This is a genomic window from Saccharopolyspora indica (genome assembly GCF_027853965.1).
GTDB lineage: Bacteria > Actinomycetota > Actinomycetes > Mycobacteriales > Pseudonocardiaceae > Saccharopolyspora > Saccharopolyspora indica.
This window is the reverse complement of record NZ_JAQGLB010000016.1, coordinates 115343-170325: the sequence shown is the minus strand read 5'-3', so window position 1 is coordinate 170325 and position 54983 is coordinate 115343. Positions and strand designations below refer to the sequence as shown.

Genomic DNA, 54983 nt, shown 5'->3' with positions numbered 1-54983 from the left:
ACTCGCCGCAGGTCAGGGAGGCCTTCGAAGGCCTCATCGACCGCGTCTCGCAGTGGGACGGCGTGGACGCCGTGATGAGCCCGCTCGACGAGCTGGTGGACAACCAGGTCTCCGAGGACCGCAGCACCGGCTTGATCAACATGCAGTTCGACTTCCCGCCGCTGGACGTGCCGGAGCAGGTCAAGAACGACCTGCTCGGCGAGGCCGATGCGCTGGAGCGGCAGCTCGGCCCGGGCGCCGAGGTGCACGTAGGCGGCGACATCTTCGCCAACGCCATGCCCGCGCTGGGCGCCACCGAGGCCGTCGGCGTGGTCGTCGCGCTGCTGGTGCTGCTGCTGTTGCTGCGATCGCTGATCGCCGCGGTGATGCCGCTGATCACCGCGCTCGTCGGCGTCGGCGTGTCGATGACGATCGTGCTGCTGACCACCGCGGTCACCGAGGTCTCCTCGGCCGCGCCGATGCTCGGCGTGATGCTGGGTCTGGCCGTGGGCATCGACTACTCGCTGTTCATCGTGTCCCGGCACCGCGAGCAGCTCGCCGCAGGCGTCGGCGTCACCGAGTCCATCGCGCGCTCGGTGGCCACCGCGGGCTCGGCGGTGATCTTCGCCGGGGTCACGGTGATCATCGCGCTGCTGGCGCTGGCGGTCCCCGGGATCACCTTCCTGACCACGATGGGCGTGCTGGCCGGCGTCGCGATCGCGGTCGGCGTCGCGGTGTCGCTGACCATGATCCCGGCGCTGCTCAGCTTCGCGGGCGAGCGGCTGCGGCCGGTCAAGGTGCGGCGCAGGCGGGCGGCCAAGCCGCGGCGCGAGCGCCGCTCCTTCGCGCTGACCTGGGTGCGGGCGGTCACCAAGGCGCCGCTGGTGACGATCGCGCTGGTCGTCGCGGCCCTCGGCGTGTGCACGCTGCCGATGGTGGACCTGAAGCTGTCGGTGCCCGACGCGAGCGCCCAGGCCGCCGGGACCCCGGCGCGCGACACCTACGACCACGTCGCCGAGAAGTTCGGCCCCGGTTTCAACAGCCCGCTGATGGTCACCACCGACATCATCGGCAGCAAGGACCCGCTCGGCATGGTCAACGGCATCGCCGACGAGATCCGGGCGATGCCGGGCGTGGCCGCGGTGCCGATGGCCACGCCGAACCCGACCATCGACACCGGCATCATCCAGGTGGTGCCGACCACCGGCGGCGAATCCGACGAGACCGCCGACCTGGTGCACCGGCTGCGCGCGATGAGCCCGCACTTCGCCGAGAAGTACGGCTCGGGCATCGCGGTGACCGGCGTGACCGCGATCGGCATCGACCTGTCCGAGAAGCTCTTCGACGCGCTGCTGCCGTTCGCGCTCATCGTGGTCGGGCTGACGCTGGTGCTGCTGGCGATGGTGTTCCGGTCGGTGTGGGTGCCGGTCAAGGCCGCGCTCGGCTACCTGCTGTCGGTCGGTGCGACCTTCGGCGCGGTGGCGTTCGTGTTCAACCAGGGCCACCTGGCCGGGCCGCTGAACGTGGCGCACGTCGGCGGGGTCATCAGCTTCATGCCGATCCTGCTGATGGCGATCCTGTTCGGGCTGGCCATGGACTACGAGGTCTTCCTGGTCTCCCGGATGCGCGAGGAGTACACCCACCACGGCGATGCGAAGCGGGCCATCGAGTCCGGCTTCACCAACGTCGCGCCGGTGGTGGTGGCCGCCGCGGTCATCATGATCTCGGTGTTCGCCGCGTTCGTCCCGCACGGCGACGCCAACATCAAGCCCATCGCGTTCGGGCTCGCGGTCGGCGTGTTCGTCGACGCGTTCCTGGTCCGGATGACGCTGGTGCCCGCGGTGATGGCGCTGCTCGGGGACAAGGCCTGGTGGCTGCCGCGCTGGCTGGCCCGCCGGCTGCCCGCGCTGGACGTGGAGGGCGAGGCGCTGCAGCACGAGCTGCGGCTGGCCGAGTGGCCGGGCAACGACGAGGTGGTCAGCGCCCGCGGCCTGAGCATCCAGGACGACCGCGGTGACCAGGTCGTCGGCGGGGTGCGGATCAACCTGCGCCCCGGCGGGGTGCTCGCGGTGGAGGGCGACGGCTCGTCCGCGCTGCTGCACGCGCTCGGCGGTCGGGTCCGCACCGTGCAGGGCGACCTGCGGGTGGCCGGGTTCCTGCTGCCGCAGCGAGCGCGGGCGGTGCGGTCGCGCACCGCGCTGATCCAGTGCCGGAGCAGCGCCGGACCTGCCGCCGAAGTCCGGGAGGCCGTCGCCGAAGGCGTGCGGCTGGTGCTGCTCGACGAGGCCGACGCCATCGCCGACGCCGAACAGCGCCGCCAGCTGGCCGCCCTGCTCCACGGATCGTCCACTTCGGATGGATCTCCGGTGAGCTTCGTCGTGACCTACCAGAACCCGAGCCTGATCTCCGACATGCTGCCGGAGCACCGGGTCGACGTTCTGCGGCTCTCCGCGCGCCCGAGCGTGCTCGCGGGCCGCCTCCAGGAGGTTTGAGGGCAATGAAGAACCCGTTCACGCAGGCCACCCGGCGCGCCGGAGGTTCGGTCGGACGGCTGACCTGGATCGGGCTGGCCCTGGTCCCGGTGCTCGTCGTCGGCGTGCTGGCCTGGGCCTTCTGGGCGCCGATGAGCCAGCACGGCGCCGCCAAGGTCGCGGTGGTCAACGCCGACGAGCCGACCACCATCAACGGGCAGATGGCGCCGCTGGGCCGGGAGATGGCCGCGAAGCTGGTCAACAGCACCGATTCCGGCTACGTCTGGCAGATCACCGCCGCCGAGGACGCCGAGGAGGGTCTGGCCGAGGGCCGCTACGCCGCCGCGGTGACCATCCCCGAGGCGTTCTCCCGCAACACCGCGTCGGTGATGACCGGTGAGCCGCTGGACGCCACCCGCGCCGGGATCACCGTGCAGACCTCGCCGGTGGCCGCTCCGGCCGATGCGGCGGCGGTGGAATCCGCTGCGCGGCAGAGCGTTTCGGTGTTCAACCAGCAGATCCTGGAGATGCTGCTCGACGGGTTCTACGGCGGCTTCTCGGAGATGCACGGGCAGCTGGGCACCGCGGTCGACGGCGCGCGGCAGCTCGCCGACGGCAGCGGGCAGCTCGCCGACGGCACGCGGCAGCTGGCCGACGGCGTCGGTCAGCTCTCCGGCGGTGTCGGCGAGCTGGCGGGCGGTGTGCCGCAGCTGGCCGATGGTGGTTCGCAGCTCGCCGACGGCGCGAAGCAGCTGTCCGGCGGGCTGAACCAGCTGCACCAGCAGGTCTCGCAGATGCCCGCGCAGACCCGGCAGCTGGCCGACGGCGCGGAGCAGGTCGCCGCGGGCAACCGCGCGATGGCCGACCAGTTCGTCCCGCTCGCCGACCAGATCCTCGCCGCGACCGAGCTGATCCCCGACTCCCCCAAGCTCGACGGGCTCGACAAGATCGCCGAGCAGTGCCCCGCCGAGGGCCTGACCTCGGACTTCTGCACCCGGCTGCGCGCCCAGATCGACCAGGTCACGCAGCGCGAAGGCGTGCTCGACGGCATCAAGGAGAAGATCCAGGCGCCGGTGAAGCAGGCGCGGGACGGTTTCGAGGGCCTCGCCTACGGTTCCGAGCAGGTCGCCACGGGCACCCGGATGCTCGCCGACTCCTCCGGCCAGCTGGTCGGCGGGATCGGCCAGCTCGCCGACGGCGGCTCGCAGCTCGCCGACGGCGCGCAGCAGCTCTCCGGCGGCCTGAACCAGCTCAACGGCGGTGTTCAGGAGCTCAACGGCGGCGTCCAGGAGCTCGACGGCGGGGTGGGCCAGCTGGTCTCCGGTGCCGAGCAGGTCGCGAACGGCAACCGGCAGTTCGCCGACCAGATCGGCCCGGCGGCCGACCAACTGCCCAACTACACCGACGAGGAGCGCGCGCACCTCAAGACGGTGGCGGCCAGCCCGGCCGCGCTGCAGTCGGACCTGCCCGGCTTCGGCAAGTCGCTGATCGCGCTGCTGATCGCCGTCGCGTTCTGGACGGCGGCGCTGGGCATCTACGCGGTGACCAGGGCGGTGCCGGAGAACGCGGCGAGCTCGCGCCGGTCCACCTGGCGGCTGGTCCTCGGCTCGCTGCTGCCCGGAACGCTGATCGCGGCGATCGGAGCGGTCGTGGTCAGCGCGGCGCTGGCCCCGTTCCTGGGACTCGGCTTCGGCTCCTGGGCGGCCTTCGCCGGCGTGACCCTGTTGGCAGCGCTGGCCTTCGTGTCGCTCAACCAGGCCCTGATCGCCCTGCTCGGCAACACCGGCCGCGTCGTCGCGATCGCGGTCCTGGTGCTGGCGGCGGCCACCGGAGTGGTCTCCACGATCCCCGGCTTCCTCCAGACCACGAGCGCCTTCCTGCCCACCCACGGCGCGGTCCAGGCCCTCTCCGCGATCGTGACGGGATCGGGCGGAGCCACCAGCGGAGCCCTCCAACTCCTCGCCTGGCTGGCCGCAGGCCTCCTGTTCACCGTCCTCGCGGTAGACCGAGCCCGCGTCCTCCCCGCCAAACAACTCCGCCGCACCCGCCCCGCCTGGTGAGTCCATCCCGGCGAAGGGCACCTTTCCCCAAGTAACTCGGTGAAAGGTGCCCTTCACCCCTCCCCTGGACGGGTGATGGAACACGGTGAAGGGCACCTTTTAGCCGCTTACTTGCCTAAAGGTGCCCTTCACCGCTCCGCTGGGCGGGGTTCGCTGGGGTGGGCGTTCTGGTTTTCGTCTCCGTGATCGTGTGGTGGAGGGAGCTGATCTCCTGGCGCAGTGCGGCGATCTCCGCGCGCAGCTGGGCGGTTTCGGCGTCGGCCGACTGCGTCAGCGAGCGTTCGAGACCGCCGAACTTCTCGACGAACCAGGAGGCGATGCTCCCGGTGACCACGCCGAGCATGGCGATCCCGGCGATCATCAAGCCGGTCGCGATGAGCTTGCCCTGGCCGGTGGTGGGGTAGTAGTCGCCGTAGCCGACGGTGGTGATCGTGGTCATCGTCCACCACAGCGCATCCGACAGCGTGTTGATCGGCGAATCCGGGCTGTCGCGTTCGGCTTCCAGCACCGCGAGGGCGGCCGACACGCCGAGCAGCACGATGGCACCGGACACGTACAGCACGACCTGCCCGCGCACCCTGGCCTGCACCCGCCGGTTGAGCAGGACGAGCACGGTGACCAGGCGGAGCACGCGCAGCTGCCGCAGCGCCGGGAGGACGATGACGATCAGGTCGAGCAGGTTGCGCCGGAAGAACCTCCAGCGCCGTCGTGCCAGCGCGAGCCGGACGAGGTAGTCACCGGCGAAGACCGCCCAGATCGCCCACATCGACGCGGAGAGGGTCTGCTGGCGGTCGGGGGTGAGCCGGGTGTCCAGGACCGACCAGGCGTAGAGGCCGAGGAACAGCACCGACAGCCCGATCAGCGGCCACTCCGTGCGCCGCTCCCACCGGTCGAGCCGCGACTCCTCGCCGTCGCTCGCAGGCTGGACGACGGCTGGAGGCGGGGCATCGCGGCGCTCGCTTTCCATGGCGAGCCATCTTGCCCCATTCGGGTGAACTGTGCGACCTGTTCGGAGCAACAACCGCTCACGACACCGGGCGACCGTCAGCGCTGGGCAGAAGTGCCCGGGCCCGGTCCGCCGCGGCGGCGGCCAGCGCGGCGAGTCCCGCGGTGTCGACCGGCGCCTCGACCTCGACGTCCGACAGCAGCGGTGCCAGGTCCAGCGGAGCCACCAGCACCGGGCCGGGGCCTTCCGGCAGCGGCACCGCCGGAGCCGCCCACGCCTCGGCCGCCGAGGTGCCCGGCTGGACCTCGCCGGACTCCGCGTCCTGCCGCGCGTTTCGGCGGTGCAGCTCCTCGGTCAGCTCGTCCTCGGCCCGGCCGCGCACCAGCAGCAGGACGAACGGGTCCCGGTCCAGCAGCCAGGAGACCTGGTAGGCCAGCGCCGCCGCGTGCTCGCACGGGCTGTCCCAGCCCGGGCAGTCGCATTCCGGTTCGAGGTCGCCGTAGCCGGGCAGCAGCCGGGCGCCGACGTCGTCGGCGGTGTCGACCAGGTCCACCGGCATGTCACGCTCGAGCAGCGCGGCGATGTGCCCGGCGCGGCTCGCCACCCGGTCCAGGAAGCGTTCCCAGCGCGATCCGGTCAGCTCGGCTAGGTGCACTTCGGTGCGGTGCGGCTGGTCGGGATCACCGTCGTGCACCGGCGCGATGATCCGCCCGGGGCTGACCGTGATCGCGCCGACCTGCCCGGCGAAGGCGTAGCGGCGGCCCTTCTTCAGCTGCTCCGGGTCGAGGGCGGTGCGCTCCATCGCCTCGATCCACGCGTTGCCCCACCAGGTGTCGGCGAACTTCTTGCCGTACCGCTTGCCCGGCGGGAAGGCTGGGAAGGTCAGCGCGCGCACCGGCTCGTCGTCGAATTCCTCGCAGTCCCAGGTCATCTCAGGCGCTCCTCAGTTCCACCAGGCTTTGCAGTTCGGCGTCGGAGAGCTCGCTCAGCGCCGCCGCACCGCCGCCGGTGATCGCGTCGGCCAGTTCCTGCTTGTGCGCCAGCAGTTCCGCGATCCGCTCCTCGACCGTGCCCTGCGCGATCAACCGGTGCACCTGCACGGGTTTGCGCTGACCGATCCGGTGCGCCCGGTCGGTGGCCTGCTCCTCGACGGCGGGGTTCCACCAGCGGTCGTAGTGGATCACGTGGTCGGCCCGGGTCAGGTTCAGCCCGGTGCCCGCCGCCTTGAGGGAGAGCAGGAACACCGGCACCTCACCGGCCTGGAACCGGCGCACCATCTCGTCGCGCTGCGCCACCGGAGTGCCGCCGTGCAGCAGCTGGGCCGGTATCCCGCGGTCGGCCAGGTGCTTCTCCAGCAGCCGGGCCATCTGCACGTACTGCGTGAAGACGAGCGCCGCACCGTCTTCGGCGACGATGGTGCCGAGCAGTTCGTCCAGGGCCTGCAACTTCACCGAGCGCGAAGCCGCGGCCGTGTCCTCCTTGCGGTAGTGCGCCGGGTGGTTGCACACCTGCTTGAGCCCCACCAGCAGCTTGAGCACCAGGCCGCGCCGCGCGATCTCCGTGCTGCTGCGGCGGATCTCGCCCAGCACGCCCTCGACCACCTGCTGGTACAGCTCGGCCTGCTCGGCGGTGAGCGGCACCGGGTGGTCGGTCTCGGTCTTGGGCGGCAGTTCCGGCGCGATGCCCGGATCGCTCTTGCGGCGCCGCAGCAGGAACGGCCGCACCAGCCGGGACAACCGCTGCGCGGTCGGGGCGTCGCGGTCCTCCTCCACCGCCCGCCCCCAGTCGGCGCGGAACTCGCGCATCCGGCCGAGCAACCCGGGAGTCGTCCAGTCCAGGATCGCCCACAGCTCGCTCAGGTCGTTCTCCACCGGCGTGCCGGTCAGCGCCACCCGGACGTCGGCCGGGATCTCGCGGAGCGCTTTCGCCGTGCCGCTCAAGCGGTTCTTGACGTGCTGGGCCTCGTCGGCGACGACCATTCCCCAGCGGTGCGCGGCCAGCGTCGCCGCGTCGCCGCGCATCGTGCCGTAGGTGGTGAGCACGAAACCGCTGTCGGCCAACGAGCGCTGCGCGCCGTGGAAGCGGCGAACCGGCGTGCCCGGCGCGAACTTCGCGATCTCGCGCTCCCAGTTGCCCAGCAAGGACGCCGGGCACACCACCAGCGTCGGCCCCGCCGCCCGCCGCAGGTGCAGCGAGATCAGCATGATCGTCTTGCCCAACCCCATGTCGTCGGCCAGGCAGCCGCCGAAGCCCAGCGAGGTCATCCGCTCCAGCCAGCGAAGTCCGCGCTGCTGGTAGTCGCGCAGCGTCGCGGCCAGCTCCGGCGGTTGCCCCAGCGGTTCCGGCCCGGCGTCGGGATCGGCGATGCGGTCGGACAGCTCTGCGAGCCAGCCCGCCCCGACGGCCTCGACGCGGACGTCCTCGACCACCGCGCTGCCGACCAGCACAGCGCCCAGCCCCGGATACGCCGGGACCGGCGGCAACGCGCGTTCCCGGGCCTTGCGCGCGAACTCGGGCGCGACCAGCGCCCACTGATCGCGCAGCCGGACGACCGGCCGCGACTTGGCCACCCGATCCATCTCGTCATCGGTCAGCGGTTCGCCGCCGAGGGTCAGCTCCCACGACATCGGCAACGGCCCGGAATCCCGCAGGAAGGCCGCGACGTCGTCCGGCCGCTCACCGGGCGCGGCCACCGAGACGCGGGCGTTGAGCTCGCGGGAGACCTCCGGCGGCCACTCGACGTCGACGCCGAGCGCCGCCAGCCGGTCTTCGCCGCCGCCGAGCAGGTCCACCACGTCCTCGTCGACCAGCTCCAGCTCGACCGGTTCGGCTTCGGCCAGCAGGCCCTCCAACGGCGACCACGCACCAGCGGCCCGCCGCAGCGCGCGCATCGCCTCGAACGTCGCGCGATCACCGAAGCCGGGCGACTCCCCCGCCCACAACGCCTCGGCGTCGACCACCCGCGTCGGGTCGGCGAGATCGCGCAACCGGACCACCGCCGTGAACGGCACCGTCGCGGGATCCCCGCGCAGTTCCAGCCGCAGGCTGACGCGCAGCCCCGCATCGACACCCGCAGCGACCTGCTGCGCCCACTCCCGGAACTCCTCGGCCGGCACGATCTCCTGCGTCGCGTAGGGCTCCGAGGCGCCCGGCACGCGCGGCAGCGTGTCGGCCACGGCGTCGAAGAACTCGCGCAGCAACGCCTCGGCATCGGGCAGAACCAGCTGATCAGCCGCCGGATCCAGCGGAATCGACCGCGCTCCGGGCGGAGCGGCAGCGGCCAGCGCCCGCAACCGTTCGACGTCGGCGACGTCGAACGGCCCCATCCGCCACGCATCGGCACCGCTCGGATGAACCCCGGGCAGCACCCGCCCGCGCGCCACCATGTGCAGCGCGAGCCTCGCGGCCGCGCCCCAGAACGCCGCCGACGGATGCGCGTGCTGCGAAACCAGCAGCGGCAACGCCTCGGACAGCGGAATCCGGCGGCCCGGCACTCGTCGTGCGACGACCTCGCCGCCGTCGAGCATCGTCATGACGGCCGCATCGGCCCCGTCCGGATCGTGGCGGAAGAACGTCCCCGCACGCGGCACCTCGCCGGGCTCGAACACCATCGCGCACTGCCCCACCTGCACCTCCGCATCGCTCGCCGTACACTGTACCGTAAGTTGCACCGACCAGCCTCACGGCATCGCTGATCAGCCAGAACACCCCTGCCCGATTTCCGATCCGGTCTGCACGAAAGCTTCGGGCGCCGATCGCCCGGCACGTGATGGGATGCAATCCCCACCGCCGCGAGACCCGGAGCAAGTAGTGCGCATCCTGTTCAGCTCGGTGCCCGCGTACGGGCACCTGCTGCCGCTGGCCCCGCTCATGCACGCCGCGCTCGACGCGGGGCACGCGGTCGCCCTGACGACGAGCTCCGGCATGGCAGACGCGGTCGCGGCGGAGCTGCACCCGGATGTGGAGTTCCTGCCGGCCGGCCCGATGCCCGCCGAGTTCTCCGCGCAAGCGGCCCAGCGCACCGGCGCGGACGTCTTCCAGCCGACCCCGCAGGTCATCGGCGAGATCTTCGGCGGCGCCCGCCTGGACCTGGGCGTCCAGGAGGCGATGATCCAGGCCCACCGGTGGCGCCCCGACATCGTCCTCGCCGACGCCTTCGACGCCATCGCCCCCACCATCGCGGTAGCGCTCGACATCCGCTGGTACCAGGTCGGCGTCGGCCCGGCCCTGCCCGAGGCCATCACCGGCGAGATCGAGGACTGCGCCGCCGTGCGGCAGATCGCCGCCGGGCTCACCCCGCCGCCCCCGGCCGGCTACATCGACCCGTGCCCGCCGATGCTCCAGGACCCGGACTGGGTCCCAGCGGCCCCGGTGCACACCCTCCGGCCCCAACCGCACCGCCGCCCGCACGACACCGCCGCCCGCCCGGACCGGCAGCTCCAGGACCGGCCGACGGTCCTGATCACCCTGGGCACGATCTTCTCGGAAGCCGCACTGCTGCACTCGATCGTCGAGGCCGTGCGCAGCCACGACGTCACCATCGTGGCGACCATCGGCTCCGCGCTCCGCCTCCCCGGCGAGGACGACCCCGCGGACGACGCGGTCCGCCCGGAAGGCGTGGAATACCTGCCGTTCGTGCCGATGGACGACCTGCTCGACGGGGTCGACGTGGTGATCGGAGCAGGCGGCGCGGGCACGATCCTCGCCGCCTTGAGCCGCGGAATCCCCATGCTCCTCTGGCCGCAGGGCGCCGACCAGCCGCTCAACGCCGCCCGCGCCGCGGCCGCCGGAGTCGCGATCACCGTCGAATCGACGGCGGAGATCGAAGCCGCGCTCCCCCGACTCCTGCGCGAACCGGCCTTCCGCGCCGCCGCAGACGCCGCGGCCACCGAGATCGCCCAACGCCCCTCACCGCACAACGTCATCACGACCATCACAGCAACCTGAGCCGACCGAAGGGCGGGCAGCGGATTCACCACGAGATATTCCTTGACGCGAACATTCGTCTCGGGGAATACTTCTGGTCATGGACGCACCCATCCTCACCGCGCTGGCCGATCCGGCCCGTTGGCGGCTCGTGAGCCTGCTGGCCGAGCGGCCGCGCTCGGTCGGCGTCCTGGCCCAGCTCGCCGAGGCCCGTCAGCCGCAGACGACCAAGCACCTCCAGACCCTTGAACGCGCCGGTGTCGTCACCTCCCAGCGCACCGGCCAGCGCCGCGTCTACGCGCTGCGGCCGGGCCCGCTGCGGGTTCTGGCGATCGAGCTCAACCGGATCGCCGATACCGCCGACCGCGCCGGTGCGACCTACGACCACTACGGATCCAGCCTCGACCAGGAGCGGCGCGCCGCCGCGGGGCCAGGTTGGGCCGACGGGCGCTCGTTCAGCTTCCACCGGTCGCTGACCGGGAATCCCGATCTGGTCTGGCGGCACCTGACCGATCCGGCGCTGCTCGCGCAGTGGTGGACGCCCGACGACCTGCGCGTCTCCGAGCTCGTCTTCGAGGCGCGGCCGGGCGGGCGGATCGTCCACGAGTACCGCGACGTCGAGGACACCGACAGCGCGGACCAGGTCGCCGGGCGCGCGGAGGGCGTCGTCGAAGCCGTCCGCCCCGGTGAGCACCTCACCTACCGGCAGTCCCCGCTGCTGCCCGACGGCAGCGTCGCCTTCACCGCGCACGTCGACCTGGGAATCCGGGCCACCGACAGCGGAACCGCGCTGGACGTCAGCTGGCGGATCACCGACAGCACCGTCGAATCCGCCGACTTCATCGCGGGGATCGAGCTCGGCTTCGGCCAGAGCCTCGACAAGCTCGCAGCCACCCTCTCGCACGACACCAGGAGCACCACGTGGGACGACTGATCATCAACGTCGGCACGACCGTCAACGGCGCCTTCGAAGCTCCGGCCCCCGAACCGCACGGCGGCTGGCTGGTCACCGACCCGGACAGCATGCAGGCCGGGCTGGAGATGTGGCAGGCGGCCGATGCCATGGTGCTCGGCCGCAAGACCTACGAAGGCCTGTCCGCGGCCTGGCCCCAGCTCGCGAACGTCCCCGGCTTCGAGGCCTACGCGGCCCGGATGAACGGCATGCCCAAGTACGTCGCGTCCCGCTCGCTGACCGCACCGCTGGACTGGAACGCCACCCTCGTCGAAGGCGACCTGGCCGAGAACATCCGCCGCCTCAAGGAAGAGCACCACGGCAACCTGATCGTCCCCTGCGCGGGCGAGCTGACCCGGGCCCTCATCGAACTCGACCTGGTCGACGAGTTCTGGTTCAACGTCAGCCCCTACCTGTGGGGAACCGGGCCCCGGATCTTCGACGAACTCGGCCCGATCCGCCTCCAGCTCACCAGCACCACGACGTTCCCCTCCGGCGTGGTCCGTCTCTGCTACCGCCCGGCCCCGGCCGCCGAGTAGTCACGAGACGGAAGCCGCACCGGCGTGCGGCTTCCGTCTCGCTGTTCCGGGCTCACCGCAGTGGGTCGTCGGCTCAGCTGCTGTAGTTCTTCCCCGGGGGCATGCCGGGGATCGGCTTGGCGATGAGCGCGACGGGGATGAAGAAGCAGATCTGCGAGAGCGCCATGATGAGCGTCCAGAGCCCCTTGTCGTCGTAGTGATCGGCTGCCCTGGCGAACAGCTCGTCGGAGACTCGCTCCGCGAGGTGGTTCGCGGTGAAGACCGCATCCGCGAGCTCCAGCGCGACCCGTTCGGCGGCGGTGAAGTACGGGGCGTCCTGCCAGGTCGCGACGGCGGTGATGCGTTCCTCCGATTCCCCAGCCTTGCGCAGGAGATCGGCCTGCCGGACGGTGTGGTAGGTGCTGCCGACGATCTGCCCGGCACGCAGCTGCACCATCGCGACGGTGGTCTGCGGGATGGAACCGTTCCGGCTCGCCTTGACCATGGCTCCGGCGATCCCGCCCAGTTCGGGGAAGAACTGCGTGGGTTCCGGCAGCCGCGACTCGATCTCGTTCTCCGTCGTGGTCATGTAGTCCGCCTCTCCGCGATTTTCGGTGGTGGTCGCGCCCGGGATCGATCTCGGGCGCTTGCGAGAAGTCCGACGACGCAGCCCGGCAGGGTGTGAGGCGGGGCGCCGAAGTCACAGTTCGAGGCGGTGATTCGTCGAGTTCGGTGAGAGCAGGCGCGACCGAGGGAGACCGCTGTGAACACCGATCCGGGATTGCGCACGATCGTCCGGGAACGCCACCAGCTGATCAACATCGCCTACCGGCTCCTCGGTTCGCTGACCGAAGCCGAGGACGTCGTGCAGGAGGCCTGCGCCCGCTGGTACGCCCTGCCCGCGCAGCAGCGGGAAGCCATCGAATCCCCCGGTGCCTGGCTGACGACCGTCACCGGCCGCATCTGCCTGGACGTGCTCGGTTCGGCACGGGCCCGGCGGGAGCGCTACGTGGGCGAATGGGTTCCCGAGCCGCTGCCCGACCGGTCGGAGCTCGACGACCCGGCCGACCGGATCACCCTCGACGAGTCGGTCAGCATGGCGTTCCTGATCGTGCTGGAGTCGATGACCCCGGCCGAGCGCGTCGCCTTCGTCCTGCACGACGTGTTCGGCTACCGCTTCGCCGAGGTGGCCGAGATCGTCGGCCGCACGCCCGCGGCATGCCGACAGCTGGCCTCCTCAGCTCGCCGGCGCGTCCGCACGTCTCCGGCGTCGACGGCACCGACGGCCCCGCACGCCGACGTCGTCAGCTCCTTCAAGCGGGCTTGGCAGGCCAAGGACATCAACGCGCTGATCGGTCTCCTCGACCCGGCCGCCACGGCGATCGGCGACGGCGGCGGACTGGTCCCGGCGGCGCCGCGCCCGATCGAAGGCGGTGAGCGGATCGCGCGCTACCTGGTCGAACTGGCCGCCCGAGCGCCGGAGCAGACGTTCGCGGAGCGCGCGGTCAACGGCCGCCCAGGCCTGGTGACCCGGTACGACGGCGCCATCGTGATGGTGGCGGCGTTCGACATCGAAGGCGGCCTGATCAAGCGCATCTGGGCGGTCCGCAACCCGGAGAAGCTCCGCCGCTGGCAAGCGTGACCTGGTGCGGTGATCAAGCGTGTTGTGGCAGTTCGCCGGTGACGACGTAGGCCATCCGGCGTGCGACGGAGACCGCGTGGTCGGCGAAGCGCTCGTAGTAGCGGCTGAGCAGCGTCACATCCACGGCCGTCGCCACCCCGTAATCCCACTCGGCGTCGCTGAGCACCGGAAACAGCGATCGGTGGAGCCGGTCCACCTCGTCGTCGCGGGCGATCATCGCTTGCACGTCGTCGAGGTCCCGGTTGCGCACCAGCTCGCCTGCCGCCGCGGCCAGTCGCACGGCGATGCCGCCCATGTCGCGGAAACGCCCGCGCAGCAGCACGGGCAGGACCGGCTCCGGATACCTGCGCCGAACGGCCGTCGCGATGTGCTGGGCGAGATCGCCCATGCGCTCGACGCTCTCCGCCGCGTACAGGGCGGCGACCAGCACTCGCAGGTCCGTCGCCACCGGCGCTTGCCGGGCCAGCAGCTGCTGCACGTCCTCCTCGATCCGCCGCCGGGTGTCGTCGATGACCCATTCGTGCGCCAGCACCCAGTCGGCCCTCGCCGGATCGGTGCCGCAGAGCGCAGCCGTGGCGTTCTGCATGGCACTGCCGACCGAGTCGCACATCCCGGCGAGCCGGTGCACGAGGGCGTCCAACTCGTGGTGGTACTCGTTGCGCATTCCGCTGCCTGCTCTCAAGAAGAAGGTGTGGCTCCAGCGGCTGCAGACCGCTGGAGCCACACAGCGCCCGCGTCCTGACGCGCAGGGCGCTCCCGTGGTGGACTGCGTGCTGTGCGAATCGCGGTTCGTGGCGCGAAAAACGCGGCTGCCCGCGCGGAAGAAGTTGACTGATCAGCGAATCAGCACAGATCGTGGTCGTCGGTCAGCACGAGATGATGCCGCTGGGCGCGGTGACATCTGCAGGACACGAGATGCTTCACGCCAACGGCCATAACGCCATGTCAGCACGAACTGGACATGCGCGACAAGAATCGCCCGGTCACCTTTGCGCTTTCCTTGCACGAAGCGGGTTCAGCAGGCGAATGTGATCGGCCGAACCAGAGCTGGGCCGGTGGCCGCGCGGGTGGGAGGGGGCAACGCGCCCGGCCACCGGGGTGGGCTGGTGCGGTGGTCGGGGAGGCAGCCGCACCAGCCCGGCTCGGGGGCGGATCAGTGGTCAAGTGCGCAGGTGGTGGCGCCCCGTGGGCTCGTCATCCGGGTCGTGCTCCGGGAACCGCGGAGTCCTCGGTATCTCCCGCTCTCGCTCGGCTTCGACCTGAGCGATGAGCTCCCAGACGTTGTAGGCGCCTTCTCCCGCTCCCGCGTGCTGCGCACGGGAGAGCAGCGGCAGCTGCACCGTGGTGGAGCTGACGATCAGAGCCGCGATCAGAACGTTGATCAGGACGAGCGCGCTGAGGTGAAGCCAGAACATGGCGGAACCTTCCGTGTCGGGTTGGCGATTTCGCGCGAAATCGGCATCGGCCAGGCGTGCGGGGCGACGACTTCGCGCGAAATCGCCACCCGCCCCGCGCCATCAGGACGGGTCGGCGAGGATGCGCCAGCACTCCGTGCAGGACTTCTCCCGGACCCAGTCCACCTCGGTGCGGTCGTGCAGCTCAGCCGCGTCGGCCTCGGCACCGCAGTAGGCGGTGACGGCCTCCCCGGACGGAGCTTTCCGCGCCGCGATGGGAAATGCGTGACGCCCACCGGTGACCGGACGCCAGATGTAGGTCAGGTACTCCACGAGCTTCCTCCACACCGAGGTCGGGAATCTGAAAGAAACGTCTCGTGGAATTTCCACGTACGCAATCTCCGTTACTCGAAAGGTCCACGACTACACGCGAAAGAGCGACTACCTGGGAGTTCCCGAGACTGCCAAGATCCAAGTGGTGAACTGGGCGAAGGAGGACGTGGTGGAAGAGCGGATCAGCCCGACGGTGCGACTGCGCCGGCTCACCCGCGGAATCCGGCGTTGGCGCGCGGAAGCCGGGCTCCGCCAGGAAGACGTCGCCGCCGCGCTGGACTGGTCGAAGCCGAAGCTCAGCAGGTTCGAGAACGCCGAGAAGTCAGCCGGACCGGCGGAAGTTCTCGCACTCGCGGCGGTCTACGGCGTGCCCGACGCGGAACGCGATCAGTACGTCGCACTCGCGCTGCAAGCCAGGCAGAAGGGCTGGTGGCTGCGCTACGGCCAAGATGCTCTGGCATCGCACTTCGAGGAGTACATCGGGCTGGAATCCGAAGCCGCCGAGGTGCGCGAGTTCTCCGGCGAGCTGATTCCCGGGCTGTTGCAGACCGAGCGCTACGCCACCGAACTCATGCAGGCGTGGATACCAAGGGCCGACGAGGTCGTCATGAAGGAACGGACCGAACTCCGTGCCCAGCGGCAGGCACGGCTGCACGAGGCGAACCCGCTCACCGTGGGAACTGTCATTCACGAGCCAGCGCTACGACAGCTCGTGGGCGGCCCCGAGATCATGCGCGAACAGCTCAAGCACCTCGTGACCAGCGCCAAGCTGCCCAACGTGACAGTTCAGATCCTGCCGTTCAGCGCGGGAGCTATCCCCGCGCTCGGTTCACCCTTCATCCTGCTGTCCTTCCCCAACCAGGATGATCCGGACGTGGCGTTCGTGGAGCACCTCACGGGAAGCGTCTACATGGAGGATCCGGTCGAAGTTGAGACATATACCCTGAACTTCGGCGCCCTGCGGTCCATGGCGCTGAGCCAGAAGGAATCGATCACCTTCCTGAACCGGCTCGCTCGGGAGTTGTAAGCACGACAAGGAGCGCGCATGTTAACCCCGGACTTCACCCAGGCCCACTGGCGCAAGAGCAGCCGAAGCAACGGCGGTGGAGGCGCATGCGTCATGGTGGCGCGCGTTCCTGGGGCCGCCGGGGTGAAGGACAGCAAGCTCGGCTCCACCAGCCCAGTCCTCCCGTTCACCGCCGAAGCTTGGTCGGCCTTCCTCTGCGATGTGAAGTCCGGGAAGCACGACCTGCGCTGACGGCCAATTCGACGGCCCCGCACCAGCGCATCTCGGCAACTGGTCGACCCGGAGAGGCAGACGATGGACGGCATCACACGCTGGCGCAAGTCCAGCCGCAGCAATGGCCATGGCGGGATGTGCGTCGAAGTCGGCGGTGGCCTTGCCATCGTCGGGGTGCGGGACACCAAAGATCGCGGCGGCGGCATTTTGGCGTTCGATCAGCACTCCTGGGCGGTCTTTCTCAGAGCCGTCAAGGACCAGCGGTTCGACATGACCTGGAAGAAGTCCAGTTACAGCGGGCAGACCGGGAGTTGCGTCGAAGTCGGTGGAAGCTCCGGGATCGTCCGGGTTCGGGATACGAAAGATCGCGCGGGGAGCACTCTGACGTTCGGTCAGCACTCCTGGGTGGCTTTTCTGAGGGCCGTCAAGAACCAGCGGTTCGCCCGAGCGCTATAGGCGTGCCGCCACCGCTCGGTGGGAAGTGATCCAGGTAACCCGACACGAGGTGTCGGGTTTCGGGTCGAGGATGGTGTCACCGGTCGGCGCGACGATGGCGCGGGCCGGTGGGCACAGGTACTACGACCCGAGGGGATCGATGGCCGACACATCAACACCGGATCTGCGGGGCAGGATCGCGCTGGTCGCGGGGGCCACCAGGGGTGCCGGGCGGGGCATCGCCGTTCAGCTCGGCGCGGCGGGCGCGACGGTCTACGTCACCGGTCGCACGACGCGGCAACGGCGCTCGGACTACGACCGCGCGGAGACGATCGAGGAGACCGCGGAGCTCGTGACCGCCGCGGGCGGAACCGGCATCGCGGTGCCGACCGACCACCTGGTGCCCGAGCAGGTCCGGGCGCTTGCCGAGCGCATCGACGCCGAGCAGGGACGGCTCGACGTGCTGGTCAACGACGTGTGGGGCGGCGAGAAGCTGTTCGCGTTCGACACGCCGGTCTGGGAGCACGACCTCGACGACGGGCTGCGGCTGCTCCGGCTGGGCGTGGACACGCACGCCATCACCAGCCACTTCCTGCTGCCCCTGCTGGTGCGGCGGCCGGGCGGGCTCGTGGTCGAGATGACCGACGGAACCTCGGCGTACAACGGAACGCACTACCGCAACTCGTACTTCTACGACCTGGTCAAGAACAGCGTGCTGCGCATGGCCTTCTCGCTCGCGCACGAGCTGGAGCCGCACGGCGGCACCGCGGTGGCGCTCACCCCAGGCTGGTTGCGCTCGGAGATGATGCTCGACGGGTTCGGCGTCGCGGAGGACAACTGGCGCGACGCGCTGGCCGAGGTGCCGCACTTCTGCATCTCGGAAAGCCCGGCCTACGTCGGGCGCGCGGTCGCGGCGCTGGCCGGTGACCCCGATGTCGCGCGCCGGAACGGTCAGTCGTTCTCCAGCGGGCAGCTCGCGCAGGAGTACGGCTTCACCGACGTGGACGGCTCGCGACCGGACTGCTGGCGCTACCTGGTCGAGGTCGAAGGCGCAGGCAAGCCCGCAGACCCGACCGGGTACCGGTGAAGGACGGGTGAGTCGCCGCTCGCAGCGGTCTAGCGGTGGCGGGTGCTGACGTAGCGATCGATGGACGCTCGCGCATCGGCTCGGCTGCTTCTCGGGTTGATCGTGAGCAGGGGACCGATGCTGACGTGCGGCGGTCTGGTGGCCGCCCACAGGACCGCTTCCGCGACATCCTCCGGAGCGAGGAGTTCGTCCCTGGTCACGCCGAGCTTTCCCAGGTCCGGGGACAGTTCCGTCTCGACCCATCCCGGGAGGATCCCGACGCAGTGGATGCCGTGATCGCGGTTCTCCAGGGCCAGGATCTCGGTGAGCTTGCCGAGGCCCTGCTTGGCCGCTCCGTAGCCCGCGGTGGTGGCGATCGTCTCGGTCGCCACCACCGATCCGATGTTGACGATCAGCCCGTGCCCGGCCGCGCGCATGGACGGCAGCAGCAGGCGGCTCAGCAGGAAGGGCACCGTCAGGTTGAGCCGGAGCATGAGGTCCCAGTGCCGGGGCTGGAGCTCGGCGACCTCCCCCAGTCGCACTGTTCCGGCGTTGTTCACCAGGATCTCCGGGATCAGCCCGCGTTCCGCGGTCTCGGTGACGACGTACTCGGGCCCTCCTTCGGCGACGAGGTCGGCGGCGAGCACCGTCGCCGTCCCACCCCGAGACCGCACCTGCTCCGCGACTCGGCCCAAGGCATCCGCGCGCCGTGCGACCAGCACGACGTGCGCACCTGCCGCGGCGAGCGCCCGCGCCGTGGCGGCTCCGATGCCTGACGAGGCCCCGGTGACCAGGGCGGTCCTGCTCGCGAACGGCTGATCCATCACTGCTCCCCCAGCGGCGGCAGGCCACCGAGGGTGAATCCGCCGTCGACGTGCACGAGGCTGCCGGTCACGTGCGACGCCGCGTCGCTGGCCAGGAACGCCACGAACGATGCGACGTCCGGCGGTGTTCCCACCGAGCCGAGCGGGATGCGCGCGGTCCACGCGTCGCGGAACGCCGGTGCCACCCACTCCGACATCGGGGTGTCGACGATCCCCGGTGCCACGCAGTTTGCCCGGATGCCGTCGCGGCCCGCGGACACCGCCAAGCACCTCGTGTACTGGACCATCGCGGCCTTGCTCGCGCCGTAGCTCTCCATGCGCTGGACCGGGACCACCTCGGCGCCCACCGAGCACACGCCGACGATCGATCCTCTCGTGCCCGACTCGCGCCACCGGTCCACCAGGGCGTCGCAGATCTCGGCGTAGGCGCGGAAGTTCACCTCCATCGAACGGGCCCGGGTCTCGGCCGCGCCGTCGAGGCCGAACACGCCCGCGGCGTAGACGAGCAGGTCGATTCCGTCCACCGAATCCAGGATCGCCTCGGTGTCGCGCACATCGGCCACCACCGGGCGGCCACCGATCCGCTCCGCCACCGCGCGCAGCTCCGGTTCGCGGCGAGCCACCAGCACCACATCGGCGCCGCGACGGGCCAGCTCCGCCGCCGACTCCGCACCGATGCCGCTGCTCGCCCCGATCACCAAGGCGGTCCGGCCCGCGAGGCTGAACCGGTCGGCCAGCGCTGCCTCGGGTTCTCGCGGCGGTGTCCACGGCTTGGGCTCGCGCAGCGGAGGGATGAGGTTCAGCGTCAGGCCCCCGTCGAGCGGCAACGTCTCTCCCACGGTGTACGCGCAGCCCGTCGAGATCAGCTGCACGAGCGCGCACGCCAGGTCGCCGGGGCGGGCCACCCGGCGCAGCGGGAGGTGCTGGAGGACCGAACCGGTGCGGACCGGCTCCAGCTCGTGGGAGAGGAAGGGCGCGAGTCCCACCCGGATCTGGTTCGCCACCACACCTCGGGACGCCGATCTCGCGGCGAGGTGCCGCCACCAGGCGAGATCCGCCGCGCGGTCGGCTGCCTCGGACGGGTCGGCGCCGGTGTGCACGCCTCCGCCGGCATCGGTGACGAGCACCATTCGCCCGGTGCCGCGTTCGGCCATCCGATCGGCGATCGCCGCCAGCCGTTGCCTGGGCAGGCCGCCCCGGGAACGGCTGCCCAGCACGGACGACCCCGTCAGCACGGCGACGCAGATGTCGGGGGCGGTGCCGCGGGCCTCCTCCTCGACCTCGACGCCCACCGCGATGAGGGTTCCGAGCACGGTCGCGCACCCGGGTGAATCGCCCAGCACCACGGCGGTGGAACCGCGCGGGGCCAGCGCCCCGCTGAACTCGGTGGTCATGAACCGCCCTCCCCGTGCTCGATCAGGAGCGAGGTGGCGTCGCCGCCCGCTCCCGTGCTGATCACCAGTGCGTGCCTGCCGTCGACCGGGGCCGGGCTGGTCAGCGGTGTCGCGTCGAGCCGGTGGTACGGCTGCCTGCACCCGACCACCGGCGCCACCGAACCGTGCTCGAACATCAGCAGCGCGGCGACGAACTTGATCAGCCCCGCGCACCCGGAGATGTGGCCGAAGGCCGCTTCCTGGTTCGTCAGCAGCAACGGCCCGGCGTAGCCCGACCGCGCCCGGAGCAGGTCCACGGTCTCGCAGAACAGGTCCTCGATGTTGCGCGTGCCCTCGGCGAAGCCGCTGACGAACGCCAGCTGGTCGAGCCCGATGCCCGCTGCCTCCAGCAGTGCGGTGACGTCCGCGACGACGTTGTCCGGCTTCCCCGCGTCGACCGGGTTCCGGCCGTTGCGGCGCGAGGTCCGGAACCGCAGGCGCACCGGTCCGGAGCGTTCCAGCACGACCGCGATCGCGCCTTCACCGGGAGCGTTGCCGTCCTGCTGCTCGTCGTGCGGGCGGACGGCCCCGGGATCCGGCGACAGCGTCGACGCGCGGAACCCGCCCGCGCCCTCGTGCACCGTGCTGGCCAGGTAGACGGGATCCAGCGCGACGTCGGCGCCCACCACCACGGCGCGATCGACGTCACCGCTGCGCAGCATCAGGTGCGCCACTTCGAGCGCGCGCAGCGAGCAGTTGCAGCCGCCGGTGACGCTCAGCGTCGGCACCTCGATGCCGAGCACCGAGCACAGTCCACTCGCGACGCTGCCGGGCGTGCCGGTCAGCCAGTAGTCCATCCCCAGCTCGTCGGCACCGCCGCGGGCGAGGGCGTCGAAGTACCGCTCGGCCTCCTGGTTGGCGAACTGCATCGAGGCCACCACGAGCACGGTCCGGTCGCCGCTGACGTCGAGCCCGGTCAGCCCCGCTTCCCGCAGGGCCTGCTGGACCGCGCCCACCGCCATGGTCGTGACCCGGGCCATCCGGCGCGCGACCCGGGGCGGCACGTCGAGCTCGTCAGCGGGATTCCAGCCCGGCACCCGCCCGGCGATCCGCAACGGCACGTCGGGGTGGTGGAACGCCGACAGGCACGTCCGCCCCGATCCGACCACCCGCCAGAAGTCCGCCGCGGTGCGGACCGGGCCGCCGATGCCCGGCAGCACCATGCCGGTACCGGAAACGCGCATCAGCATCCCTCCGGGGAGCCGACCAGCAGCGCGCTCGACACGCCGCCCAGCTGGTAGTTGAAGCTCAGCGCGAGGTCGAAGTCCAGCGGCCGCGGGCCACCGGCGGCCACGATCTCGAACGGGGCGTCGGTCACCGGCTTCTCGCAGTTGGCCGTCGGCGCGGCGACGCCGTTGCGCATCATCAGCATCGTCGCCGCCGCGCCGATGTTGCCCAGCGGAGCCGCGTTGTGCCCGAAGCACGCTTCCTGCGAGCTCACCACGACGTTCTCGGTGTGCGCGCCGAAGACCGCGCGCACGCCGTTGTACTCGATGCGGTGGAAGAGCGGATCGCCCTCGGCGCCGCCGTTGACGTAGCCGATGTCGGACGGGGCGATCGCGGCTCGGGAACCGTTTCCCCGCAAGCACTTCTCCGCCGCGCGGGCCAGCGGCTCGCCGCTGTCGTCCACGGTCAGCGCGCTCTGCGCCTTGCCCCTCGTGGTCGCCTGGCCGAGCACGCGGCCGTAGGGCTCGGCACCTCGGCGGCGGCTGTGCTCACGGCTCTCCAGGATCAACGTCGCGGAGCCGTCGCCGATGTTGAACCCGCAGGCGCGTTCGTCGTACGGCCGCATCGGGCCGTCCCAGCGGATCCTCGCCGCAGGCGTGGTGCTCGTCGGCTGCGCACCCGATGCCGCCTTCAGCTCCTCGAAGTGCTGGAGCCGGTCGGTGTCGAAGGTGTCGACACCGGTGACCGCTGCGACCTCGACCTCACCACCGGCGATCAGGTTGGCGGCCACGCCGATCAGCACCGCCGACGAAGCGCACCCGCACGAGACCGTGTAGCTCGGCCCGCCGTTGGCCAGCAGGGACGCCTGGACGTTCGCCACGTCGGTCGCGGTCGCCGACACCGCGAGGCGGGTGAACAGCGCGCGGGCGTCGCGCAGCCCGATCGACCGCGGATCCGCCTGCATGCACGCGAGGTAGGTGTCCACCGAGTTGTCCACGCTCGCCCGCGCGGTGAGCACCGCGGCGTCCTGCAGTTCCCCGCCGCGCCAGTCGAAACCCGCGTCCTGGCACGCCTCCACCAGCGACAGCAGGCCGTACCGGTGCACGTCTGCGTAGTTGCGCAGGTAGCGCTGCGGGATGCCCGGCACCGCCGCGCCGAACTCCTCGTCGGAGAGGTTCACCCGCCCGCGGAAGAAGCCGTCGTTGTCCAGGTGCGATCGCCCAGTGGACACCGTCTCCCACAGCTCGCCGGGCGTGCGGCAGACCGCTCCGCCGGGCCCCGGCAGGCAGAACCCCATGCCGGTGACCAGCACGTCCCTTCCGGTTGACGCCAAGCTGACCAAGGCAACTCCTCACAGTGCTCTCGCGCGGTTCACAGGGCGCCGCCGTCGATGCCGACCGCCTGCCCGGTGATGCCGGCGGACAGCTCGGACAGCAGGTAGGTCGACAGCCGGGCGACCTCGTCGGGATCGAGCAGCCGGCCCAGCGCGGTGTTGCGGGCCGCGCGGCGGACGTAGCGCTCCCACGTCAGGTCCGGCGGCCCGTGGTGTCGGGCCAGGCTCGCGATGAAGTCCCGCCCGTAGCGGGATTCGTCGGTCAGCCCGGGACTGTCGGTCAGCCCGGGGCAGACGGCGTTGACCCGGATTCCGTACGGCCCCAGCTCGCACGCCAGCGCCCGGGCCAGCCCGTGGAGGCCGGACTTGGCCGCGCAGTAGGCGGTGTTGGCGGGCAGACCGCGGTTGCCCGCCACCGAGGACATCAGCACGATGCCGCCGCTGCGCCGCTCGATCATGCCGGGAACCACCAGGCGGCAGATGCGGAACGCGCCGGTGAGGTTGACGTCGATCGTCCGCTGCCAGTCGGCTTCGGTCTGCTCGCACAGGAAGACCTGGTGCTCACCGCTCCCGGCGTTGCTGACCAGCAGGTCCACCGGGCCGAGCTCGGCGGCGCAGGTCTCCACCGCTCGTTCCAGCGTCTCGTGGTCCTGGACGTCGGCGGGCAGCACCAGCGCGCGGCCGCCCGCCCCGCTGATGGCCTCCGCCACCTCTGCCAGGGCGGCTTCGCCGCGGCCGAGCAGGCCGACGGCCGCTCCGTGCCGGGCCAGCCGCTGCGCCAGGACCGCGCCGATCCCGCTGCCCGCACCGGTCACCAGCGCGGTCCGGCCGCCGAAGAGGTCCACGGTGTCGAATTGCGTCGAAGTCACGCTCAGCCTCCGGTGATCGCCGTACCGTTCAGAGCCGGAAGAGCAGGCCGCCCTCGAAGAACCCGGCTCCGATGGCCGGGGTCAGGAACAGGTCTCCGCGGCGCACCCGCCCGCTCTGCCACAGCTCGGAGAGCGCGATCGGGATGGAGGCGCTGGAGGTGTTCCCGCGGGAATCCATGGTGACGACGAACTGCTCCGGCGAGATGCCCAGCTTCTCGCGCACCGCCCGGTGGACGGGGTCGGTGCCCGGGTGCGGCAGGACCCAGTCGACGTCGGCCATCAGGATCGAGTTGCGGGTCAGCAGCCGCTCCACCACCCGGACCGTGCCCGTCACGGCGCGATCGACCAGGGTCGGCTCGCTGGTGACCCAGCCCTCCGGACGACGCGCGTAGATCGTGCTCGCCGAACCGCCGTCGCTGGTCAGCACCGAGTCGATGAGCCCGGTGGCGCCGGGCGCACCGCGTTCGAGGACGACCGCACCGGCCGCGTCGCCGACCACGAGCTCACCCTTGCTGCCCGGCCGGACCCGGCGGGAGAACTGCTCGGAGCACGTCACGACCGCGGTCCGGAGATCCAAAGTGGACATCAGCGCGGCCGCGGTCTGAACGCCGTGCACGAAACCCGTGCAGGCGCCGCAGAGATCGAAGCCGAGCGCCTTCGCGCTGAGCTGCGCGGCCACCGCGGGCCCCAGCTCGGGCACCCACTGGCGGTCCGTCCAGTTGGTGACCACGACCAGTTCGACGTCACCGCTGTCCCGGGCGGCCTCCCGCAACGCGTGCTCGGCGGCGCGAACGGCCATCAGCTCGACGGTCTCGTCGGCTCCGGCGACACCGCGCGTGCGCACGTCGACCTGCCCCACCACGGCCTGGTCGATCGCGTTGAACCGCTCCCCGCCGGATCGCTGCGGCACGTTGTGCACCAGATCCACCGGGAAGTAGTGGCCGATCCCGGTGATCCGGATCCCGGACCCCGCCCAACACCCCTGCTGCACGCTTCCTCCCATGGCTCACCGGCCCGTGAACTTCGCGTCTCGCCGCTCCAGGAACGCTCGCGGCCCCTCCGATGCGTCTTCGACCTCGTTGCAGCACCTGTCGTGGTACTCGTCCTGCAGCCGGAGGCCGTGCGCCACCGGCGCCGCCCACGCTCGTTCCCGGAGTTCCTTGAACAGCCCCAGGCTCTTGGTCGCGCTCCGCGCCGTGGTCCTGGCCAGCTCGTCGAGCTCCCGGTGGAACTCCGCGTCGTCCACGACCCGGTCGAACAGGCCGATCCGCTCCGCTTCCGCAGAACCGACCAGTCGGCCGGTCATGAAGATCTCGGTGGCCCTGGCCAGGCCGACCACGCGCGGCAGCAGCACCGCGTTGCCGACGTGCCCGAGGTTCGCCACGCAACTGCCGATGCACGCGCTGCGCGCGGCGATCCGGTAGTCGGCGGCGCAGGCGATCTCCGCGCCGGCCCCGATCGCGGCGCCGTTGATGCCCGCGATCACCGGTTTGGGCGCCCGGATCACCGCCTCGCAGATCCGGAGGTAGTGCGCATCGCCGCTCTCCCGGAACGACGCCGCGTTCTCCCGCTCGCCGCGGAGGATCTCCTGCAGGCGGGCGATGTCGTCACCGGCGCAGAAGGCCGGGCCCGCGCCGGTGATCACGATCGCCCGCACCTCGGTGTCCCGGGCCGCGCGGAGAACGCTCTCCAGCAAGCGCTCTCCCAGCTCGCGGTCGAGCCCGTTGCGCTTCTCCGGCCGGTTCAGCACGATTCGCGCCACGCCGTCGGCGACGCTCGCCCGGAGCGAGTTCTTCCGAGAGTCCATCTCCACTCCCTCAGATCGCTGAAACCGACGTTACGGAGCGGTGATTCGCCGCACATCACCCGCGAAGTACCCGTGTTCCGGTGCGGTGCGTACTCCGCGTACCGGCTAATCGATCTTCGGTGGAAACCCGCCGCCCGCGACTTCCAGCACGGTGCCGGTGAGGTAGTCGTTGCGCACCGCGTACAGCGCGGAATCGGCGATCTCGGCGGGATCGGCGAACCGGCCGAGCGGGATCCGCTGCCGCAGCCGCTCCATGAACCGCGCGTGGTTCGGATGCGCCGCCGCCTTGTCGCGCAGCGCGGTCCCGTCCACCACCCCGGGAGCGATGGCGACCACGCGAATCCCGTGCTCGGCCAGTTCCAGCGCCCAGCTGCGGGTCATCGACACGACCGCGGCCTTGGCCGCCGCGTACGCCGACTGACCCCAGGAACCGCGCCAGGTGCTGCTCGCGATCGGGATGATCACGCCGCCGGTACCGGCCCGGGCCATCGCCAGCGCCGCCCGGCGGCCCACCAGGAAAGTGCCGGTGAGGCACAGGTCGATCGTGTGCCTCCACTCGTCGACGTCGTGCGCCGACCACGTGCCACCTGCCTCGCGAGGAGCGCGCAGCAGCGGCCGGGACAGGTTGCGCCCGGCTGCCGACACGCAAACGCCCAGCTCACCGTCCGCGCACACCTGCTCGAAAAGCAGGTCGACGCTGTCCGCGCAGGTCACGTCGACGTGGTAGGTGCGCACCCGCAGCCCTCGCGCCGAAGCGCGCGCGGCGAACTCATCCCGTTGCCGCTGCCCGCGGGCGGCGACCGCGGTGGGCCAGCCGGACTCGGCGAGGGCCAGTGCGATCGCAGCGCCGATTCCCCGCGTTCCGCCCACCACCAGCGCTTGCCGGACTTCAGGCATGGGTCGGCTCGCCGTAGGTGAAAGCGAGTGCGCCCCAGCTGAAACCGCGCCCGACGGCCATGGTGAGGACGCGCTGCCCGCGGGCGATGGTGCCGTTGTGGACGTGCTCGGACAGGCAGCCGGGGACGCTGACGCTCGAGGTGTTGCCGCGGCGGTGGATGTTGAGCAGGACGCGCTCGTCCGGCAGGCGGAGTTCATCCCGCAGCCCGGTGATGAGGTTGATGTTGCCCTGGTGCGGGATGATCCAGTCGATGCCGTCCAAACCGCCGTCGAGCTGGCCGAGAACTTCCTCGGTGGCCTGCGCCAGCATCGGGACCGCCGCGTCGCCCACCACCTTGCCCTTCATCACCATCTTGTCCTGGTCGTCGATGTCGAAGGCGTCGAAGTACGACCCGTCCGCGTGCAGCGCCGCGGCGAGCAGCCCGTCCGCTCCGGCGCTGGCCCGCCACACCCCGGCCGCCGCTCCCGCCCCGAACAGAACGCTGTTGCGGTAGGAGAAGTTCAGGATCGGTTCGGGGTTCTCCGCGCAGGCGATGAGCACGGTGCGGTAGCCGCCGGTGGCGATCAGCCCGCGCGCGACCACGCTGGCGTGCAGGAAGCCGGAGCACGCCACGCCCATCACGTCCATGGCCATCGCCCGGCGCGCGCCGATGCGGTCCTGCAGCGGCAGGGCGATGTCCATGTAGTTGTTGCCGGGCGTGGAGGGGTTCGTCCGGGGCCGGGAGGTCGCGCTCGTGCCCAGGACCACGTCCACGTCCTCGACGGCCAAGCCCGCATCCGCCAGCGCCATGCGCGCGGCTCGTTCCGCCATGTCCACGTGGCGCTCGTGCGCGCCGGGCCAGTGCCGCGTCGAAACCCCGGTGTTCCGGCGGATCCAGGCGTCGTCGACGTCCAGCGAGTCGAGTCGTTCGAAGTGGTCGTTGCCGATGGGGTCACCCGGGAAGTGGTGGCCGACCCCGTCCAGCACCATCCCGATCTCGGAAGCCATGCGCTGTCCCTCCGCTCACCGATAGGTCCCGTGCACGTCGATCGCCCGCAGCACGGCCAGCTCCCGCCCGGACGGCGGTTCCTCGACGACCAGGTCGTCGGCGACGACCGGCTTCCAGCCGGTGCGGTCCCGGACGCAGGCCCGCGGATCCGCTCCCGGCTCGGCGGGCAGCCACGAGCTCAGCCGGAAGGCGCCGTCCGCGCCGCGCTCGAAGCCGCCGAACTCGGCCACGACGCAGCTCACGTTCCTCCCGGGGCTCGTCACGAAGTCCACCGAGGGCACGTAGCGATCCGGCGCGGCAGCCGCGACGACGACGCTCCGGACGTGGCTGGCGACGTCGTTGGCCCCGCCCGAGCCGACCAGGAAACCACCGCTGGGAGTGCGACTGGTGTTGATCTGGCCGTCCTGGTCGACCTGGGCCGCCGAGAGCACGCCCAGCGTGCGCGCACCACCGGCGACCAGCTGCCCCAGGACCTCCAGCGTGCCCGCCGCGGCGCGGCACCGGGCGACGTGCCTCTGCGAGAACAGGAACGTGTCGCCCGGATGCGGCAGGAAGCCGATCATCCCGAGCTCGTTGACGACCTCGACCTCGATCTCCTCGGACTTCAGCATCCGGGCGGCCAGCCAGCACGCCACGTGCGAAACGCCGATCCCCGCGAGGAGCGTGCGGTACCCGTTGTCCCGGACTTCTCGCGCGATCCGCCGAGCCGCCAGCACGACGTGCCGTTCCCGCTCGCTCGCCCGCCCGCCCGGGCGAACGGCGGCGCTCGGCGCTGCACGCAGTCCCGAGATCAGCCCGGCGACGCGTCCCGCACCGAGTTCGTCGAGGTATCCCCGCTGGTCGTCGATGTCCTTCACCCACTTCCCGAACCACGACCGCGCGGTCTGCGGTGCGCGGCAGGCCGCCGCGAGCTCCTCCAGGAACGGGTAGTCGTCGACGTATCCGCCGAAACCGATCTCCGGCCAGGCGGCCATCCCTTGCGGGTGGGCGCCCATCGGGCATTCCGCGATGCCCAGCACGCGGTCCGCGGGAACGGAGCACTTCGCGTGCGGCGGCGCGGTGGCGCGGACCTGCTCGACCGTGGCGAGCACACCTCTCCGGGCGGCCATCGCACCCCAGGTGCCCTCGCCGACGGGGCCGCTGAAGTAGAGATTTCCCCGCGCATCGGCGCAGTGCGCGTGAACCAGGGTGACGTCGGGGCGCAGGGCGGGGATGCGCCGAGCGCTGCCATCCCGTTCGGGCGCCGGGTCGAGATCGGATCCCACCAGCGAGGTCGTGATCGCGAAGGGCGCACCGGTGGCTCCCGCGATCAAGCGCTGCAGGAACGACAGCAGGCTCCACTCCTCGACGGCGAACGGGCGCCCCCGGGTGATGTCCCGGTAGAGCCCGTTCGGCCGCGACACCGGCGCGGTGTCCCCGGCGAAGCAGGTGATCGCCCGCTCGACCACCCCGGCCATCACCAACGAGTGCATTCCGGCGTGGAAGGCGTTCGCGCTGACCGTGAAGCGCGCTCTGCCCGCGAAGTTCCGCGCCACGGCGCGCACCAGCGCATTCGGGCGCGACATGGTCGACGCCACGTGGAGGTGCGTCCCGGACCGCAGGTGGCGTTCGCACAGCTCGTCGGCGGACGCGGCGATCGCCGGGCTCATGCGACCGCCTCCATCACCACGGCCGAGCTCTGGCTGCCGATGGCGAACGCCAGCGACAGGACCGAGCGCAGCGCCGCGGCCCGCACGCCTTCGGCCACGTGGTCGCCGCCGCACTCGGGGTCGACGTTCGAGCAGTTCGCCGTCGGCACGATGCGCTGCCGCTGGAGCATCATCGCCAGGGCAGCGCAGTTGAGCACCCCGGCGGCGCCGAGCAGGTGCCCGAAGATCGGCTTGACCGACCCCAGCGGAGGCGCGTCGCCGTCGCCGTACAGCAGGCGCACGGCCCGCACTTCGGCGAGGTCGTTGTACCGCGTCGCGGTGCCGTGGCCGCAGATGTAGTCCAGATCCCGCACCGAGAGCTCCGCCGCGGCGGCCACCTCGTCCACCATCCGCGCGGTTCGAGCACCTGACAGGTCCATCCGCGTCGCGTGGCCGGCTTCGTTCACGGTGTGGACCGCCCGGATCCCGGCGTAGCACCGCGCGTTCCGGGCCGCGGCGTGGGCGGCGTGCTCCAGGACGAGCACCACGGCGCCCTCGCCGAGCGCGAACCCGTCGCGGTCCGCGGAGTACGGCTTCATCGCCCGCGCGGGATCGACCTCCCTGGACAGGACCGCGCTGCCCGGAGCCGAGTAGATCTGGAAGATCTCCGGAACCACCGGCATCTCGTGGCCGATGACGAACACGACGTCGGCGCGGCCGTGCTGGATCTGCTCGGCAGCGGTCCCGATCGCCTGGTGCCCGCCGATGCACGCGTTGCTGTAGGTGGTCACGAACCCCTGCGCGTTCAGCCGGATCGCGCTCAAGGCCGCGGGGCTGCCCGGCAAGGACGCGAAGATCCCGCTGCCGCGCGACAGCACGGGCCAGCGGTCGTCGAGGGCCGTGCCCGAGCGGACCTGCGACCACCACTCGACGGGGCCGCGCGCGCTGGAGGCGATGACCCCGGTCCGCTCCGGGGCGAGCGCGGCCCGCTCCAGCCCGCTGTCGCGCCGCGCGTTCTCCACCGCCGACAGCACGACGAGGATCTCCCGCCCGTAGCGCTTGACGAAGTTGTCCGGCAGGTCGGGCAGGTGTTCGCGGTGGTCGAAGTCGCCGAGCCGGCCCGCAACCCGGATTCCGGTGTGACCCGCAACGGCGTCGGGCACGGTCCCGATCTGCGAAGCACCGCCTGCCAGGTGCTGCCACGCCGGCTCCGGGCCGTCCGCGTTCGGCAGAATCATCCCGAGTCCCGTGACGACGACCTGATCGAATGCGGCCGCAGCCGAGTGCTTAGCGCGATTCATACCGCCTCGCTCTCCGTTGTCCCGCAGTTCCCGTCCCCAGCAAAGCAAGCCGAGTTCGGCACCAGCAGGCCCGCGAGGTACTGGACGTCAAAGCCGAACAGGACAGCCGGTACCGCACTCATCAGAAATGTTTTTAAACGGCAAATTTCACCGAGCGGTACCAGCAGTACTCAATCTGCAGGAGCATCCCAATCCATTGCCATGATCGTTATGATCGGGAATGCCCGGTTCGTTCGTGAACGATCAACGAGGGAGCCATCGCGAAAATGAACATAACTTCATACCAAGATGAACGCAACCTCATCGGGAGACAAGTGTGCGCACACATTCACCGCACCGCGGTGCCGGCCATCGTGGTCGATCCGCACCCGCTGTTCAGGCTGGCGGTCAAGAACGTGCTCGACTCGGTGCACCAGCACGTTTCGGTGCGCGGCACCGGAGGATCCACGCGAACCTGCCTGGAGCTGGTTGAACGGCACCGACCGCAGGTGGTCGTCTCGGACCTGGAACTGGCGGCCTCGCTGGACCTCCGCGGGCTCGGCAGCACCGCGCGGCTGATCGTGCTGGCCGCGGATTCGGCGGCACCTTCCGTGGTGCGCGCGATTTCCGTGGGCGCCCTGTCATTCCTGCACAAGTCGGTGGAACCCGCGACCCTGGTCGACGCGGTGCTCGACGCCGCGCGCGGAAAGCGCAGCTGGTATCTCGGCGACCGAGCCGAAGAGACTTCTTTCGCACCATTGCGATCCACCGATCAGCACCCGGCGCTCACGAACCGGGAAAAGGAGGTCTTCGCAATGCTGCTGCGCCGAATGACCAACGAGGAGATCGCCGAAGAACTGTTCCTGGCCCGCCAGACGGTCAAGAACTACGTGAGCAGCATCCTGCAGAAGCTGGACATGCCCAGCCGAACGCACCTGTTCCGCGAGTTCAGCACGTCCACCAGGCAGCCGGACACCGCGTACCAGGTCGGATGCCGCCCGGCGTGATCAGCGGTCCGCCGCGCTCGCGTACCGGGGCGTTCGCGGCGTACGCAGCGCTGCGTACGCGCGGATCAGCGCTGGCGATGACGCGCTGACGCCCCCTGTCGGCTGATCATTTCTCCGCGTCCGGGCCCGGTCGGGCTGACGCGAAGCCGTTCGCCGACGATCCAGGAGACGTCATGTCCGCACCTGCTTCCCCGCTCCGGGGCGCCGTCCCACTGCTCATCGCCACGCTCACCTACGCCGTGCTCACCGCCGCCTACGTCGTGGCCAACAGCGCCACCCCGCAGCCCGGCACCTCCGGCGACGACCTCTTGCGCTACTACGTGCACGACCACGGCACAGCGATCGACCTGGGCGCCTTCCTGCTGGTCGTAGCCGCCGTGCTCGTGGTGCCGATCGCCGCTCTCCTGTCCCGGCTGGTGCGGCGGGAGCAATCCGCCGCAGGGGCCGCGACGGCCTTCGCCGGCGGAGTGCTGGCCACCGGCTCGCTGGCCTCCAGCGCCGCGCTCACCTGGGCCCTCGGCAGGCTCCCGGAGGACTCGCCCGCAGCGCTGGCCCGCGCCATGGCAGACCTGTCCTTCCTCACCGGCGGCCTCGGGTACGCGGTGTCCTTCGCGCTCCTCGCGGCGGGCACCTGCCTGGCGGTCCGCGGGAGCGGGCTGCTGCCGCGCGCCTGCGCCACGACCGGGTTGGTCATCGCCGCCGCCGGTTTCGCCGCGACCCTCATGCTCCTGGTCTTCGGGTTCAGCTACCTGCTGCCCGTCGTCCGCTTCGGCGGCACCGCCTGGCTGGTGTGGGCCGCGTTCGCACTGGCCCGCTCGCGCCGGGAGGTGAGCGCATGACCGCCACCGCACTGCTGCGCTCGACCCGGCAGTTCCCCGTCGCCGCAGGGCTCCTGCTGCTCGCCTCCGCTGCCGTCCACACCGTCGTCCTGCTGCTCTCCGGCGGCCCGTGGGACGGTCCTGTCTCCTGGCGGAAGCCGATCACGTTCGGGCTGTCCTTCGGGGTCAGCGTGCTGACCGCTGCCTGGATCTGCCGGCTCCTCCCGCTCGCAGCGCGCACCCGCGCTCTCCTCCTGAGTGCGTTCACCGCCGCTTCCCTGCTGGAGACCGGCCTGATAACCCTGCAGGCGTGGCGCGGCGTCCCGTCCCACTTCAACACCGAGACCGCCTTCGACACCGCGATCACCCGCGTCCTCGCAGCCGGCGGAGTCACGCTCGTCGTGGTCGTCGTCGCACTCACCATCGCCGCGCTGCGCCCCAACCCGGCTGCCGCGCCCAGCATGCGGCTCGCGCTCCGCGCCGGGCTCGTGGCGCTCACCGCCTCCATGGCGACCGGAGCGGTGATGATCGTCCGGGGACTGATGCTCGGGGGCGCCGGGCGCTTGGCCGAGGCCTACCAGTCGGCAGGATTCCTGCGCCCCGCCCATGCCGTCACCATGCACGCCGTCCTGCTGTTGCCCGCCCTGGCCTGGCTGCTGAGCCGCACCCGACGGCCGGAGGTGGAACGGCTGCGCCTGATCCGCATCACCATCGCCGCGTACGGTGCCGTCGTCGCGCTCGTCACCGCAGCAGCCCTCGCCGGTCTCGCCGTCGCCACGCCTGCCACCACAGCCGCGGTCAGCGCAGGTCTCACGATGGCCCCCGCGCTGGCGTTCTTGTCTTTCGGCGGATCGCCGAAGGACACCGGCCGCCGGAAGACGGCATGAAGCACGGCCCGGGAGCTCCGCCGGAGCGCGATCCAGCGGAGCTCTGCGCGCTTCAGAGCTCCACCAGCACCTTCCCGCGGTTGGCCGAGCCGCTGGTGAAAACGCTCTGGTAGGCGGCCGGAATCGCGTCGATGCCGTGGTAGATCGTCTGGTCGTAGCGGATCTCCCCGCGCCGGATCAGGCCGCCGAGCTCCTCGTGCAGGGCGTTCCAGTTCGACTCGGTGAACCACTCGATGACGTAGATGCCGCGGATGGTGGTCTGCGGGTACATGATGTGCTGCAGCAGGCGCGGCCCGACCTCGTCGCCGCAGATCTGGTTCCCCCACTGCCAGCACACCGCGACCTGGCTGTGCTTGTTGAGCCAGGTGAACACGGCATCGGTGATGGCCCCGCCGAGGTTGTCGAAGTACTTGTCGATGCCGTCAGGTGCCGCCGCCCGGAGCGCGGCGCGCACCTCGTCCACGGGATCACCGTGCCGGTACACGAGCACCTCGTCGAAACCGAGCTCGCGCATGTAGGTCTTCTTCCCCGGCGAGGTCGTCGTGCCGACGACGCGGGCCCCGGCGCGCTTGGCGAGCTGGCCGACCAGCGACCCGAGGCTGCCGGAGGCACCGCTGATCAGCATCGTGTCACCGGGCTCCACCGCCAGGAACTTCGTCATGGTGCCCCACGCGGTCATGCCGGTGCTGCCCATGACCCCCAACGCCGTCGAGAGCGGGAGCGCGTCGTCGTAGTTCTGCGGGTCCAGCTTGCGGAAGGGCGGGACGACCAGCGGGAACCTGCCCTCCCACAGCCGCCCGCCTGCGCCGGTGCTGACCAGGTGCGTCCGCCAGCCGCCCCAGCCCTCCACCAGATCGCCCACCTCGAACCGCGCACGCGGACCGGCCTGCACGACCTCCATGATCGAATCCGCGCCCGCGGGCTCGCCGATCTGCATGTTCAACGTGATGCCCTGCAGGTGCGGTTCGAGGGAGAGGTAGCGGACCTCGAGCAGCATCTCGTCATCGGCGAGATCCACCTCGACGTCCTCCACCACCTTCTCGTAGATCCGGTCCGCGTCCGGCACGCCCTCGACGTGCTCCCGGATGACCCACTTCTCGATCTTCACTTCGGCTCCTCTCCTCGGACTCGGCACCGGCGGACCGGGTGGAGCCGGTGGCCGTCGGATCCCCTCGGTCCCGCGACACCGGGGATCACGAACCTCTGGGACCGACCGCTGCGCACGTCAACGCGGTGATCGCGCCCGAGTGCCTCGCGAAGTGGTGCGCCCCGGGATGGCGCGTGACCATTCCCCGAAGCTAGTGAACGAGAATCCGTTGAACCACGGGAGAAACTCCACGCTACCCGACCGAGTCCACCGTTCCACCGGACGAGTGTCCACAAACGACCGACTCGAATTCCGGGTACCGGCACGCGGTCAGCCGATCTTGCGGTAGTCGGTGGTCCACCAGTGCTCGGGCCGCATCCGGACGGCGATCTGCTCCTCCGAAAGCATTCGATTGCGCTTCAGGCAGCTCTCCGCTTCCTCCGGTTCGAGATAGCGATGCGCCATCGCCTCGAAAACCGCGGGATCCATCGGCTCGTCGATGGCGATCACCGGCCCCTCCACGCTCACGTACCGCGGCGGCATCACCGGATCCTGCGCGCACAAGGTGAATCGCCCCGACTCGCGGATGAGGCGGGCTTTCAAGCTGGACTGCCCCATGACCACCACGACATCGCCGCCGGGCCGGTAGTCGTACCAAACCGGGACCTGCAGCGGAGCGCGGTCACCGCGCGAGTCGCGAACCGCGAGCACCCCGATCCACGGCTCGGCGAGGAAGTCCTCTCGATCGGCAACCGACATGGCGACGTCCATGCGAACCCTCCTCGCCCACCCGGTCCGGGCCGAGCGGGTATCGCGAGCTATTCACCGAACTGCCTACCGCGCACGAAGTTCTGCTGCAGTTCCAACCGAACAAAGCACCCCCAGTGGGCAGCGGGTTCAGCGGATCGGATCAACACCGCGAAGAAGGGCCGCCCGATCGGGCGTGCCGAGCCAGCTGGCCGCAAGACCGCGACCTGCGCTGATGAGTGCCCCCGGTCGGGTTCGAACCGACACTTGGACGATTTTAAGTCGTCTGCCTCTGCCAGTTGGGCTACGGGGGCCGGTGGCCGGCGCGGAGCCGACCGCACCACTACGACGCAGGAGCGCCCGGATCGGTTCCCGGTTCCGGTAATTCGCACCTGGCCGGTTGGTTCACCAACGGCCCCACCCTCCGGGCGCCGCTTCCAGGAGCTCCTGGAAGCGGGTTCTGATCCAGTCGTGGACGGCGGTGGAGACCGCGGTCGACTCCGCCCGGTGCTCGAACCAGCGCCAGTCGCAGTTGACGTTGACCTCCAGGAACACCCAGTCGTCGCCGACGCCCAGCAGGTCGAAGCCCGCCACGCCCAGACCCCAGTTCCGGCACAGCTCCAGCAGGCGCTCGGACAGCTGCTCGGGGACCTCCGCCGGTTCGACCACCACCGAGTCCGGGTCGACCCACAGCTGCGCCGGGTCCAGCTTCTGCACCTCGAAGCCGATCGTGCGGTCGCCGACCACGAACACGCGCAGCTCGCGGTCCGCCTCGACGTACTGCTGCACCAGCACCGGAGCCGGTTCGCGGGTCTCACCGGAGCGGCGGATGTCCAGCGGCTGCGGGAACAGCCCGCGCAGCGCGCCGGGCTCGGGTTCGAGCAGGTGGTGGCCTGCCGTCTTGACGATGCAGCGGCCACCGCCGGGGCGACTGCGGCCGGGCATCGTGGTCACCGCGGTGCGCGGCACCCGCAGGCCGACCGCGGCCGCGTCCTGCAGCTGGGTCAGCCGGTCGAGGTGCTCGCTGACGCGCACCGAGTTGACCCGGTCCCAGTCGTCGCGGCAGGACAGCCAGTTGGCCACCGCCCGCCACTGCTCGCGGACGTAGGCGCCGTGCACGGTGGTCGGGTCGGCGGGCACCGCGTCGATGTCGAAGTGCCGCCGCCAGACCAGCAGCGGGCGCAGCAGCCAGCGCTGGAACTCGATCAGCGGCGTGTCGGTGTAGATGGTGAGCGGCAGGTCCAGGCAGCGGTCGGCGTCGATGCGGACCATGCGGATGTCGTGCTCGGCGAGCGCCAGGGAGAGCTGGTTCATCTCCATGTCGGCGGCGCGGGCCAGCACCAGCACGCACGGAACCGGATCGCCCGGTTCGTCGACGACCATGTCCGCGCCGAACATCCGCTCCTGGAAGTCCAGCGGGGTGTCGGGGGCGCGGAAGAAGTAGTCCTGCCCCTGGAGCAGCATCGGCGTGGGGCGCAGCGACGGCTCGGAGAAGCCCCCGGCGTCGGTGGGCTGCCCCTCGGCCGATGCCATCGTCAGTCGTCCTTCTTCCGGAAGACCTTGGCCGCCTCGCGGTAGTCGGCCGCGAAATCGGCGAGCGGACCTTCCTCGACCGCGCCGCTGCGCAGCAGCGCAGCCAGTTCCTTCAGCGTCAAGGGATTCACCCCTTCCCCCGCATGACGCACCCATTCAGGTGAACACCTAGGCACAGTCTTCGATTACTCGCTACGGGCTGTCAAGACTATCTGATCAACAAGTAGCCCGCACGGAGCAGAACAACAGTGCAAGAAAGCCGCGTGCCGGCTGCGACACGCGGCTTCGTCGCTGTTGCTCCCGGCCGATCAGGCCTGTCGGCGAAGCCGTCCTCGCCTTGTAAGCGGCGGCAGCCGCTTGGACCACTTACGCAGGTTGACCACCCGCGGGTTCTGAGTGTTTCCTGGCGAGGACGGCCCCTCCGCCGTGTATTCGGTCATACATCAGGAGGGGCACCCGCAGTCCAGGGAAGCACTCAGGTTCCGCCAAGCGACCACCTGAGCAACGCAACCACCAACAGGCTTTCAGCTCTCCGCGGCCCGCTCGAAGGCGGCGCGCGGGTTCTCGATCTGACCCATGGACACCACTTCCCGCTTGAACAGGAAGGCCAGCGTCCAGTCGATGATGATGCGCAGCTTGCGGTTGAACGTGGGCATCCGGCTCACGTGGTACGAGCGGTGCATGAACCACGCCACGAAGCCCTTGGCCTTGAAGCCGTAGACGTCGGCGACGCCCTTGTACAGCCCCATGCCCGCGACCGAACCGGCGTAGGCGTGCCGGTACTCGCTGGTCTTCTTGCCGCGCAGCGAGGACAGCACGTTCTTCGCCAGCTGGTTGGCCTGCCGCACCGCGTGCTGAGCCGACGGGGCGCAGGTCGCGCCGGGGTTCTCGTCGGTCTTCGACAGGTCCGGCACCGCGGCACAGTCACCAGCGGCCCAGACGCCCGGCAGGCCCTCGACCTGCAGGTGCGCGCTGGCCTTGACCCGGCCGCGCTCGTCGAGCGGGAGGTCGCTGTTCTTCAGCACCGGGTTGGCCTTGACGCCCGCGTTCCACACCAGCGTGTCGGTGTCGAACTCGGTGCCGTCGGACAGCACCGCGTGGCCGCCCTCCACCGACTTCAGGAAGGTGTTCAGGTAGACCTTGATGCCGCGCTCTTCGAGGGCGTTGACGACGTAGACGCCCATCTTCTCGCTGACCTCGGGCATCACCCGGCCAGCGGCCTCGACGAGCACCCAGGACATGTCGTCGGCCTTGATGTTGTCGTAGTAGCGCGTCGCGAAGCGGGCCATGTCCTCCAGCTCCGCCAGCGCCTCGACGCCCGCGAAGCCACCGCCGACGAAGGTGAAGGTCAGCAGCCGCTTGCGCAGCTCCTCGTCGTCGGTGTTGGCCGCGGCGTCCATCTTGCCCAGCACGTGGTTGCGCAGGTAGGTCGCTTCGCCAACGGTCTTGAGCCCGATGCCCTCCTCGGCGAGGCCGGGGATCGGCAGCAGTCGGGAGACCGAGCCCAGCGCCACGACGAGCACGTCGTAGGCGATCTGCTCGGAACCCGTCTGCGGGTTGTCGACCGTGACGACCTTCTGGTCGTGATTGATCTCGGTGACAGCGGCGGTGACCACGTGGCACCGCTTCAACACTCGTCGCAGTGGCGCTACCACGTGGCGGGGCTCAACGTTGCCCGCTGCCGCTTCCGGGAGGAAGGGCTGGTAGGTCATGTGCGGCTGAGGATCGACGACCGTCACGGAGGCTTCCCGGCGCCCCAGCTTCTTCTGCAGCTGAAGTGCCGTGTACATGCCGACGTAACCGCCGCCGAGGATGAGAATCCGCGTGGGATCGGATTTACCAGCCATGCTTCACATGGTCGCACCACGGACCGTGTTCGCGCTGCGCCGACCCCCCTTAATGTGACGCCAGTCGCGAGTGGCTTCGATCACGATCAACGCGCAGTGCGCGGTCAAACGCGGTGTGTACGCACCCGGGACGGGTGGTGTGCGGTGGCGTCACGACGACACCACCGAGGTGTCATGAGGGCTGGTTCCAGCCACCCTACCGAATCTTGAGCCGCAATGCCCAAACCCAATCGGATATGTCCGGTTCCCCCCGGATCCGTTCACCCGACGTTCACCCCGCCCGATCAGCCAGAGCGCACTCCTTCCCCAGCAGCCGATCGCGCAATTGCCCGTCATCGCTGAGCCGCACCAACAGCACGCAATCCCGGTGCACCTGATGGTTCGGAGCGTGGAGGAGACGCTCCTGCCAGTCGTCCGCGTATTCGCGCAACGCCGCGATCGCCTCGCTGAGCGCCTCGTCGAGCGTGGCTCCGTCGGCCGCTACCGGGAGCCCGGGAACGGCCACCGACCAACATGGATCCTCGAAGACGACCTCAGCGCGCAAAGGCAAATCTGGGAAAAGGTGATCTCGACTCCCCTCATCGCGTTCCACCGCAGCCAGCGGATTCGCGAAGCGCACACGGTCCGCCCCTGCCGGGTCGTCGAAATCCGGTGCCGTTGCCCCTCCAGCTGCACCTGAACAATTCCCCACCAGCAACTCCTACGACTCGAGTCTTCGCCTCCGGTTAGCACAGCCGCACCCGAGAGCCGCCGCATAGGCACAACCGCCCACGCGCCCATTGGCTCAGAGAGCTCACCGCTAGACGTGGTGGACCACCACTCGTTCGGGCTTCGGTCGTTCTGGTTCGTCGACCAGTTGATTCAGGTCGTCCGGGTCGCTGGTCAGGATCACCACGGGGCGCGCGAGATCCAGTGCCGTCGCCGCGACGACCGCGTCGATCGCGCACCGATGGCCCGACAGGCCCGTGGTGCCGAGGAGTTCTCCAGCTGTGCGGGCGATTTCGGCCGATACGGGCACGATCGTGATGCGTGAGAGCACTCGGTGCACCAACGCGTCCCGGGCGCCGCCGCGCAGCACTTCGGTCAGCGTGATCGCGCTCGCCACCACCCGGGCCCGGCGCACCCGCGCGATCTCCAGGTACGACCGGGCCCGCGCATCGCCGCTCGCGAGCTTCGACAGCCCCTCGCTGTCCAGCACCAGCGTGCCGCCGCCCGCTACTCGGTGTCCGGCCATGCCGCCCGCGCCTCCGCCAGGAGTTCCTCCGCAACCGGACCGTGCTCCGCGTCGAGCAGGCCGGACAGTTCGGCCAGCAGGTCCAGTTCGAGCTGCCTGGCCACCGCATCCGTCACGTACTGGCTGAACGCGCCCCGGCCCACCCGGCGTTGCACCGCGGCGGTCAGCTCCTCGGGCATCGACACGCTGACCTTCCGCGCGCGCCCCAGCGAACGCACGTTGCCAGCCGCCGCGGCATCGTCCTGCGCGGGCTCGTCGAATTCGCGGTACTGGCTCAGCAGCAGAGCCAACCGCTCGGTGAAATCCCTCCCCCGCTCATGACCGCCTGCGGGGTCGTTCGGCAACGCACTCATGACGACGATGCTACCGGTGGTGGTAACCCGCAATCCACCTGCGAAGACGTTGCAGCGCGAAGTTCACTCCAGCGTGTTGCCGAAGCGCTGCGTCAGGCCTCCGCCGCCACGCGCTCCAGGCGGGCTCGGTAGTCCGCCCACCACGCCTCGTCGGCCGGGGGCATGTTGTCGTTGCCGTTGGTCATGCCGACCTCGCCGTCGACGAGCTCGCGGACGATGTCGGCGTGCCCGGCGTGCCGGTCGGTCTCGGCGATCACGTGCACCAGGATCCGGTGCAACGTCACCTCGTCGCGGTCGGAGTGCCACCACGGCACCCGGCCCGGCGCGTCGAGGTCCAGGGCGTCGATCGTGGCATCCGAGTGCGCCCACGCCCGGTGGTAGAAGTCGACGACCCACTCGCGCGACTGGTCGGCGGTCGCCCACATGTCGGCGTTGAGCTCGGCGTCCTCGTCCAGCCAGGGCAGCGGCTCCGGGAACGGCCGGTCGAACACGACGCCGAAGTACCCGGCCTCCATGCTGGCGACGTGCTTGACCAGGCCGAGCAGGTTGGTGCCCGTCGGCGTCAGCGGGCGGCGGACGTCGTACTCGGAGAGCCCGTCGAGCTTCCACAGCAGAGCTTCGCGACCGGCTTTCAGGTAGCGCACCAGGTCGGCCTTCGGATCGAATCCCGTCATGCCGCGAAATCTCCCACGCCGGCCCGACAACCACCAGGCGCGGATCACCTTCCCGCAGGCGGGTTCTCGCCCAGAACGGCCAGGTAGTGCGGGTTGTGCATCACGCCCAGGACGTTGCCCCACGGATCCACCACGGTCGCGGTGATGAAGCCTTCGCCGCGATCGCGCGGCGCGTCGTGCTCCTTCGCGCCCATCGCCACCAGCTTCGCCACGACCGCGGGCACGTCGTCCACGTGCCAGAACGCCACGGCACCCGCCGGCCCGCCGACGGCGTCGGGCGAAGGCGTCCGGGCCAGCTCGCTCCCGGCGTAGGCGCTGTCGATGACGCCGAACTCGTGCTGGTGGTCGCCGATGCGCCACTCCAGGTAGCCCGGGGTGTCCATGTACGGCGGGATCCCGAACAGCTCGGTGTACCAGCGCTTCGTCGCAGGCAGGTCCGGGGAGTAGAAGGAGGTCGTCGTGAGTCCTCGCAGCATCTCGGTTCCTCTCTCGCGGTTCCCGGCCGAGCCTGGCAGCCAAAGTGCTCACCGAATGAGCACTTTTCCTGCGAACATCGGCCCATGCGCGCTGACCGCCTCGTGGCCGCCCTGCTGCTGCTCCAGGCCCGCGGCCGGGTGACCGCTGCCGACCTGGCCGATGAGCTGGAGGTCTCGGTGGCCACCGCGCGCCGTGATCTGGAAGCGCTGTCGGCCGCGGGCATCCCGGTCTACCCGCAGCCGGGGCGCGGCGGCGGGTGGTCGCTGGTCGGTGGTGCCCGCACCGACCTGAGCGGGCTGAACGCGGCCGAGGCGCAAGCGCTCTTCGTGCTCCTCGGCCCGGCGAGCTCCGCCGCGCCCGAGCTGACCTCCGCGCTGCGCAAGCTCGTCCGGGCCCTGCCCGCGACCTTCCGCGCCGATGCCGAAGCCGCAGCGGCGGCCGTGGTGTCGGACCCGGCGCGCTGGGGCGAGCGGAGCCGGGAGCCGCCCGAACTGGTCGAGCCGCTCCAGAACGCCACGGTGCGCAGGCTCAAGGTCCGCCTGACCTACGGCGGCTCGGCGGAGCGGCTGGTGGACCCGCTGGGGCTGGTCGACAAGGACGGGATCTGGTACCTGATCGCGGACACCGGCGCCGGTCGGCGGACGTTCCGCGTCGACCGCATCGCAGCGGCCACGACCACGGAGCAGCCCGCGGAGCGCCCCGCCGACTTCGACCTCGCCGCGGAGTGGGCGCGGATCGCGGCGGAAGTCGAGCAGCGGCGCTCGCTGGTCTCGGCCGTGGTGCTGGTCGATGCCGAGCTGTTCCCGGTGCTGCGCAAGCGCTTCGGGCGGCATTGCGAGGTCGTCGAGCGGACCGCCGGGCACGTCCGGGCCCGGGTGACCGCGCACCTCGCCCGGTCCCTCGCCGAGCAGCTGGCCGGCTGGGGAAGCGCGGTCGAGGTGCTGGAACCGGATTCCGTTCGCCGCGAGCTCGCCAGGATCGGCCGCGACCTCACCGAGCGCTACGCGACCTGAGGCCGGGACGCCGGCCTTCCCGCGATGGGCGTTCGCAGCCCCCGGTTTGACGTGCAGCCTTCTGGCTGCCTATTCTTCAGGCAGCCGGATGGCTGCATTTCAAGGCGTGCAGGAGCTATGGACGAAGTATTCAGAGCGTTGGCCGACCCGAACCGGCGCCGGCTCCTCGACAGCCTCAACGCCCGGAACGGGCAGCGGCTGCGCGAGCTGTGCGATGGACTGGACATGGCCCGGCAATCGGTGAGCAAGCACCTCGCGATCCTCGAGGAGGCGAACCTGGTCACCACCGTTCGCCGCGGCCGCGAGAAGTGGCACTACCTGAACGCCGCACCGATCAACGCGATCGCCGACCGCTGGATGCACCGCTACGACCGGCGGCGCGCGGAGGCGCTGGCCGACCTCAAGCAGGCATTGGAGTCCGCACCGATGAGCGAATCAGCTTTCAGCTACACCACTTTCATCAAGACCACCCCGGAACAGCTGTGGCAGGCCCTCACCGACCCGGCGTTCACCCGCCGCTACTGGGGAGTCGCCTTCGAAACCGACTGGCGCCCGGGATCGCCCGTGGTCTGGGAGGAGAACGGCCACCGCATCGCCGACCCGGAGCAGGTCGTGCTGGAGTCCGAGCCGCCCCGCCGCCTCTCCTACACCTGGCACACCCCGACCCCGGAGTGGGCGGCGGCGGCCGGGATCGACGACGACACGCTCGCCGCGCTCGCCGCGGAGAGCAGGTCGAAGGTCACCTTCGAGATCGAACCGCACGGGCAGACCGTCAAGCTCACCGTGACCCACGACGACTTCCCGGACGGCAGCACGATGCGCCAGATGGTCAGCACCGGCTGGCCCCACCTGCTCTCCGACCTGAAAACCCTCCTGGAAACCGGCGAAACCCTGCCCCCGGTCCCGGACGAGGCCTGGCAGAGCTGACCACGGAGACCGACTGGACCGGAGGCGACCCTCTTTGCGGTTCAGCGGGGGTTCTGGCGCTGGAGCAGGAGGGTGGCGAAGCCGAGCACGCCGCGGTATCCGCGCAGCCAGCCCGTGCGGTGCTCGCGCGCTGCCGCGATCGCGGCCTCCGCGTCCGGGTGGTCGGGGTTGTCGAGCGCCCAGCGGGTCAGCGAGCCGGTCCAGGACCACTCGTAGTCGTCCCACTCGCCGAGCTCGCTGATGTGCGCGTACACCGGTGCCCACCCGGCCCTCTCCACGGTTTCCACCGTGCCCGCCAGGTCCTGGAAGTCCGCCGGCTCCGCACCCAGGGCTTCCAGCGCCTCCGCGGTCGGCGGCCGTTCCCAGAAGCCCTCGCCGACGAGCATCGCGCCACCAGGTGCGACCTGCTCGTCGAGGGCCTGCACCGTCTCCCCCAGGCCGCCGAAGACGTGCGTCGAGCCGACGCACATCACCAGATCGCACGCCTGCGGCGGCCGGTACTCCTGCGCGTCACCGCGCACGAAGGTCACCCGGTCGCCGAGCCGACGTTCCCGAGCGGAGCCCTCCGCCCGCCGCAGCGCGGGTTCCGACATGTCCACGGCGAAGGCACGGGCGGTCGGATGTTCTTGCAGAGCGCGAAGAACCCACTCCCCCGCGCCGCACCCGAGGTCGAGCACGAGGGCGTCCGGTGAACACGCGGCCCGCTGGATCAACCGACCCATGTTCGACGTGCTGATCGGAGTGGCGATGGGGTGATCCGCATGGGCCAGGGCGCTCAAGGTGTGGCGATCCATCCGGCCAGCATGATCGGCGGACCGCGGGATCACACCCGAATTTCGCGACAGTCCTCTTGGGACCGCGTGATTCCGCCGGACGTTCGCGTTTCGTCCCCGGCTGCACCAGCGGACCAGTAGCCTGCCTGCCATGACGGTGGAGCAGACGTGCCCGTCCTGCGGAGCGGACGACCTGGAGCAGGGCTTCCTCGCGGAAAGACCGGGAGGCTCCTACAGCCAGGCGCTGTGGGTCGAGGGGCCAGTGCAGCGGGCGCTGTTCGGCGGTGTCAAGGTCCGGAAGCGGCGGCAGCTTCCGATCACCGCGGCCCGCTGCCCCAAGTGCTTCTTCCTCATGTTCTACGCCGAACCGGTACCCGAAGAAGAAGATTGATCCGGCAGCTCCGGAGCCTTCCCGGCCAGCCGCTTCGAGACTGGCGGACCTCACGAGCCGTTGGGATAGGTTCGGCGCCATGAGCGCTCCCGTGCACCACTCCGCTTCGTCCTGGCGGCAGCCCTGCCCTCCGGCGGCTTCCGCCGAGCGCAGCGCGCTGGTCGAGGAGATCGCGAAGCGCGTGCTGGCGCTCGGACCGGGGCGCCTGCTGGTCGGGGTCGACGGCTTCACAGCGGCCGGGAAGACGAGCTTCGGGCACGAGCTGGCCGCGTGGATCAGCGCCGCGGGACGACCGGTGCTCCGCGCGACCCTCGACGACTTCAAGAACCCGTGGCGGGACCGGCACCTGTACGACCGGGAGTCCGGCGAGGGCTACTACCGCAACGCCTACGACTACGCGTCGGTCAAGCGCCTGCTGCTGGATCCGTGCAGGTCACCGGAGGCCGCGTCCGCCGCGCTGTGCAGCATCGACCCGCTGACCCAGCGCGACCACTCGGCCGAGACGGCGCCGCTCGACGCCGACTCGGTGCTGATCGTGGACGGCGTGTTCGCCTTCCGCCCGGAGATCGACGAGTACTGGGACTTCCGGATCTGGCTGCAGGTCGACGCGGAGCTGTCCGTCCAGCGGGGCGGCGAGCGGGACCAGGACTGGGCGGGCTCGGAAGCGGAGTCCATCCACCGCAACCGGTACCTGGTGGCCGAGCGGATCTACCTCCAGGAGGTCGATCCGCTCCCGAAGACGGACGTCGTCATCGACAACTCGGCGTTCGCCGACCCGCGGCTCGTGACACGAAGGCACCATCGTCTTAGGTGAAAGACCCAAGCACGGTCGGTGAATGACCCACCTGCGGTTCGCCAAATCGAGCTTGGTTCCCGCACGAGTTGTCATGCTCCAGGCGAGACGAGTTCCACCCTGCAGTAGCTCGTCGCCGCGCGCGCAAGCCGACCATCAGCGGTCACGAGCGGGATTCCGCGAACCTCCGCCAACGCCACGTAGGCGGCGTCGTAACCACTGATCGCGGAGCGAAGCTGCCACATGCGCGGAAGCAGCTCGTCGAGCGAGACGTGCTCGATACCGAGCAGCGGCAGGCGATCAACCGCTCGAACCGCCTGCTCCTCTTTGATCTTGCTGCCCAGTGTGAGCCCACGGACCACCGAGAAGACTTCCGCCTTCCAGTGCTCGGGGGCGGCCCACTCCACGTCCCGCCCCAGTACCGCCCTCGCCCGGCGACCGCGTTCATCTGCGTAGAGCAACATGTTCGCCAACACCGAGGCGTCAACCACGATCACGCCGCGCCACCCGCCCCAGAACGTCCGACACCACCGTCCAGATCTTCGGGCCTGGCCTGCTCCAAGAGCGCAGCGGCATCGGGCGCATCATCTCCAGCTCCGCCGCCCTCGGCCAGATCGCGTTCGATCTCGGAGAGAAGCTGCCGGTTGCGGCTGAACGCGGCCTGCCGCCGCAAGACGCCCAGCAAGAAGGCCTGCAGAGACTGCCCGCTCTCGCGTGCGTCACGCGCGAGAGCCTCCTTGACGTCCTCCGGCACATCTCGAATCGTCAGCACTGCCATGCATGCATTTTGCAGTCACACTGCATTCACAGTCAAGTCAGCGCACTTCCGCCAGACGCTTCGCCCGTTCCAGCACGCCGCGCAGCATCGCTGGCGTCAGCTTGCCGGTGAAGGTGTTCTGCTGGCTGACGTGGTAGCAGCCGAGGAGGTGGAGGGGCGTTCCGCCGTCGGTCGCCCGCAGTTCCGCGTGGGCTTCGTGGCCGAACTTCGGACGGGGGCGCGGGACCTGCCACACCGCGTCCGCCAGGACCGGCAGGAGGGCTTGCCAACCGAAGGCGCCGAGGACGATCACCACTCGCAGCGTCGGGCGGAGCAGGTCCAGCTCGCGGACCAGCCACGGGCGGCAGGTGTCCCGCTCCGCCGGGGTCGGCTTGTTGGCCGGTGGGGCGCAGTGCACCGGGGCCGTGATCCGGGTGTGGAAGAGCTCCAGGCCGTCGTCCAGGTGGTGGGCCTCGGGCTGCGAGGCCAGGCCGACGTCGTAGAGCGCCTGGAACAGGACGTCGCCGCTGCGGTCCCCGGTGAAGATCCGGCCGGTGCGGTTGCCGCCGTGCGCCGCCGGGGCCAGGCCGACGATGCCGATCTCGGCGTCCGGTGGGCCGAAGCCGGGCACCGGGCGGCCCCAGTACTCCTCGTCGCGGAACGCCGCGCGCTTGACCTCGGCCACCTCCTCGCGCCAGGCGACCAGGCGCGGGCAGGCCGTGCAACGGGAGATCAGCTGGTCCAGCTCGGTCAGCCGGGTGGCGGACGGGGCGGCGGTGGCCGGGTCGCCGACGGGGTCGGCGATCAGCTTGGCGGGCGTGGTGGGCACCTCTAAAAAGTCTCAGAAAACCGCTGCGGCGGCACGTAATGTGGTCGGCATGGCAGCCAGCGCGGACAAGACCGACGAGAGCAAGGAAACGACCACCCCGGCGGAGCCGGTCGACGACCTGGTCAGCACGCACCACACGATCGACGTGGCCGGCGGCGAGCTGTCCTACACGGCCACCACCGGGCGCGTCGTGCTGCGCGAAGAGGTGCACACCGACGGCAAGTTCGACGGGTTCAAGCCCAAGGCGGAGGTCTTCGTGACCTCCTACGTCGCCGACGCCGAGCCCGGCACCACCCGGCCGGTGACCTTCGCGTTCAACGGCGGCCCGGGATCCTCCAGCGTGTGGCTGCACCTCGGGCTGCTCGGCCCGCGGCGCGTCGTCTCCGGGGACGCGGGCGACCTCGCCCCGCCGCCCTACGGGCTGGCCGACAACCCGGAAACCCTGCTGGCGCACAGCGATCTGGTGTTCATCGACCCGGTGTCCACCGGCTACTCGCGGGCCGTCGAGGGCGGCACGCCGGGCGACTTCCACGGCTACAAGCGCGACATCGAGTCCATCGCCGAGGTGATCCGGCTGTGGACCACCCGCAACGGCCGGTGGATGTCGCCGAAGTACCTGGCGGGCGAGTCCTACGGCACGCTGCGCGCGGCGGCGCTGGCCGAGCACCTGCAGTCCCGCTACGGGCTCTACCCGAACGGCCTGCTGCTGATCTCCTCGGTGCTGGACCTGGGCACGGTCCGGTTCACCGACGGCAACGACCAGCCGTACGCGCTCTACCTGCCGACCTACGCGGCGATCGCGCACCACCACGGCAAGCACGGTGACCGGCCGCTGCGCGAGGTGCTCGACGAGGCCGAGGAGTTCGCCGCGAAGGACTACCCGTGGGCGCTGGCCCGCGGTGCGCGGCTGTCCGACGAGGAGCGGGCCGACGTGGTGCGCCGGGTCGCGGCGCTGGCCGGGCTCTCCGAGGACTACGTGGAGCGCGCGAACCTGCGCATCGAGCACATCCGGTTCTTCACCGAGCTGCTGCGCGACCGGCGGCAGACCGTGGGCCGGATGGACGGCCGGTTCACCGGCTGGGAGCCCGACGCGGCGGGCGAGCACTTCACCGACGACCCGAGCATCTCCGGGATCCTCGGGGCCTACGCGGCGTCGATCAACCACTACCTGCGCGAAGAGCTCGACTACACCAACGACCTGCCCTACGAGATGATCAGCAGCAAGGTGCAGCCCTGGTCGTACAAGGAGTTCGAGGGCGCGAGCGTGTCCGTCGTGGACAAGCTCGGGGCGGCCATGCAGGCCAACCCGCACCTGCGCCTGCACGTCGGCTGCGGCTACACCGACGGCGCGACGCCGTACTTCGCGGCCGAGCACGTGCTGGCGCGGCTGCCGATCCCGGCGGAGCTGCGCGAGAACATCGACGTCCGCTACTACCCGGCCGGGCACATGATGTACGTCCACGAGCCCTCGCGCCTGGAGCAGTCCGCGCACCTCGCGGAGTTCGTCAACGCTCGTCCGTAGTGGACCACCGCCGAGGCCCCGCTCCCGCGCGGGGCCTCGGCCGGGTCAGCCGCGGCGGGCTTCGATCAGCCAGGCCGCAGAGTCGTAGCGCACGCCGCGCTCGGTCCGGTGCTCGGCCAGATCCGCGCGCAGGTCGGCGATGGCGCGGGACTTCTCGTCCTCGTCGAGGTCGGCGAGCAGCCGGGCGTGCTGCTCGGTGATGAAGTCGCACGCGTCGTCCACGTCGCGGCCGAAGTACATCGGTTCGGCGAGGTCGTGCAGCCGCACGTCGTCGAAGCCGGTGGCCGACAGCAGTTCCCGGATCACGTCGGGGTCGCTCAGCGAGAGCGGGCCCGGGCCGGTCGACGGCGGCTCCGGCAGGTCGCGGCCGGCGGCCAGCAGCGCGCGGAACGCGGTCATCCACTCGATGCGCTCCGCCGGCTGCCAGGTCAGCAGGGCGAGGCGACCGCCGGGGCGCACCGCTCGTGCGATGTTGCCGAACGCCGCGACCGGGTCGCCGAAGAACATCACCCCGTGCCGGCTGATCGCCACGTCGAAGTGCGCCTCCGGGAAGTCGTGCACCTGCGCGTCGACTTGCTCGAACGCCGCGTTGGGCAGCTCTTCGCGCGCGGCCAGCCCGCGAGCCAGCTCGATCATGCTCGACGACAGGTCCACGCCCAGCACCGAACCGCCGACCGCGCGCCGGGCCGCGTCCCTGCTCGTCCGCCCGCTGCCGCAGCCGATGTCCAGCACCTTCGAGCCGCGGTCGATCCGCGCGGCGTCGAGGAGCGCGTCCTGGTAGGCGGCGACGCCCTCGTCGAAGCGGTCGGCGCGGGACGCCCAGAACTCGCCCTGGTTCCCGTCCCACGCGCGCAGTTGGTCCACATTGGATGGATCGACCGGAGTTGCCACGGAATCCCCTCGTCCGGAAGTGCGACCGGGAACTCTACTCCGCGGGCCGAGCCGATCAACCCGTTTTCCGCCACCGGGTGATCAGCCGCGCGGCCCCGTGCACCGCCGCGAGCGATACCGGGATCATCAGCACGCCGCTCAGCCAGGAACGGGAGTCGTCCCGCCGGACGCCGGCCCGGCCGAGCTCGCGCCAGGCCCACAGCGAGTACGGGATGACCACGGTGGGCGCGGTGGCCACGCCGGGCGTGTACCCGCCGTGCAGCGCGGTGGCCACGAGGTGGCCGGCGCCGTGCACGCCGAAGCCGAACAGGGCGCTCTGGAAGAACGGGGACCTGCCGCCGGTCTGCGCGCCTCGGAGCGATGCGGCGAGCACGACCAGGCCCATCAGCGAGATCGCCGTCCTGGCGTGCTCCTGCGACATCGGCTCCCGCATCCAGGGCGGCGTGCGGTCGGGGTTGGCCTGCGTCCAGGGGGCCATGGTGAACCACTCCTCGGCGTCGTTGGCCAGCCAGGCCAGGAACAGGCCGAGGGTCACCGATCTGCGCACTGCCATCGCGCACTCCTCATTATCGTTACAAGTCGTAACGTAAATATACTGGGCCGGTGAGCGATCCGGGAAGGCCGAGCAGAGGAAGGCCGCGACGTGCGGAAACCGACCGCGCGATCCTGACCGCCGCGGCCGAGCTGCTGGCCGAGCGCGGCTACGCGGAGCTGACGATCGAAGCGGTGGCGACCCGCGCCGGAGTCGGTCGCCCGACGGTGTACCGGCGCTGGCCCGCGAAGGAAGACCTCGTGGTCGGCACCCTCGTCGACGCGGTGCGACCGCTGGAAGCCCCGAACACCGGCAACGCCGTGGACGACCTGTGCGCGATGGCGATCGACTTCGTGACGCAGCTGGCCGCCGCGCCGCTCGGACGCGTCGTGCTCGGCGTGCACGCCGAGGGCGGGCGCAGCGCGAAGCTGGCCGCGCTGCTGCACGAGCAGTACCTGCAGCCCAGGGACATCGCGATCACCGAGCTGGTGGAACGCGGGCAGCAGCAGGGCGGCCTGCGGGACGACCTCACCGCGGGAACGATCCGCGACCTGGTCTTCGGACCGCTGGTCTACCGCTGGCTGCTGACCGGAGAACTGGACCGCACCACCGCCGAAGCGCTGGTCGGCGCCGCCCGGCAGGCGATCTCACCGGGGCTTTGACTCCTCCTTCGGGTGCGTCAGGAGGAAGACCTTCGACGCGACGCGCTCCATGCTGCCCTCCCGCGCCACGACCATGCCCGCCGCGAAGTCGACCAGCTGTCTCGCCTCGGCGTTCGGCAGGGCCGACAGGTCCATCAGCACGGAGTTGCCCTGCCGGAAGTAGTCGCCGACGTGGTAGACGTCGGCGTAGTTCTGCGGGTGCAGCGTCTTGACCACACCACCAGTCTTGCCTGCCTGAGCCGGAAGTCAACTGCAAACACGTCTCCCCAGCTCAACCTCCCCGAACGATCAACGAAGTCCTTGCCGAAGCAATCGCCCGAACCGAGGAGCGGTCCGGATTCCCCTTCGCACCACGCCGATTTCGCGCCGAACCGTCGCGCCGCGTCAATTTCGTACGAAATTGACGTTCACCCGGGTGATGGTCAATTTCGTACGAAATTGACCGCCCCTCTCACGACGGAGCCGCCAAGGGGGCGAGTGCGGTGGGTCGCGCCGCGCCTGCGGCGGCCGAGCCGTGCAGCAGGTCGGCCAGGGCGTGGGGTGGGGACTGCTCGTCGGTCGGGGTCGCTGCCGCGATCCGGTCCAGCCGGAAGCCTCGGCCGGCTCGTCGTTCGCGGCACCAGGCGATGAGGTACCAGCTGCCGCCCGCGGTGAGCAGCCCTGCCGGTTCCACCGCGCGGTCGCTCGCCCGCCCCGCCTCGTCGACGTAGGACAGCAGCAGCACCGTGCCGCTGGCGAGGGCGTGCTCCACGGCGGCCCGGACCGATCCCCCGGTTCGGTCCGGCAGCGCGACGATCCGCTCGGCGAGGCCCTGCGCCGCGACCGCCGCGGGCCCGGTCATCGAGGCCGCGATCTTCTGGGCGGCCGTGCGGGCCGCGTCGGCGTAGGGCGCATCGGCCACCGCGAGCGCGGCGACCAGCGCCGAGGCCTCACCGGCGGTGAAGCGGATCGGCGGAAGCGTCATCGCCGGGTCGATCGACCAGCCCCCGCCCCGACCGGACGTGGTGCGCACCGGGACACCGGTCTCCAGCAACGCCTGGAGATCGCGCTGCACAGTGCGGGTGCTGACCTCGAACCGCGCTGCGAGCACCGCGACGGTCAGCGGCCGCGGCGCCGCCGCGCGCAACTCCTCCACCAGCGCGTAGAGCCGCGCAGTCCGGTTCACGAGCTCGACGCTACCGTCACGCGCCGGCCAGGAAGTCCCGCTCGCGCTGCCGCTCCCGCTCGGTGATGGTCAGCGGGAACAGGGTGAAGCCGTGCATCGCGCCTGCGACGACGCCGAGCTGCACGGGCGCCTGCCACCGAGCCGCCAGGAACAGCGAGTCGTCCAGCAGCGGATCCTCCGTGCCGACGACGATCCGGGCGGGCGGCAGTCCGGTCAGGTCGGCGAACAGCGGGGAGATCTCCGGGTCGCGGCGGTCTTCCGCGCCCAGTCCCGGCGTGAAGCGCTCGTAGCTGCGGCGCAACGATTCCGTGTTGCTCAGCAGCTGCCGGGCACCGAAGGAGCGCTGGCTCGGCGTCATCGACAGGTCGTACGGACCGAAGGTCAGCTGAGCCGCCCGGAACGCGCCGGTGATCCCGTGCCGGTCGCGGAGGCGCAGCAGCGTCAGGACGCTCAGGTGGGCTCCGGCCGATTCGCCGCCGATCAGCAGCCGCCGGGTGCCGAACTCGGTGGCGGCGTGGTCCACCAGCCACCGGGCGACGGCTTCGCAGTCGTCGGGCCCGGCCGGGAACGGGTTCTCCGGCGCCAAGCGGTATTCCACGCTCACCACGGCCAACCGCGCCTCGACGGCCAGCCGCCACAGCTTCTCGTCCTGCCCGTCCGCAGCGCCCAGCACCCAGCCTCCGCCGTGGATGTGCAGGTAGACGCCGTCGACGTGGTCCGGCACGAAGACCCGGACCGGAACACCGGCGACGACGCGGTCCCGCCCGTGCGGCAGGCGCACCGGCGGCGCGTCGCCACCGAGCCGGTTGCGCCGCAGGAGTTCCAGCGAACCCGGCCGCTCACCGCGAGCGGCCTCGAACTGCTCGTTGAACGCCGCGGTCTCGGCGAGGCAGTCCGCATCAGTGATCGTCATGCGCCGACTGTCGCAATCGCTCGCGACAACCCCGCGTCACCTTTCCCGGGTGAACTGGATCACGGCGAGGGTGTTGCGGGCGGTGCTGTGAGTGGTGGGGAACCGGCACCGCCCGCAACCCTGGTGGTCAGGGCAGCTCGCGGCGGACCGCTTCCGCTGCGCTGACCAGGTTCTTCAGTGCCGGTTCGACCTCCGCGTAGCCGCGGGTCTTCAGGCCGCAGTCCGGGTTGACCCAGATCCGCTCCGCGGGCACCGAGCGCAGCGCCGCCCGCAGCAGGTCGGTCACCTCGGCCGCGTCCGGCACGCGCGGCGAGTGGATGTCGTACACGCCCGGCCCCACGCCGCGGCCGAAGCCGACCGCGTTGAGGTCGTCCAGCACCTCCATCCGCGACCGGGCGGCTTCGATGCTGGTGACGTCGGCGTCGAGCGCGACGATCGCGTCGATCACGTCGCCGAACTCCGAGTAGCACAGGTGCGTGTGCACCTGGGTGGAGTCGGCGACGCCGGAGGTGGCCAGCCGGAACGCCGACACCGCCCACGCCAGGTACGCCCCGTGCTGGGCCGCGCGCAGCGGCAGCAGTTCGCGCAGCGCGGGCTCGTCCACCTGGATCACCCGGATCCCGGCCGCTTCCAGGTCCTGGACCTCGTCGCGGATGGCCATCGCGACCTGCGCCGCGGTCTCGCCCAGCGGCTGGTCGTCGCGGACGAACGACCAGGCCAGGATGGTGACCGGACCGGTGAGCATGCCCTTGACCGGTTTCGCCGTGAGCTTCTGCGCGTAGGTCGCCCACTCCACCGTCATCGGCTCCGGGCGGAACACGTCGCCGTAGAGGATCGGCGGCCGCACGCACCGGGAGCCGTAGGACTGCACCCAGCCGTTCGCGGTGCTGATGAAGCCGTCCAGGTGTTCGGAGAAGTACTGCACCATGTCGTTGCGCTCCGGCTCGCCGTGCACCAGCACGTCGAGGCCGATCTGCTCCTGCAGCTCGATCACGCGCTTGATCTCGTCGCGCATCCGCTGCTGGTAGGTGGCGCGGTCGATGCGCCCGGCCGTGAACGCCGCACGCGCTTTGCGGACGTCGGTGGTCTGCGGGAAGGAGCCGATCGTCGTGGTGGGCAGCGGCGGCAGCTGCAGCGATTTCCGCTGCGCTTCACGGCGTTTCGCGTAGTCGCCGCGCTGCGAGTGCTCGGGTTTCAGCGATTCCAGGCGCGCGCGGACGCGGTTGTTGCGCACGCGGGTCGCACCGGCCCGGTCGTCGATGGCTGCGCGCGCGGCGGCGAGCTCGTCGGCCACGGCCTCGCGGCCGTCCTTCAGCGCCCGCCCGAGCACGACGACCTCGCGGACCTTCTGCGCGGCGAAGGCCAGCCAGGACTTCACCTGCGGGTCGATGTCCTCGGCCTCGACGTCGTAGGGCACGTGCAGCAGCGAGCACGAGGTGCCCACCGAGACCTCGCCGGCCAGGCCGAGCAGGGTGGCCGCCGCGGTGAGCGCGCGGTCGAGATCGGTGCGCCAGATGTTGCGCCCGTCGACGAGCCCGGCGACCAGCGCCTTGTCCCGCAGCCCCGGCACGCCGGACAGCGAATCCACAGTGGACGGCTCGGTCACCAGGTCGACGCCGAGCGCTTCCACCGGCGTGCCCGCCACCACCCGCACCGCCTCGCCGAAGTCACCGAAGTAGCCCGCCACCAGCAGCTTCGGCCGCGCGGCCAGCCCGCCCAGCTGCCGGTAGGCGTCGCCGAGCGCGGCCAGCTGCTCCGGCGTGCGGTCGGCGGCGAACGCCGGCTCGTCGAGCTGCACCCACTCGACCCCGGCGCGGTGCAGCTCGCGCAGCAGTTCCGCGTACGCCGCCAGGAGTTCGGGCAGCTTGTCCAGCGGCTGGAAGGTTTCCGGCGCGCCTTCCGCTGATTTGGCCAGCAGCAGGAACGTCAGCGGTCCGACCAGCACCGGGCGCGTGGTCACCCCGGCTTCCAGCGCCTCGCGGTACTGCTCGACCGGCGTGCGGTCGGCCAGCGAGAACTCGGTGTCCGGGCCGATCTCCGGCACCAGGTAGTGGTAGTTGGTGTCGAACCACTTCGTCATCTCCAGCGGCGGCACCGCTTCCACGCCGCGCGCCAGCGCGAAGTAGGTGTCCAGCGGCCCGAGGCCCAGCGCCGCGTAGCGCGGCGGTACCGCGCCGAAGGTGACGGCGGTGTCGAGCACCTGGTCGTAGTAGGAGAAGGTGTTGCCGGGCACCGAGTCCAGGCCCGCCTCGCGCAGCTCGCGCCAGGTGCCTGCGCGCAGTTCCCGGGCGGTCTCCCGCAGTTCCGCCTCGCTGGAGCGGCCCGCCCAGTAGCTCTCCAGCGCCCGCTTCAGCTCTCGCCTCGGGCCGATCCGGGGATATCCGAGTACGGTCGATCCGATCTTGCCGGTCAAGTCCTCACCTCGCGAGCTCGACATCAGGTGTGCCGAGGTCGGGCGGGTGCGGACCAGCGGGCAGGCAGCGGCCGCTCGTCGGTCAGGTCCTCCCGCGAGACCTCGGACCGCGCGCGCCGGGTCGGCGAGCGCACCGGTGGCAGGTCTTCGGACTCGCGGGCGTTCTCCGGCTCGGAGGCTCCTACTGGCCGTCGCTTCCCAGACCTCCCGGCCCAGTGCTCGATGACGGCGGTCGTTCCCGCTCACCGCTGCGGGGCAGTCCCGGATTCGCACCGGGTTCCCTCTTGCCTCGCCCGCCTCCGGAACCTCCGGGAGCAGGCGAACCACCAGCACGGCCAAGGCTATCGACCGGCCCCCCGATGGCAAGACCTGTCGGACCCCCGACCTCCGGCCGACGCCGCTGAAGTCGATCTATACCGCGCTGAGATCCGCGCCACACACGATCAGCCCAGTCCGCTGAATGTAGTATGTGTACTACATCAAGACGAATTCTCAATACAGAAAGTACTGGGGAGATGACAGCGACCAACGAACCTGCGGCGTTGGCCG

Annotated in this window: 57 protein-coding genes, 1 tRNA gene and 1 riboswitch (2 of these 59 running past the window's edge); of the genes, 20 read left to right on the top strand and 38 right to left on the bottom strand. The window is 70.8% G+C overall.

Annotated elements, in window-relative coordinates; genetic code table 11:
* Positions 1-2471: the 3' portion of an MMPL family transporter gene (locus OU416_RS29045; RefSeq protein ID WP_270930213.1), read on the top strand. The gene continues 250 nt to the left of window position 1, outside the view; 2471 of the gene's 2721 nt are visible here — the last part of the coding sequence; its start codon lies beyond the left edge, outside the window; the stop codon is at positions 2469-2471.
* A 5-nt stretch (positions 2472-2476) separates the two neighbouring features.
* Positions 2477-4510 (top strand): YhgE/Pip family protein, encoded by a 2034-nt coding sequence (locus OU416_RS29040; protein ID WP_270930212.1) that lies wholly within the window; start codon positions 2477-2479, stop codon positions 4508-4510.
* A 115-nt stretch (positions 4511-4625) separates the two neighbouring features.
* On the opposite strand, the gene OU416_RS29035 is transcribed toward OU416_RS29040, so the two are convergent.
* From OU416_RS29035 to OU416_RS29025, 3 genes are read right to left on the bottom strand one after another with little or no spacing between them, the layout of a single operon-like run.
* The gene (locus OU416_RS29035) at positions 4626-5477 is read right to left on the bottom strand and encodes a potassium channel family protein (protein WP_270930211.1); all 852 of its coding nucleotides are present in this window, start codon (positions 5475-5477) and stop codon (positions 4626-4628) included.
* Between the two features lie 58 nt (positions 5478-5535).
* Positions 5536-6387, bottom strand: coding sequence for an SWIM zinc finger family protein (locus OU416_RS29030; RefSeq protein WP_270930210.1), 852 nt, complete (start codon positions 6385-6387; stop codon positions 5536-5538).
* Position 6388: 1 nt separating this feature from the next.
* The gene (locus tag OU416_RS29025) at positions 6389-8989 is read right to left on the bottom strand and encodes a DEAD/DEAH box helicase (RefSeq protein WP_270930260.1); all 2601 of its coding nucleotides are present in this window, start codon (positions 8987-8989) and stop codon (positions 6389-6391) included.
* A 277-nt stretch (positions 8990-9266) separates the two neighbouring features.
* On the opposite strand from OU416_RS29025, the gene OU416_RS29020 reads away from it, so the two are divergent.
* The 3 genes from OU416_RS29020 (at position 9267) to OU416_RS29010 (ending at position 11873) form a co-directional block, all read left to right on the top strand.
* Positions 9267-10403, top strand: a complete 1137-nt coding sequence (locus OU416_RS29020) for a glycosyltransferase (RefSeq protein ID WP_270930209.1) — start codon at positions 9267-9269, stop codon at positions 10401-10403.
* A 79-nt stretch (positions 10404-10482) separates the two neighbouring features.
* Positions 10483-11316 (top strand): metalloregulator ArsR/SmtB family transcription factor, encoded by an 834-nt coding sequence (locus OU416_RS29015; protein ID WP_270930208.1) that lies wholly within the window; start codon positions 10483-10485, stop codon positions 11314-11316.
* Positions 11304-11873, top strand: a complete 570-nt coding sequence (locus OU416_RS29010) for a dihydrofolate reductase family protein (RefSeq protein ID WP_270930207.1) — start codon at positions 11304-11306, stop codon at positions 11871-11873. The genes OU416_RS29015 and OU416_RS29010 overlap by 13 nt, the downstream gene beginning before the upstream one ends.
* A gap of 73 nt (positions 11874-11946) precedes the next feature.
* Here OU416_RS29010 and OU416_RS29005 read toward each other — a convergent pair whose 3' ends face one another.
* The gene (locus tag OU416_RS29005) at positions 11947-12441 is read right to left on the bottom strand and encodes a carboxymuconolactone decarboxylase family protein (RefSeq protein ID WP_270930206.1); all 495 of its coding nucleotides are present in this window, start codon (positions 12439-12441) and stop codon (positions 11947-11949) included.
* Positions 12442-12615: 174 nt separating this feature from the next.
* On the opposite strand from OU416_RS29005, the gene sigJ reads away from it, so the two are divergent.
* A complete protein-coding gene (gene sigJ / locus OU416_RS29000) occupies positions 12616-13494 on the top strand; it encodes an RNA polymerase sigma factor SigJ (protein WP_270930205.1) in 879 nt (292 codons plus the stop codon).
* A gap of 13 nt (positions 13495-13507) precedes the next feature.
* On the opposite strand, the gene phoU is transcribed toward sigJ, so the two are convergent.
* The 3 genes from phoU to OU416_RS28985 all read right to left on the bottom strand — a co-directional run bounded on the left by phoU (position 13508) and on the right by OU416_RS28985 (position 15221).
* Entirely contained in the window at positions 13508-14158 is a 651-nt protein-coding gene (gene phoU, locus OU416_RS28995) for a phosphate signaling complex protein PhoU (protein WP_270930204.1), read from the bottom strand.
* A gap of 496 nt (positions 14159-14654) precedes the next feature.
* A complete protein-coding gene (locus tag OU416_RS28990) occupies positions 14655-14909 on the bottom strand; it encodes a hypothetical protein (protein ID WP_270930203.1) in 255 nt (84 codons plus the stop codon).
* 102 nt (positions 14910-15011) lie between these two features.
* Positions 15012-15221 carry a zinc finger protein gene (locus tag OU416_RS28985; protein ID WP_270930202.1) on the bottom strand — a complete coding sequence of 70 codons (210 nt, stop codon included), beginning with the start codon at positions 15219-15221 and terminating at the stop codon, positions 15012-15014.
* A 169-nt stretch (positions 15222-15390) separates the two neighbouring features.
* On the opposite strand from OU416_RS28985, the gene OU416_RS28980 reads away from it, so the two are divergent.
* The 4 genes from OU416_RS28980 to OU416_RS28960 all read left to right on the top strand — a co-directional run bounded on the left by OU416_RS28980 (position 15391) and on the right by OU416_RS28960 (position 17983).
* Positions 15391-16248, top strand: a complete 858-nt coding sequence (locus OU416_RS28980; protein ID WP_270930201.1) for a helix-turn-helix domain-containing protein — start codon at positions 15391-15393, stop codon at positions 16246-16248.
* An 18-nt stretch (positions 16249-16266) separates the two neighbouring features.
* Positions 16267-16479, top strand: a complete 213-nt coding sequence (locus OU416_RS28975) for a DUF397 domain-containing protein (protein WP_270930200.1) — start codon at positions 16267-16269, stop codon at positions 16477-16479.
* A 63-nt stretch (positions 16480-16542) separates the two neighbouring features.
* Positions 16543-16917, top strand: a complete 375-nt coding sequence (locus OU416_RS40230; protein ID WP_333779663.1) for a DUF397 domain-containing protein — start codon at positions 16543-16545, stop codon at positions 16915-16917.
* Positions 16918-17056: 139 nt separating this feature from the next.
* Entirely contained in the window at positions 17057-17983 is a 927-nt protein-coding gene (locus OU416_RS28960) for an SDR family oxidoreductase (RefSeq protein WP_270930258.1), read from the top strand.
* Between the two features lie 29 nt (positions 17984-18012).
* Here OU416_RS28960 and OU416_RS28955 read toward each other — a convergent pair whose 3' ends face one another.
* From OU416_RS28955 to OU416_RS28905, 11 genes are all read right to left on the bottom strand, one after another.
* The gene (locus tag OU416_RS28955; protein ID WP_270930199.1) at positions 18013-18786 is read right to left on the bottom strand and encodes an SDR family oxidoreductase; all 774 of its coding nucleotides are present in this window, start codon (positions 18784-18786) and stop codon (positions 18013-18015) included.
* Positions 18786-20180 carry an SDR family oxidoreductase gene (locus OU416_RS28950; protein ID WP_270930198.1) on the bottom strand — a complete coding sequence of 465 codons (1395 nt, stop codon included), beginning with the start codon at positions 20178-20180 and terminating at the stop codon, positions 18786-18788. Before OU416_RS28950 ends, OU416_RS28955 begins: the two co-directional genes overlap by 1 nt.
* Positions 20177-21403: a beta-ketoacyl synthase N-terminal-like domain-containing protein gene (locus tag OU416_RS28945; protein WP_270930197.1), complete on the bottom strand. Its 1227-nt coding sequence runs from the start codon at positions 21401-21403 to the stop codon at positions 20177-20179. Before OU416_RS28945 ends, OU416_RS28950 begins: the two co-directional genes overlap by 4 nt.
* Positions 21403-22719: a beta-ketoacyl-[acyl-carrier-protein] synthase family protein gene (locus OU416_RS28940; RefSeq protein ID WP_270930196.1), complete on the bottom strand. Its 1317-nt coding sequence runs from the start codon at positions 22717-22719 to the stop codon at positions 21403-21405. Before OU416_RS28940 ends, OU416_RS28945 begins: the two co-directional genes overlap by 1 nt.
* Before the next feature lie 38 nt (positions 22720-22757).
* A complete protein-coding gene (locus tag OU416_RS28935; protein WP_270930195.1) occupies positions 22758-23588 on the bottom strand; it encodes an SDR family NAD(P)-dependent oxidoreductase in 831 nt (276 codons plus the stop codon).
* Positions 23589-23616: 28 nt separating this feature from the next.
* Positions 23617-24579 carry a ketoacyl-ACP synthase III gene (locus OU416_RS28930; RefSeq protein WP_270930194.1) on the bottom strand — a complete coding sequence of 321 codons (963 nt, stop codon included), beginning with the start codon at positions 24577-24579 and terminating at the stop codon, positions 23617-23619.
* 15 nt (positions 24580-24594) lie between these two features.
* Complete coding sequence (locus tag OU416_RS28925) at positions 24595-25395, bottom strand: enoyl-CoA hydratase/isomerase family protein (RefSeq protein ID WP_270930193.1); 801 nt, start codon at positions 25393-25395, stop codon at positions 24595-24597.
* A gap of 105 nt (positions 25396-25500) precedes the next feature.
* Positions 25501-26292 (bottom strand): SDR family oxidoreductase, encoded by a 792-nt coding sequence (locus OU416_RS28920; protein WP_270930192.1) that lies wholly within the window; start codon positions 26290-26292, stop codon positions 25501-25503.
* Positions 26285-27280 (bottom strand): 3-oxoacyl-ACP synthase III family protein, encoded by a 996-nt coding sequence (locus tag OU416_RS28915; RefSeq protein ID WP_270930191.1) that lies wholly within the window; start codon positions 27278-27280, stop codon positions 26285-26287. Before OU416_RS28915 ends, OU416_RS28920 begins: the two co-directional genes overlap by 8 nt.
* A gap of 15 nt (positions 27281-27295) precedes the next feature.
* Entirely contained in the window at positions 27296-28930 is a 1635-nt protein-coding gene (locus tag OU416_RS28910; RefSeq protein WP_270930190.1) for a CoA-transferase, read from the bottom strand.
* Positions 28927-30210, bottom strand: coding sequence for a beta-ketoacyl-[acyl-carrier-protein] synthase family protein (locus tag OU416_RS28905; RefSeq protein ID WP_270930189.1), 1284 nt, complete (start codon positions 30208-30210; stop codon positions 28927-28929). The genes OU416_RS28910 and OU416_RS28905 overlap by 4 nt, the downstream gene beginning before the upstream one ends.
* A 341-nt stretch (positions 30211-30551) precedes the next feature.
* On the opposite strand from OU416_RS28905, the gene OU416_RS28900 reads away from it, so the two are divergent.
* The 3 genes from OU416_RS28900 to OU416_RS28890 all read left to right on the top strand — a co-directional run bounded on the left by OU416_RS28900 (position 30552) and on the right by OU416_RS28890 (position 32901).
* Positions 30552-31196 (top strand): LuxR C-terminal-related transcriptional regulator, encoded by a 645-nt coding sequence (locus tag OU416_RS28900; RefSeq protein WP_270930188.1) that lies wholly within the window; start codon positions 30552-30554, stop codon positions 31194-31196.
* 173 nt (positions 31197-31369) lie between these two features.
* Complete coding sequence (locus OU416_RS28895; protein ID WP_270930187.1) at positions 31370-32035, top strand: DUF4386 domain-containing protein; 666 nt, start codon at positions 31370-31372, stop codon at positions 32033-32035.
* Positions 32032-32901, top strand: a complete 870-nt coding sequence (locus tag OU416_RS28890; RefSeq protein ID WP_270930186.1) for a hypothetical protein — start codon at positions 32032-32034, stop codon at positions 32899-32901. The genes OU416_RS28895 and OU416_RS28890 overlap by 4 nt, the downstream gene beginning before the upstream one ends.
* Positions 32902-32953: 52 nt before the next feature.
* Here the strand turns inward: OU416_RS28890 and OU416_RS28885 are convergent, their stop codons facing one another.
* The 10 genes from OU416_RS28885 to OU416_RS28840 form a co-directional block, all read right to left on the bottom strand.
* Entirely contained in the window at positions 32954-34009 is a 1056-nt protein-coding gene (locus tag OU416_RS28885) for an MDR family NADP-dependent oxidoreductase (RefSeq protein ID WP_270930185.1), read from the bottom strand.
* Positions 34010-34318: 309 nt separating this feature from the next.
* Positions 34319-34759, bottom strand: coding sequence for a pyridoxamine 5'-phosphate oxidase family protein (locus tag OU416_RS28880; protein WP_270930184.1), 441 nt, complete (start codon positions 34757-34759; stop codon positions 34319-34321).
* Between the two features lie 216 nt (positions 34760-34975).
* Positions 34976-35049: transfer RNA gene (locus tag OU416_RS28875), tRNA-Leu, on the bottom strand.
* A gap of 91 nt (positions 35050-35140) precedes the next feature.
* Positions 35141-36268 carry an ATP-grasp domain-containing protein gene (locus tag OU416_RS28870; protein ID WP_270930183.1) on the bottom strand — a complete coding sequence of 376 codons (1128 nt, stop codon included), beginning with the start codon at positions 36266-36268 and terminating at the stop codon, positions 35141-35143.
* Positions 36269-36792: 524 nt separating this feature from the next.
* On the bottom strand, positions 36793-38115 hold the full coding sequence (locus OU416_RS28865; protein ID WP_270930182.1) for an NAD(P)/FAD-dependent oxidoreductase: 1323 nt from the start codon (positions 38113-38115) through the stop codon (positions 36793-36795).
* A 271-nt stretch (positions 38116-38386) separates the two neighbouring features.
* Positions 38387-38707, bottom strand: a complete 321-nt coding sequence (locus OU416_RS28860) for a hypothetical protein (RefSeq protein WP_270930181.1) — start codon at positions 38705-38707, stop codon at positions 38387-38389.
* A gap of 207 nt (positions 38708-38914) precedes the next feature.
* Positions 38915-39313, bottom strand: coding sequence for a type II toxin-antitoxin system VapC family toxin (locus OU416_RS28855; RefSeq protein ID WP_270930180.1), 399 nt, complete (start codon positions 39311-39313; stop codon positions 38915-38917).
* A gap of 17 nt (positions 39314-39330) precedes the next feature.
* Positions 39331-39702, bottom strand: coding sequence for a hypothetical protein (locus OU416_RS28850; RefSeq protein WP_270930179.1), 372 nt, complete (start codon positions 39700-39702; stop codon positions 39331-39333).
* 92 nt (positions 39703-39794) lie between these two features.
* Positions 39795-40376 carry a DinB family protein gene (locus OU416_RS28845; protein ID WP_270930178.1) on the bottom strand — a complete coding sequence of 194 codons (582 nt, stop codon included), beginning with the start codon at positions 40374-40376 and terminating at the stop codon, positions 39795-39797.
* A 44-nt stretch (positions 40377-40420) separates the two neighbouring features.
* Positions 40421-40852 carry a VOC family protein gene (locus OU416_RS28840; protein ID WP_270930177.1) on the bottom strand — a complete coding sequence of 144 codons (432 nt, stop codon included), beginning with the start codon at positions 40850-40852 and terminating at the stop codon, positions 40421-40423.
* Between the two features lie 84 nt (positions 40853-40936).
* On the opposite strand from OU416_RS28840, the gene OU416_RS28835 reads away from it, so the two are divergent.
* Entirely contained in the window at positions 40937-41866 is a 930-nt protein-coding gene (locus OU416_RS28835) for a helix-turn-helix transcriptional regulator (RefSeq protein WP_270930176.1), read from the top strand.
* 117 nt (positions 41867-41983) lie between these two features.
* The gene (locus tag OU416_RS28830; protein WP_270930175.1) at positions 41984-42793 is read left to right on the top strand and encodes an ArsR/SmtB family transcription factor; all 810 of its coding nucleotides are present in this window, start codon (positions 41984-41986) and stop codon (positions 42791-42793) included.
* Positions 42794-42834: 41 nt separating this feature from the next.
* On the opposite strand, the gene OU416_RS28825 is transcribed toward OU416_RS28830, so the two are convergent.
* Entirely contained in the window at positions 42835-43515 is a 681-nt protein-coding gene (locus OU416_RS28825) for an SAM-dependent methyltransferase (RefSeq protein ID WP_270930174.1), read from the bottom strand.
* 202 nt (positions 43516-43717) lie between these two features.
* On the opposite strand from OU416_RS28825, the gene OU416_RS28820 reads away from it, so the two are divergent.
* Both OU416_RS28820 and OU416_RS28815 read left to right on the top strand, forming a co-directional pair.
* Positions 43718-43957: a hypothetical protein gene (locus OU416_RS28820; RefSeq protein WP_270930173.1), complete on the top strand. Its 240-nt coding sequence runs from the start codon at positions 43718-43720 to the stop codon at positions 43955-43957.
* Between the two features lie 79 nt (positions 43958-44036).
* Positions 44037-44771: a nucleoside/nucleotide kinase family protein gene (locus tag OU416_RS28815; RefSeq protein ID WP_270930172.1), complete on the top strand. Its 735-nt coding sequence runs from the start codon at positions 44037-44039 to the stop codon at positions 44769-44771.
* 71 nt (positions 44772-44842) lie between these two features.
* Here the strand turns inward: OU416_RS28815 and OU416_RS28810 are convergent, their stop codons facing one another.
* Genes OU416_RS28810 through OU416_RS28800 form a run of 3 tightly spaced genes read right to left on the bottom strand, consistent with a single transcriptional unit; the run spans position 44843 to position 46312 of the window.
* Positions 44843-45247, bottom strand: a complete 405-nt coding sequence (locus OU416_RS28810) for a type II toxin-antitoxin system VapC family toxin (RefSeq protein WP_270930171.1) — start codon at positions 45245-45247, stop codon at positions 44843-44845.
* Positions 45244-45528 carry a FitA-like ribbon-helix-helix domain-containing protein gene (locus tag OU416_RS28805; RefSeq protein WP_093152675.1) on the bottom strand — a complete coding sequence of 95 codons (285 nt, stop codon included), beginning with the start codon at positions 45526-45528 and terminating at the stop codon, positions 45244-45246. Before OU416_RS28805 ends, OU416_RS28810 begins: the two co-directional genes overlap by 4 nt.
* 37 nt (positions 45529-45565) lie before the next feature.
* Positions 45566-46312 (bottom strand): uracil-DNA glycosylase, encoded by a 747-nt coding sequence (locus tag OU416_RS28800; RefSeq protein ID WP_270930257.1) that lies wholly within the window; start codon positions 46310-46312, stop codon positions 45566-45568.
* A 73-nt stretch (positions 46313-46385) separates the two neighbouring features.
* Here OU416_RS28800 and OU416_RS28795 point away from each other — a divergent pair, with 73 nt between their 5' ends.
* Positions 46386-47858 carry a S10 family peptidase gene (locus OU416_RS28795; protein ID WP_270930170.1) on the top strand — a complete coding sequence of 491 codons (1473 nt, stop codon included), beginning with the start codon at positions 46386-46388 and terminating at the stop codon, positions 47856-47858.
* A gap of 45 nt (positions 47859-47903) precedes the next feature.
* Here OU416_RS28795 and OU416_RS28790 read toward each other — a convergent pair whose 3' ends face one another.
* Positions 47904-48722 (bottom strand): class I SAM-dependent methyltransferase, encoded by an 819-nt coding sequence (locus OU416_RS28790; RefSeq protein WP_270930169.1) that lies wholly within the window; start codon positions 48720-48722, stop codon positions 47904-47906.
* An 82-nt stretch (positions 48723-48804) separates the two neighbouring features.
* Positions 48805-49302: an HXXEE domain-containing protein gene (locus tag OU416_RS28785; protein ID WP_270930168.1), complete on the bottom strand. Its 498-nt coding sequence runs from the start codon at positions 49300-49302 to the stop codon at positions 48805-48807.
* Positions 49303-49352: 50 nt separating this feature from the next.
* Here OU416_RS28785 and OU416_RS28780 point away from each other — a divergent pair, with 50 nt between their 5' ends.
* Positions 49353-49943 (top strand): TetR/AcrR family transcriptional regulator, encoded by a 591-nt coding sequence (locus OU416_RS28780; RefSeq protein ID WP_270930167.1) that lies wholly within the window; start codon positions 49353-49355, stop codon positions 49941-49943.
* Here OU416_RS28780 and OU416_RS28775 read toward each other — a convergent pair.
* From OU416_RS28775 to metE, 4 genes are all read right to left on the bottom strand, one after another.
* Positions 49929-50159, bottom strand: a complete 231-nt coding sequence (locus OU416_RS28775; RefSeq protein ID WP_270930166.1) for a cell division protein SepF — start codon at positions 50157-50159, stop codon at positions 49929-49931. The two genes, OU416_RS28780 and OU416_RS28775, sit on opposite strands and share 15 nt — an antisense overlap.
* 235 nt (positions 50160-50394) lie before the next feature.
* Positions 50395-51108, bottom strand: coding sequence for a helix-turn-helix transcriptional regulator (locus tag OU416_RS28770; protein WP_270930165.1), 714 nt, complete (start codon positions 51106-51108; stop codon positions 50395-50397).
* A 16-nt stretch (positions 51109-51124) separates the two neighbouring features.
* The gene (locus OU416_RS28765) at positions 51125-52021 is read right to left on the bottom strand and encodes an alpha/beta hydrolase (protein ID WP_270930164.1); all 897 of its coding nucleotides are present in this window, start codon (positions 52019-52021) and stop codon (positions 51125-51127) included.
* 127 nt (positions 52022-52148) lie between these two features.
* Positions 52149-54434: a 5-methyltetrahydropteroyltriglutamate--homocysteine S-methyltransferase gene (metE, locus tag OU416_RS28760; protein ID WP_270930163.1), complete on the bottom strand. Its 2286-nt coding sequence runs from the start codon at positions 54432-54434 to the stop codon at positions 52149-52151.
* A 121-nt stretch (positions 54435-54555) separates the two neighbouring features.
* A riboswitch (cobalamin riboswitch) is annotated at positions 54556-54777 on the bottom strand.
* Positions 54778-54949: 172 nt separating this feature from the next.
* Between metE and OU416_RS28755 the strand changes: the two genes are divergently transcribed.
* A protein-coding gene (locus OU416_RS28755; RefSeq protein WP_270930162.1) for an ABC transporter ATP-binding protein crosses the window boundary here: on the top strand, positions 54950-54983 show its beginning. Its footprint extends 902 nt past the window's final position; only the first 34 of its 936 coding nucleotides appear in the window; it begins with the start codon at positions 54950-54952; its stop codon lies beyond the right edge, outside the window.

Bases quoted from the DNA above. Each gene is read 5' to 3' on its own strand.
- OU416_RS29040 (WP_270930212.1), top strand. From the start codon at position 2,477: ATGAAGAACCCGTTCACGCAGGCCACCCGGCGCGCCGGAGGTTCGGTC.
- OU416_RS29035 (WP_270930211.1), bottom strand. From the start codon at position 5,477: ATGGAAAGCGAGCGCCGCGATGCCCCGCCTCCAGCCGTCGTCCAGCCT.
- OU416_RS29030 (WP_270930210.1), bottom strand. From the start codon at position 6,387: ATGACCTGGGACTGCGAGGAATTCGACGACGAGCCGGTGCGCGCGCTG.
- OU416_RS29025 (WP_270930260.1), bottom strand. From the start codon at position 8,989: ATGACGATGCTCGACGGCGGCGAGGTCGTCGCACGACGAGTGCCGGGC.
- OU416_RS29015 (WP_270930208.1), top strand. From the start codon at position 10,483: ATGGACGCACCCATCCTCACCGCGCTGGCCGATCCGGCCCGTTGGCGG.
- OU416_RS29005 (WP_270930206.1), bottom strand. From the start codon at position 12,441: ATGACCACGACGGAGAACGAGATCGAGTCGCGGCTGCCGGAACCCACG.
- phoU (WP_270930204.1), bottom strand. From the start codon at position 14,158: ATGCGCAACGAGTACCACCACGAGTTGGACGCCCTCGTGCACCGGCTC.
- OU416_RS28990 (WP_270930203.1), bottom strand. From the start codon at position 14,909: ATGTTCTGGCTTCACCTCAGCGCGCTCGTCCTGATCAACGTTCTGATC.
- OU416_RS28975 (WP_270930200.1), top strand. From the start codon at position 16,267: ATGTTAACCCCGGACTTCACCCAGGCCCACTGGCGCAAGAGCAGCCGA.
- OU416_RS40230 (WP_333779663.1), top strand. From the start codon at position 16,543: ATGGACGGCATCACACGCTGGCGCAAGTCCAGCCGCAGCAATGGCCAT.
- OU416_RS28960 (WP_270930258.1), top strand. From the start codon at position 17,057: ATGGCCGACACATCAACACCGGATCTGCGGGGCAGGATCGCGCTGGTC.
- OU416_RS28955 (WP_270930199.1), bottom strand. From the start codon at position 18,786: ATGGATCAGCCGTTCGCGAGCAGGACCGCCCTGGTCACCGGGGCCTCG.
- OU416_RS28950 (WP_270930198.1), bottom strand. From the start codon at position 20,180: ATGACCACCGAGTTCAGCGGGGCGCTGGCCCCGCGCGGTTCCACCGCC.
- OU416_RS28945 (WP_270930197.1), bottom strand. From the start codon at position 21,403: ATGCGCGTTTCCGGTACCGGCATGGTGCTGCCGGGCATCGGCGGCCCG.
- OU416_RS28925 (WP_270930193.1), bottom strand. From the start codon at position 25,395: ATGGACTCTCGGAAGAACTCGCTCCGGGCGAGCGTCGCCGACGGCGTG.
- OU416_RS28920 (WP_270930192.1), bottom strand. From the start codon at position 26,292: ATGCCTGAAGTCCGGCAAGCGCTGGTGGTGGGCGGAACGCGGGGAATC.
- OU416_RS28915 (WP_270930191.1), bottom strand. From the start codon at position 27,280: ATGGCTTCCGAGATCGGGATGGTGCTGGACGGGGTCGGCCACCACTTC.
- OU416_RS28910 (WP_270930190.1), bottom strand. From the start codon at position 28,930: ATGAGCCCGGCGATCGCCGCGTCCGCCGACGAGCTGTGCGAACGCCAC.
- OU416_RS28905 (WP_270930189.1), bottom strand. From the start codon at position 30,210: ATGAATCGCGCTAAGCACTCGGCTGCGGCCGCATTCGATCAGGTCGTC.
- OU416_RS28895 (WP_270930187.1), top strand. From the start codon at position 31,370: ATGTCCGCACCTGCTTCCCCGCTCCGGGGCGCCGTCCCACTGCTCATC.
- OU416_RS28890 (WP_270930186.1), top strand. From the start codon at position 32,032: ATGACCGCCACCGCACTGCTGCGCTCGACCCGGCAGTTCCCCGTCGCC.
- OU416_RS28880 (WP_270930184.1), bottom strand. From the start codon at position 34,759: ATGGACGTCGCCATGTCGGTTGCCGATCGAGAGGACTTCCTCGCCGAG.
- OU416_RS28870 (WP_270930183.1), bottom strand. From the start codon at position 36,268: ATGGCATCGGCCGAGGGGCAGCCCACCGACGCCGGGGGCTTCTCCGAG.
- OU416_RS28865 (WP_270930182.1), bottom strand. From the start codon at position 38,115: ATGGCTGGTAAATCCGATCCCACGCGGATTCTCATCCTCGGCGGCGGT.
- OU416_RS28850 (WP_270930179.1), bottom strand. From the start codon at position 39,702: ATGAGTGCGTTGCCGAACGACCCCGCAGGCGGTCATGAGCGGGGGAGG.
- OU416_RS28845 (WP_270930178.1), bottom strand. From the start codon at position 40,376: ATGACGGGATTCGATCCGAAGGCCGACCTGGTGCGCTACCTGAAAGCC.
- OU416_RS28840 (WP_270930177.1), bottom strand. From the start codon at position 40,852: ATGCTGCGAGGACTCACGACGACCTCCTTCTACTCCCCGGACCTGCCT.
- OU416_RS28835 (WP_270930176.1), top strand. From the start codon at position 40,937: ATGCGCGCTGACCGCCTCGTGGCCGCCCTGCTGCTGCTCCAGGCCCGC.
- OU416_RS28830 (WP_270930175.1), top strand. From the start codon at position 41,984: ATGGACGAAGTATTCAGAGCGTTGGCCGACCCGAACCGGCGCCGGCTC.
- OU416_RS28825 (WP_270930174.1), bottom strand. From the start codon at position 43,515: ATGGGTCGGTTGATCCAGCGGGCCGCGTGTTCACCGGACGCCCTCGTG.
- OU416_RS28820 (WP_270930173.1), top strand. From the start codon at position 43,718: ATGACGGTGGAGCAGACGTGCCCGTCCTGCGGAGCGGACGACCTGGAG.
- OU416_RS28815 (WP_270930172.1), top strand. From the start codon at position 44,037: ATGAGCGCTCCCGTGCACCACTCCGCTTCGTCCTGGCGGCAGCCCTGC.
- OU416_RS28805 (WP_093152675.1), bottom strand. From the start codon at position 45,528: ATGGCAGTGCTGACGATTCGAGATGTGCCGGAGGACGTCAAGGAGGCT.
- OU416_RS28795 (WP_270930170.1), top strand. From the start codon at position 46,386: ATGGCAGCCAGCGCGGACAAGACCGACGAGAGCAAGGAAACGACCACC.
- OU416_RS28785 (WP_270930168.1), bottom strand. From the start codon at position 49,302: ATGGCAGTGCGCAGATCGGTGACCCTCGGCCTGTTCCTGGCCTGGCTG.
- OU416_RS28765 (WP_270930164.1), bottom strand. From the start codon at position 52,021: ATGACGATCACTGATGCGGACTGCCTCGCCGAGACCGCGGCGTTCAAC.